This is a genomic window from Corynebacterium sp. CNJ-954 (genome assembly GCF_001942345.1).
Classification (GTDB): domain Bacteria; phylum Actinomycetota; class Actinomycetes; order Mycobacteriales; family Mycobacteriaceae; genus Corynebacterium.
Window position 1 is genome coordinate 1 of sequence record NZ_MKKI01000004.1, and the last position, 56,787, is coordinate 56,787.

General features: G+C 64.2%; 54 protein-coding genes, 2 tRNA genes and 2 pseudogenes (1 of these 58 only partly in view). 22 read left to right on the forward strand and 36 right to left on the reverse strand.

What is annotated here, in order from left to right:
* The first annotated feature begins 886 nt into the window (after nt 1-886).
* Complete coding sequence (locus BJF89_RS02420; protein WP_075811921.1) at nt 887-1,276, forward strand: VOC family protein; 390 nt, start codon at nt 887-889, stop codon at nt 1,274-1,276.
* A gap of 340 nt (nt 1,277-1,616) precedes the next feature.
* Nucleotides 1,617-1,745 (forward strand): hypothetical protein, encoded by a 129-nt coding sequence (locus BJF89_RS19255; RefSeq protein ID WP_255372456.1) that lies wholly within the window; start codon nt 1,617-1,619, stop codon nt 1,743-1,745.
* Between the two features lie 72 nt (nt 1,746-1,817).
* Here BJF89_RS19255 and BJF89_RS02425 read toward each other — a convergent pair whose 3' ends face one another.
* From BJF89_RS02425 to BJF89_RS02455, 7 genes are all read right to left on the reverse strand, one after another.
* Entirely contained in the window at nt 1,818-2,333 is a 516-nt protein-coding gene (locus BJF89_RS02425; RefSeq protein ID WP_083650456.1) for a hotdog fold domain-containing protein, read from the reverse strand.
* Between the two features lie 335 nt (nt 2,334-2,668).
* Entirely contained in the window at nt 2,669-3,487 is an 819-nt protein-coding gene (locus tag BJF89_RS02430) for a hypothetical protein (protein ID WP_075811923.1), read from the reverse strand.
* A 317-nt stretch (nt 3,488-3,804) separates the two neighbouring features.
* Nucleotides 3,805-5,379: a DUF3631 domain-containing protein gene (locus BJF89_RS02435; protein WP_075811924.1), complete on the reverse strand. Its 1,575-nt coding sequence runs from the start codon at nt 5,377-5,379 to the stop codon at nt 3,805-3,807.
* Nucleotides 5,380-5,635: 256 nt separating this feature from the next.
* Nucleotides 5,636-5,842 carry a hypothetical protein gene (locus BJF89_RS02440; protein WP_075811925.1) on the reverse strand — a complete coding sequence of 69 codons (207 nt, stop codon included), beginning with the start codon at nt 5,840-5,842 and terminating at the stop codon, nt 5,636-5,638.
* Nucleotides 5,839-6,120 (reverse strand): hypothetical protein, encoded by a 282-nt coding sequence (locus BJF89_RS02445; protein WP_075811926.1) that lies wholly within the window; start codon nt 6,118-6,120, stop codon nt 5,839-5,841. Before BJF89_RS02445 ends, BJF89_RS02440 begins: the two co-directional genes overlap by 4 nt.
* A complete protein-coding gene (locus BJF89_RS02450; RefSeq protein WP_075811927.1) occupies nt 6,117-6,395 on the reverse strand; it encodes a hypothetical protein in 279 nt (92 codons plus the stop codon). Before BJF89_RS02450 ends, BJF89_RS02445 begins: the two co-directional genes overlap by 4 nt.
* 19 nt (nt 6,396-6,414) lie before the next feature.
* Nucleotides 6,415-6,627 (reverse strand): AlpA family transcriptional regulator, encoded by a 213-nt coding sequence (locus BJF89_RS02455; protein WP_075811928.1) that lies wholly within the window; start codon nt 6,625-6,627, stop codon nt 6,415-6,417.
* A 407-nt stretch (nt 6,628-7,034) separates the two neighbouring features.
* Between BJF89_RS02455 and BJF89_RS02460 the strand changes: the two genes are divergently transcribed.
* The 3 genes and pseudogenes from BJF89_RS02460 to BJF89_RS02470 all read left to right on the forward strand — a co-directional run bounded on the left by BJF89_RS02460 (nt 7,035) and on the right by BJF89_RS02470 (nt 8,753).
* Complete coding sequence (locus BJF89_RS02460) at nt 7,035-7,565, forward strand: helix-turn-helix domain-containing protein (RefSeq protein ID WP_075811929.1); 531 nt, start codon at nt 7,035-7,037, stop codon at nt 7,563-7,565.
* Nucleotides 7,566-7,848: 283 nt separating this feature from the next.
* Nucleotides 7,849-8,484, forward strand: a pseudogene (gene xerC / locus BJF89_RS19930) (tyrosine recombinase XerC); the annotation flags it as partial.
* On the forward strand, nt 8,418-8,753 hold the full coding sequence (locus BJF89_RS02470; RefSeq protein ID WP_083650457.1) for a tyrosine-type recombinase/integrase: 336 nt from the start codon (nt 8,418-8,420) through the stop codon (nt 8,751-8,753). The pseudogene xerC and the gene BJF89_RS02470, both read left to right, overlap by 67 nt.
* Nucleotides 8,754-8,777: 24 nt before the next feature.
* Here BJF89_RS02470 and BJF89_RS02475 read toward each other — a convergent pair.
* The 4 genes from BJF89_RS02475 to gyrA form a co-directional block, all read right to left on the reverse strand.
* Nucleotides 8,778-8,850 (reverse strand) — tRNA-Ala (locus BJF89_RS02475).
* Between the two features lie 12 nt (nt 8,851-8,862).
* Nucleotides 8,863-8,939, reverse strand: a tRNA-Ile gene (locus BJF89_RS02480).
* A gap of 52 nt (nt 8,940-8,991) precedes the next feature.
* Nucleotides 8,992-9,357: a DUF3566 domain-containing protein gene (locus tag BJF89_RS02485; RefSeq protein WP_075811932.1), complete on the reverse strand. Its 366-nt coding sequence runs from the start codon at nt 9,355-9,357 to the stop codon at nt 8,992-8,994.
* Nucleotides 9,354-11,858: a DNA gyrase subunit A gene (gyrA, locus tag BJF89_RS02490; RefSeq protein ID WP_075811934.1), complete on the reverse strand. Its 2,505-nt coding sequence runs from the start codon at nt 11,856-11,858 to the stop codon at nt 9,354-9,356. Before gyrA ends, BJF89_RS02485 begins: the two co-directional genes overlap by 4 nt.
* Before the next feature lie 127 nt (nt 11,859-11,985).
* On the opposite strand from gyrA, the gene BJF89_RS02495 reads away from it, so the two are divergent.
* Entirely contained in the window at nt 11,986-12,816 is an 831-nt protein-coding gene (locus BJF89_RS02495; protein ID WP_187344665.1) for a siderophore-interacting protein, read from the forward strand.
* Here the strand turns inward: BJF89_RS02495 and BJF89_RS02500 are convergent.
* The 5 genes from BJF89_RS02500 to BJF89_RS02520 form a co-directional block, all read right to left on the reverse strand.
* On the reverse strand, nt 12,795-13,220 hold the full coding sequence (locus tag BJF89_RS02500; protein ID WP_075811938.1) for a flavin reductase family protein: 426 nt from the start codon (nt 13,218-13,220) through the stop codon (nt 12,795-12,797). The two genes, BJF89_RS02495 and BJF89_RS02500, sit on opposite strands and share 22 nt — an antisense overlap.
* Before the next feature lie 281 nt (nt 13,221-13,501).
* A complete protein-coding gene (locus BJF89_RS02505) occupies nt 13,502-14,299 on the reverse strand; it encodes an ABC transporter ATP-binding protein (RefSeq protein WP_075811940.1) in 798 nt (265 codons plus the stop codon).
* Complete coding sequence (locus BJF89_RS02510) at nt 14,296-15,351, reverse strand: glycine betaine ABC transporter substrate-binding protein (RefSeq protein ID WP_075811942.1); 1,056 nt, start codon at nt 15,349-15,351, stop codon at nt 14,296-14,298. Before BJF89_RS02510 ends, BJF89_RS02505 begins: the two co-directional genes overlap by 4 nt.
* Nucleotides 15,348-16,130 (reverse strand): ABC transporter permease, encoded by a 783-nt coding sequence (locus tag BJF89_RS02515; protein ID WP_075811944.1) that lies wholly within the window; start codon nt 16,128-16,130, stop codon nt 15,348-15,350. The genes BJF89_RS02510 and BJF89_RS02515 overlap by 4 nt, the downstream gene beginning before the upstream one ends.
* Nucleotides 16,127-17,266, reverse strand: a complete 1,140-nt coding sequence (locus BJF89_RS02520; protein ID WP_075812115.1) for an LLM class flavin-dependent oxidoreductase — start codon at nt 17,264-17,266, stop codon at nt 16,127-16,129. The genes BJF89_RS02515 and BJF89_RS02520 overlap by 4 nt, the downstream gene beginning before the upstream one ends.
* Before the next feature lie 425 nt (nt 17,267-17,691).
* Between BJF89_RS02520 and BJF89_RS02525 the strand changes: the two genes are divergently transcribed.
* Complete coding sequence (locus BJF89_RS02525) at nt 17,692-18,510, forward strand: hypothetical protein (RefSeq protein WP_255372466.1); 819 nt, start codon at nt 17,692-17,694, stop codon at nt 18,508-18,510.
* Here BJF89_RS02525 and BJF89_RS02530 read toward each other — a convergent pair.
* From BJF89_RS02530 to dnaA, 6 genes are all read right to left on the reverse strand, one after another.
* On the reverse strand, nt 18,507-19,355 hold the full coding sequence (locus BJF89_RS02530) for an alpha/beta fold hydrolase (RefSeq protein WP_075811946.1): 849 nt from the start codon (nt 19,353-19,355) through the stop codon (nt 18,507-18,509). The genes BJF89_RS02525 and BJF89_RS02530 overlap by 4 nt on opposite strands.
* Nucleotides 19,348-21,396, reverse strand: a complete 2,049-nt coding sequence (gene gyrB / locus BJF89_RS02535; RefSeq protein WP_075811948.1) for a DNA topoisomerase (ATP-hydrolyzing) subunit B — start codon at nt 21,394-21,396, stop codon at nt 19,348-19,350. The genes BJF89_RS02530 and gyrB overlap by 8 nt, the downstream gene beginning before the upstream one ends.
* A 61-nt stretch (nt 21,397-21,457) precedes the next feature.
* Nucleotides 21,458-21,928, reverse strand: a complete 471-nt coding sequence (locus tag BJF89_RS02540) for a DciA family protein (protein WP_075812119.1) — start codon at nt 21,926-21,928, stop codon at nt 21,458-21,460.
* A 64-nt stretch (nt 21,929-21,992) separates the two neighbouring features.
* On the reverse strand, nt 21,993-23,150 hold the full coding sequence (recF, locus tag BJF89_RS02545) for a DNA replication/repair protein RecF (RefSeq protein WP_075811950.1): 1,158 nt from the start codon (nt 23,148-23,150) through the stop codon (nt 21,993-21,995).
* Nucleotides 23,151-23,154: 4 nt separating this feature from the next.
* Nucleotides 23,155-24,324 (reverse strand): DNA polymerase III subunit beta, encoded by a 1,170-nt coding sequence (gene dnaN, locus BJF89_RS02550; RefSeq protein WP_075811952.1) that lies wholly within the window; start codon nt 24,322-24,324, stop codon nt 23,155-23,157.
* 637 nt (nt 24,325-24,961) lie between these two features.
* Entirely contained in the window at nt 24,962-26,455 is a 1,494-nt protein-coding gene (gene dnaA, locus BJF89_RS02555) for a chromosomal replication initiator protein DnaA (protein ID WP_075811954.1), read from the reverse strand.
* A gap of 677 nt (nt 26,456-27,132) precedes the next feature.
* Between dnaA and rpmH the strand changes: the two genes are divergently transcribed.
* From rpmH to BJF89_RS02600, 8 genes are all read left to right on the forward strand, one after another.
* Nucleotides 27,133-27,276, forward strand: a complete 144-nt coding sequence (gene rpmH / locus BJF89_RS02565) for a 50S ribosomal protein L34 (protein ID WP_075811958.1) — start codon at nt 27,133-27,135, stop codon at nt 27,274-27,276.
* A gap of 23 nt (nt 27,277-27,299) precedes the next feature.
* Nucleotides 27,300-27,650, forward strand: coding sequence for a ribonuclease P protein component (rnpA, locus tag BJF89_RS02570; RefSeq protein WP_075811960.1), 351 nt, complete (start codon nt 27,300-27,302; stop codon nt 27,648-27,650).
* The gene (gene yidD / locus BJF89_RS02575; protein WP_083650458.1) at nt 27,616-27,909 is read left to right on the forward strand and encodes a membrane protein insertion efficiency factor YidD; all 294 of its coding nucleotides are present in this window, start codon (nt 27,616-27,618) and stop codon (nt 27,907-27,909) included. Before rnpA ends, yidD begins: the two co-directional genes overlap by 35 nt.
* Before the next feature lie 33 nt (nt 27,910-27,942).
* Nucleotides 27,943-28,917: a membrane protein insertase YidC gene (gene yidC / locus BJF89_RS02580; RefSeq protein ID WP_075811964.1), complete on the forward strand. Its 975-nt coding sequence runs from the start codon at nt 27,943-27,945 to the stop codon at nt 28,915-28,917.
* Nucleotides 28,918-29,003: 86 nt separating this feature from the next.
* A complete protein-coding gene (gene rsmG / locus BJF89_RS02585; RefSeq protein WP_075811966.1) occupies nt 29,004-29,672 on the forward strand; it encodes a 16S rRNA (guanine(527)-N(7))-methyltransferase RsmG in 669 nt (222 codons plus the stop codon).
* A 161-nt stretch (nt 29,673-29,833) separates the two neighbouring features.
* Complete coding sequence (locus BJF89_RS02590; RefSeq protein WP_075811968.1) at nt 29,834-30,775, forward strand: ParA family protein; 942 nt, start codon at nt 29,834-29,836, stop codon at nt 30,773-30,775.
* Nucleotides 30,775-31,818 (forward strand): ParB/RepB/Spo0J family partition protein, encoded by a 1,044-nt coding sequence (locus BJF89_RS02595; protein ID WP_075811970.1) that lies wholly within the window; start codon nt 30,775-30,777, stop codon nt 31,816-31,818. Before BJF89_RS02590 ends, BJF89_RS02595 begins: the two co-directional genes overlap by 1 nt.
* Nucleotides 31,819-31,930: 112 nt before the next feature.
* On the forward strand, nt 31,931-32,638 hold the full coding sequence (locus BJF89_RS02600) for a hypothetical protein (RefSeq protein WP_075811972.1): 708 nt from the start codon (nt 31,931-31,933) through the stop codon (nt 32,636-32,638).
* 16 nt (nt 32,639-32,654) lie between these two features.
* On the opposite strand, the pseudogene BJF89_RS02605 reads toward BJF89_RS02600, so the two are convergent.
* The 4 genes and pseudogenes from BJF89_RS02605 to BJF89_RS02620 form a co-directional block, all read right to left on the reverse strand.
* Nucleotides 32,655-33,844: pseudogene (locus BJF89_RS02605) on the reverse strand (N-acetylmuramoyl-L-alanine amidase).
* A gap of 48 nt (nt 33,845-33,892) precedes the next feature.
* Nucleotides 33,893-34,222 carry a thioredoxin gene (gene trxA / locus BJF89_RS02610; protein WP_075811974.1) on the reverse strand — a complete coding sequence of 110 codons (330 nt, stop codon included), beginning with the start codon at nt 34,220-34,222 and terminating at the stop codon, nt 33,893-33,895.
* 144 nt (nt 34,223-34,366) lie between these two features.
* A complete protein-coding gene (trxB, locus tag BJF89_RS02615) occupies nt 34,367-35,302 on the reverse strand; it encodes a thioredoxin-disulfide reductase (RefSeq protein ID WP_075811976.1) in 936 nt (311 codons plus the stop codon).
* Nucleotides 35,299-35,907 (reverse strand): RNA polymerase sigma factor, encoded by a 609-nt coding sequence (locus tag BJF89_RS02620; protein ID WP_075811978.1) that lies wholly within the window; start codon nt 35,905-35,907, stop codon nt 35,299-35,301. Before BJF89_RS02620 ends, trxB begins: the two co-directional genes overlap by 4 nt.
* A gap of 144 nt (nt 35,908-36,051) precedes the next feature.
* Here BJF89_RS02620 and BJF89_RS02625 point away from each other — a divergent pair, with 144 nt between their 5' ends.
* On the forward strand, nt 36,052-36,654 hold the full coding sequence (locus tag BJF89_RS02625; RefSeq protein WP_075811980.1) for a hypothetical protein: 603 nt from the start codon (nt 36,052-36,054) through the stop codon (nt 36,652-36,654).
* Nucleotides 36,655-36,735: 81 nt separating this feature from the next.
* Here the strand turns inward: BJF89_RS02625 and BJF89_RS02630 are convergent, their stop codons facing one another.
* The 3 genes from BJF89_RS02630 to BJF89_RS02640 are packed head-to-tail and all read right to left on the reverse strand — an operon-like array spanning nt 36,736 to nt 43,179.
* Complete coding sequence (locus tag BJF89_RS02630; protein WP_075811982.1) at nt 36,736-40,164, reverse strand: murein biosynthesis integral membrane protein MurJ; 3,429 nt, start codon at nt 40,162-40,164, stop codon at nt 36,736-36,738.
* Nucleotides 40,165-40,168: 4 nt separating this feature from the next.
* Entirely contained in the window at nt 40,169-42,520 is a 2,352-nt protein-coding gene (locus BJF89_RS02635; RefSeq protein WP_255372457.1) for a hypothetical protein, read from the reverse strand.
* 50 nt (nt 42,521-42,570) lie between these two features.
* On the reverse strand, nt 42,571-43,179 hold the full coding sequence (locus tag BJF89_RS02640) for an NUDIX hydrolase (protein WP_369803629.1): 609 nt from the start codon (nt 43,177-43,179) through the stop codon (nt 42,571-42,573).
* A gap of 97 nt (nt 43,180-43,276) precedes the next feature.
* Here BJF89_RS02640 and BJF89_RS02645 point away from each other — a divergent pair, with 97 nt between their 5' ends.
* Genes BJF89_RS02645 through BJF89_RS02655 form a run of 3 tightly spaced genes read left to right on the forward strand, consistent with a single transcriptional unit; the run spans nt 43,277 to nt 45,805 of the window.
* Nucleotides 43,277-44,728 (forward strand): CCA tRNA nucleotidyltransferase, encoded by a 1,452-nt coding sequence (locus tag BJF89_RS02645; RefSeq protein WP_075812123.1) that lies wholly within the window; start codon nt 43,277-43,279, stop codon nt 44,726-44,728.
* Entirely contained in the window at nt 44,725-45,468 is a 744-nt protein-coding gene (locus BJF89_RS02650; RefSeq protein WP_075811984.1) for an AzlC family ABC transporter permease, read from the forward strand. Before BJF89_RS02645 ends, BJF89_RS02650 begins: the two co-directional genes overlap by 4 nt.
* Nucleotides 45,461-45,805 (forward strand): branched-chain amino acid transporter permease, encoded by a 345-nt coding sequence (locus BJF89_RS02655; RefSeq protein WP_075811986.1) that lies wholly within the window; start codon nt 45,461-45,463, stop codon nt 45,803-45,805. Before BJF89_RS02650 ends, BJF89_RS02655 begins: the two co-directional genes overlap by 8 nt.
* A 15-nt stretch (nt 45,806-45,820) precedes the next feature.
* On the opposite strand, the gene BJF89_RS02660 is transcribed toward BJF89_RS02655, so the two are convergent.
* Entirely contained in the window at nt 45,821-46,828 is a 1,008-nt protein-coding gene (locus tag BJF89_RS02660) for an iron-siderophore ABC transporter substrate-binding protein (protein ID WP_075811988.1), read from the reverse strand.
* Between the two features lie 71 nt (nt 46,829-46,899).
* Between BJF89_RS02660 and BJF89_RS02665 the strand changes: the two genes are divergently transcribed.
* Both BJF89_RS02665 and BJF89_RS02670 read left to right on the forward strand, forming a co-directional pair.
* Nucleotides 46,900-47,463 (forward strand): NUDIX domain-containing protein, encoded by a 564-nt coding sequence (locus BJF89_RS02665; RefSeq protein WP_075811990.1) that lies wholly within the window; start codon nt 46,900-46,902, stop codon nt 47,461-47,463.
* A gap of 11 nt (nt 47,464-47,474) precedes the next feature.
* Entirely contained in the window at nt 47,475-48,956 is a 1,482-nt protein-coding gene (locus BJF89_RS02670; protein ID WP_075811992.1) for an RNA-binding domain-containing protein, read from the forward strand.
* A gap of 31 nt (nt 48,957-48,987) precedes the next feature.
* Here BJF89_RS02670 and BJF89_RS02675 read toward each other — a convergent pair whose 3' ends face one another.
* The 6 genes from BJF89_RS02675 to BJF89_RS02700 all read right to left on the reverse strand — a co-directional run bounded on the left by BJF89_RS02675 (nt 48,988) and on the right by BJF89_RS02700 (nt 54,237).
* A complete protein-coding gene (locus tag BJF89_RS02675; RefSeq protein WP_075811994.1) occupies nt 48,988-49,977 on the reverse strand; it encodes a bile acid:sodium symporter family protein in 990 nt (329 codons plus the stop codon).
* A gap of 11 nt (nt 49,978-49,988) precedes the next feature.
* Nucleotides 49,989-50,930, reverse strand: a complete 942-nt coding sequence (locus tag BJF89_RS02680; RefSeq protein ID WP_075811996.1) for a ribokinase — start codon at nt 50,928-50,930, stop codon at nt 49,989-49,991.
* 11 nt (nt 50,931-50,941) lie between these two features.
* The gene (locus BJF89_RS02685) at nt 50,942-52,204 is read right to left on the reverse strand and encodes an ATP-binding protein (protein ID WP_075811998.1); all 1,263 of its coding nucleotides are present in this window, start codon (nt 52,202-52,204) and stop codon (nt 50,942-50,944) included.
* A gap of 110 nt (nt 52,205-52,314) precedes the next feature.
* Nucleotides 52,315-52,962 carry a DUF4143 domain-containing protein gene (locus BJF89_RS02690; protein ID WP_075812000.1) on the reverse strand — a complete coding sequence of 216 codons (648 nt, stop codon included), beginning with the start codon at nt 52,960-52,962 and terminating at the stop codon, nt 52,315-52,317.
* A gap of 189 nt (nt 52,963-53,151) precedes the next feature.
* The gene (locus BJF89_RS02695; protein ID WP_075812002.1) at nt 53,152-53,568 is read right to left on the reverse strand and encodes a hypothetical protein; all 417 of its coding nucleotides are present in this window, start codon (nt 53,566-53,568) and stop codon (nt 53,152-53,154) included.
* A gap of 156 nt (nt 53,569-53,724) precedes the next feature.
* Nucleotides 53,725-54,237, reverse strand: a complete 513-nt coding sequence (locus BJF89_RS02700) for an SdpI family protein (RefSeq protein WP_075812004.1) — start codon at nt 54,235-54,237, stop codon at nt 53,725-53,727.
* 28 nt (nt 54,238-54,265) lie between these two features.
* On the opposite strand from BJF89_RS02700, the gene leuS reads away from it, so the two are divergent.
* Nucleotides 54,266-56,787: the 5' portion of a leucine--tRNA ligase gene (gene leuS / locus BJF89_RS02705; RefSeq protein WP_075812006.1), read on the forward strand. Its footprint extends 331 nt past the window's final position; 2,522 of the gene's 2,853 nt are visible here — the first part of the coding sequence; it begins with the start codon at nt 54,266-54,268; the stop codon falls past the right edge of the window.

Below are 56,787 nucleotides of genomic sequence, written 5' to 3' on the forward strand. Positions count from 1 at the left end.
GAGAGAGGGGGTAATCATGAATGCCGGAACCAGGGGTTCCAAGCGAGAGCAGCTGTGCAAGCAGCCCAAGGACACGCTACCGTCCTCGGGCATTGCAAACAAGTCACTGTTATTCACTGCTGCTAACAATATTAATCGCTTCTCATAACGGAGCAGGACAAGGAATCGGATAACGCGAGAGCAAGAAGGAAAACCCAATCAGCTGCGGGAACGCGTCAAGAGCATCACCGGTCCGCTCTCCAACTCAGAAGACCGTCCGGCCTAATTCACTGCACCCGCCCCGTCGCCAGACGACTGTGTAGGAAGCCGCACATGTCTTCCGGTGCGGGTCAGAGATCCGGGAAAGTGCCCACGATGGTGATCGCTACGGCCCCCAGCGCTGCCAACAGGGCAAACGCGCCGCCGAACAGCTGCATGAAAGTGTCCATATGATCATCACTCCGTCTCTTTGTTTCCCGAACGTCACCTTAACCCTACCGACATCCGGCCTGTTGGCTGCCCCCGGCCCTAGCACGTCCGGGGCTTCCTACATCGACGCCCTACACGCAATGCTCCGGGCATGCCGAGACATTGTTCTTTGGTTATTACTTCCCGGAAATATACAGTGGAGTGTGTCACCGTATGGGCGCGGTAACGCTCCCCAGACGGCGACGTTGGAGAGATAGCGGACCTCTTGAGGGGTGTAAGCCGCTATGGTTGGCCTCCGATTGGAGAGTCGGAGGCCGACCCCATCACCTGCCTGGGGAGACGTTAGGCGCTAAGCGCCAGCGTCCCACTATAGGGCATTTCGCGGTGCTGTGTTCTCACCTAAAAGGGTGGTTCAGCTCACCACCTGATTCAACGGAACCCTGCCCCTCCAACGCGGGAGTACCGTAGAGTCCTCCCCGTGACAAATCTCAGTATCAGCATCGGGGCGATCAATGTTCTCGCCGACAACCCAACCAAGCTCGCAGGTTTCTGGTCAGAAGTCACTGGCGGCACGACTCATCCGTCCCACGACGACGTATATCTCGCTCCAGATAACCCTTCAGGGTTTGCCATGTTCTTCCGTAAATCGTCTACCCCACTGTGGACGATGGCACCGTCTCGTACACACGTTGATCTGACAGTTCCGTATGGACAGAGGGAGTCAACGGTCGAGAGGCTGATAGACCTCGGCGCACAGGGGCTATGGAGCATCACCGACGAGCACCCCCACGTGCAGTGGACGACGATGAAAGACCCTGAGGGGAATCTTTTCTGCATCGCGGAGCATCCGCCAGTCGACACTTACTAAAAAACGCCAGACCCGTACTGGTTGGCAGCTTATACGCCTACCGAGTGCTCGGGTGGATACCGCCAGGGGCACTTCCCCACTCCCGTTTCAGCTCGTGGTGAACGATTGCGCTGCGCTTCTGTAGTGAGTGTTCTATGTTGTGAGAAGTGGGGAGTGATGACCCTGCTGATGGTGCATCTCATGATGCTCTACCTTTCGGAGCAGGCACGCATTCCTTCTGGGGTGCGTGCCTGTTTTTACTTCTGCGCGACAATAGACTTAGACGGTGATGCAAATCACACTAGAGCCGGTAGACAGCAGAGAGTTAGGGTTGCTTTAGTCGCTAAGATTGGAGCACAGCATGAGCACCAGCGTCATCGTTAAATCAATCCTCGCCGCCGACCCCTACTATCAGTGCATCACTCAGATGATGCCCAGGGAAGAAGTCGCGAACGACAGTACGGAAGTCTCCAAGAGCACTTCTGCCTGATAGTCGAGCACATCACCCCGGAAGGTGATGTGCTCTGCTAACGACAGATCGCGTGAGACTTACACGGTCCCCCTACTGCTTCTTCGCTGAAACCCACACGTCGATCTCTGCATGCACAGGCTCGTTCCCTGCGTCATCGATGTGCTCGACAACGACCGTGACCAGCTGACCGCCGGTTTCCCTCGTGATCGTGGAAAAGTCCGGGAAGTCGGCTGTGGCGGTAACGGTCAAACCGCCGCTGGACTTGGTGGGGTAGTCAGCCCGCATGCCTCGTGGAATCCACCGGTGGGTGCTTGGCACCGATACCTCGCAGAGAAGACCCATGGCGGCTTCGGCACCGTTGAGTGCCGCGATGACATGGAACGTTCCGATGTGGTTGCGAATGCCCCACCATTCACCGATCCTGACGGTGGCACTTCCTGGAACAGCGCTACGCACGCGGGGCAGCACGGTGCGGAAGTACGGTGCTTTCAGGCAGAAGCCAACGGAGAACAGCCCACGTTTCAGGGCTGTGTCGCTGTACTTCTTCCAGAGCTTGGCGGTGCCGTTGAGTTTCGGGTTGGCGGACTGTGGTGTGACGGTGCTCATACTTGCCAACAGTACTGATGATAGAACCATCGCGTGCCAGAACCGTCGAACCAACAATCCAATGACTGCGAAGGTTGGCCACGAGCATCGGCTTCTATCGTTCGCGGCTCAGTTGCTTGAACGGCTCGGCACCGCAGACTACGCAGCGCTAGTCGAGTTCCCGGAGGGCTTGCTTCCGTACTTTCCGCCACGTCGTGCTGTTGTGGTGACTTCCTCGTTCCCAGAACATACGACCTCCTCCCATTCAGGGTCGTACAGGATCTCAGTCGGCGCACCGGCGGTGTTGAACGGGTCGTGCGGTTCAATCACCCCCGGGATAGACGCATCTCGGTAGGTCACTCCACTTGCTCGGAATGCCCCGCCGCTGAGATCTGTTCCTGGCGCTGGCGGTAGACATCGGGGTCAAGGGTGGTGTCGAGCTCGAAGTCGGGATACTCACCCAACGCGAGGGCAGTGATGAAGTGATCCTGCCTCGCATCCTCGCGCAGCTTGCGCGCCACTCGGTGCCGGTTGAGCATCGCCTCATCGTAGTGCTTGGTGATCTTCCCGAACCCGTCCTTAGAGTAGGTCAACGCCGGCAGGTTAGACACTGTACTGTGCATCGCGGCTGCATCCTGCCACTGCGGCCCGAGAGCGTCGAGATACAGCAACTGGGGAGCCCGTCGCATATAGGTGGCGAACGCATTCGGGTTCTTCTGCGCGGCCTTCATAGGGTCAAGCACGGCGGTGCCGAGGGTTTGCACAGCCTCGTTGAAGTCGGCAACAGCGGCATCAACGTCGAGCACGGTGGCGACATGGGCCCACGCTGCATCGTTCGTGAGTTCAGCGTCTCGCCGGTTACGCAATGTTGCTTCCGTGCGGGGGTGGGCATCGGTGATCAGTTGGGCCGCAACGGCTTCGGCAGATCGCTTCTTGATAGCGGTGTGCCAGGTGTCACGGTCGTTGTTCAGGACGATGTCGTAGACGTTTGGCGGAGCGGCGTTGAGCGTGAGGGTGCCCCACGCTTTGAGGTCGTCGCGGGCTTCGCGGTAGTCGTCGGTGTAGAGGTCGTCTACATCGATTCCCCACGCGTCCGCGAGTGCTTGGTATGCGCGAGCCCCGCTCACGACGGTGTTGGGTCGGGCGAACGTGTTGTTCCTGTGGTAGTTGCTCATTTAGTGCTCCTATCGGTTTCGGTTGAATGCTGAGATGAACGACTGTTCGAAGTCGTACATTTTCTGTGCTTCTTTTTGCCCGGGTGCCCCGTGGGAGCCGACCTCGGGGACGGGCTCTGGTTTGCGTGGACCTGTCCGCTCGTCTGGTTCAGTCGTCGGCTTTTCCTGAGGCGTCAGGGCTTCGCTGACGGCTTGAGCGAATAGCTCCGCGTTTGTTTTGCTCATGTGGTTTCCCCTTGTTGTTGATGTAAGAAGCCCCCACCGGCGGGTTGCCGTGGGGGCTGTGTGTGCTGATTTCCGACCAGCGTGCCTTCGCATCAGATGCGGGTGTAGAGCTTCCCTACTTTCTTCAGCTGTCCGGCTTGTACGCCTTGTTCGAGGTGTTCGCGGGCGGTCTCGGTGTCGATTCCTCGTTGGGTGGCGATGGTTCCGGCGGGGGTTGCGTCGCCGTGCACCATGGCGTTGATGGTGTCGGCGGCAGCGGGGTTGAGGACGCTGCTGCTGTTCTGGTCGGCCAGAACCGGAATAACCGGAATATCCGGAATGTGCCCCGTCTCACCTGCGGTTTTCGCGTTCCCCTTTTCCGGGAGGGCCGGAACGTTGATTCCGCCTCTGCCTTCCATCTGTATCGCCATGCTTCCAGGAGCAGGAGCGTCCTGACCTGCATCATTCCGCTTATTCCGGATATTCCCCTCCTCTGCCGGAAGAGCGGGACTCAGGTGGCGATCCCAGGCGTCTTGCAACCCGACTTGCGCCCGCCCGTCCTGCTCGGTGGGATTGATTGTGTACCCACGGAACGTCCGCCCATTCTGGAAGACCTTTGCCGGGGCGACACCGAAGGGGCGCAGCATGCGAGATAGGTCGTGCGGGCGAATCCCTACGTCACCCATCTGTGACCACTCCGCATCCTCCAGGCTCCGCAACTCCGAACACAGGTCCACCGACCGGATAGCCGTAGCGTCCCGCATCACCGTCCTGATGTCATCGAGTAGTCGCACGTTCTTCGGGCGATCCTCCATCGACGGACGACGCACAAAGTACTCACACGCCTCACTCGCCCACCCGTGCCAATGCTCCCCGGCAAGCTCAGCAATCACCATCAACGCCGTCCACACCTCAGCCGGACGATCCTCCACACCCGGAGGTAGGTTCGGACGCTTAAACTCCAGGCTCTCAACCAGCCCCGGGGTGTCGGCCCACTCGGCGAACCACTGCCGTATCGGTGCGGACTCTTCCGCCGCCCTGGCGATGTAATACGGCTCGATAGCTTCCCCGGGCTTACGCTTACGCATTTCAACCGTCACCGCCCGCGTGGTGATCGTGTCGGGCATGTTCCCCGCGATCCCGGCGAACGCGACGGGCGCGAACGTGTGGAACACCTTTAGTTCATTGTCCGGGCCGACACAGCGCCGGACCCGGCCACCTTTCTTGTACCCACTGTTGGCAATCCCGCGCAGCTCCTCCTGCTTTCCGTCGCCGGAGCCGTTGAACATCGCGTCGGTCTCATCGAACAGGATCGTCGGCGGGTGCCCTGCCTCGTGGCCTTTCTCGATGGAGCGGAACAGTACCGCCGGGGTGTCGTTCTCGGTTCGTTCCGGCGAACAGGTGATGTTCTCCAGCAACTCCAACTGTCGAGTCTTGCCTGACTGAGGTGTGGCACTGGAGAAGATGATGCGCGGGGTTACATAGAACGCCTCGGATACCCAGGTGTGTGCCGCCCACAGGGCCATGACCCGGGCCTCGTGCTCGGTGAGGTGCACGCTGTACTTGTTGATCCAGTCGGTTGCCTGGTCGAGTGTGGCGGCGAGACTCCCGCCGCCCCGATTGCCACGGGGTGTGGGCTTCTTCCGATTCTTCGGGGTGAGGGTGATGACGTTTCCTCGGTCAGTCATGCTGCCCACCTCCCCATAGTGCTTGGGGGCACCGGGAATCGTTGTCGTGGCGCGGTTCGGCGCATCCTCGGATGCCGACCGGTTTCGTCACAGTGACGGTGCTGGTGGTTGTGGTGTTCCGGGGTGCCCCGGTAGTGTTGATCCTCAGAAGAATTCCTCCTCTTCGCTGATATGAACTCCGCAAGTTTTGTCAGTGCGATAGCGGCCAGGATGACGACTAGAGTGCCCGCTCCTCCGTCTTCCAAGGCCGCTTTTGCTATGTCGGCCATGCCTCCTCCTCCAGGTGCTTCATTGCCGCACAGTCAGGGCAGTCTGTGTACTCAACGCCCATCGCGGCGGCTTGTTCTTCGGTGCCCCAGCTCCCGGCGGCGATCGTGATTCCGCAGAGGGTGATCTTGCTTCCCCGCGCCCCGTCGGTGGCGGGGTGTGAGAGCTCGAGCTGTTGTTTAGTGTTCGGTGTCACTGTCGTACCTTGTCCTCTTCACGGCGGTTGATGAAGTCCCGGTGCTCCTGGTTACGGTTGATTCCCATGAAGTCGTCGAGGTCTCCGCTGATCATGTCGGTCAGCTCAGACGGCTTCAGCCCGAGGGCGAACATCGCGCGCTGGATGTAGTCCGGTGTCAGGCCAATCTTCCAGGGGAAGTCTTCGCGCTCCATCTCTTCCTCGGTGAGCTGTTGGTTGACGAGCAATTCGCCGAGGGATCGGTAGATGCTGTCTTCGATGCTCCAGGTGCTGTTCACTGTGCGTCCTCTCGGGAGATGATGAGCTTCACGACGACACGGTCAATCTGTTCGCCGTTCCACGTGTCTTCAGGGGCACCGTCGCCATGGAACTCCAGGGTGGTTCCGTCCTCGGTGACGATGCGGGTGGCGTCCTGAGAGAAGGCATAGGCCCTGGCCCTGATGATGTGGTCGGTGGCTGACTTGCCAGTGAGGGTGTAGTCGAACTGCTTGTAGATGAACTCGCCTTCGGTGACTTCCAGCAGGACGCCGAGGGGGTTGGTGGTGCTGAACATGTGTGTCTCCTTGTTCTGGTTAGGCGCTGTACTGCGCGGTGCCGGTGGTTTCGTACTGCTCGGTGAGCCATGCGTCTACGTCTTCACGCTTGTAGAAGCATTTGCGGCCGAGGTTGAACCAGCGCGGGCCTTGTCCTCGGTGCCGCCAGGCACGGAGGGTGACTTCGGGGATGCCGGTGTGGGCTGAGAGTGCTGGGGTGTCGAGGAGTGCGGGTGTGATGTTGTCGGTCATGGCTCTTGTCCCTTCTGGGTTGTTGTCTTGTTGGTTTTCCCGGGGCGGGGTGCTCCGGTGAGGTGTCTTGCTGCGCGTCGTCTCTATAACGCCCGTGACTGGGGGTTCATGCTCCCCGCTTACGTCCGTGGCGCTTCGGCTAACGACCTGTGTCGCGCTTCCCGTGTCCACTGTTCAGTTGTCAAATACCGTGTGCCCTGATGGCACACACGACCTTACATCGGTCAGATGACCGTTGAACGGTCATCTGACCGATGACATCCACCCATCTAGGTTGCGGCGAACTGCGACAAGAACGTTCATGCTGGTCGCAGAAGGTCACTAGACCTCTCAACGGTCAGTCAGTGTGACATATATCACTCTGACCGATCAGAGATCATCGGTCCTTCTAGGACACAATTGGCGGTATGAACCACGGTCTCGCTCAGGTAGGCAAGCTTTTCAAGGATTCCAGGGAGAAGCTGAACCTCTCACAAGCCGCAGTAGCCTCTCGGCTCAACGAGAGACTGGAGGGAAAATACCTCCACACAACTATCGGAAAAATCGAGAATGGCAGGCGTAATATAACGCTCGAAGAGGCGGTCCAACTAAGTGACATCCTTCACGTTAAATGGGAGGAAGTTTTCTCACTTCTAAGACAGATGACGCCGGCTGATCGTTTAAATGATGCCACATCAATACTTAACCGCGCTGCATTCGACTGCGCCACCGAGGTCTACCTTCCTTTTCAGCACGCTTCGGAGCTAATCCAAAAAGCTAACGAGGAGATTGATGAGGATTCAACTTTTAATGGGCATGAGGGAAAATATGTTAAATCAGCTCTGCACGAAATTAAGGAAGCAGTAGAAAAGTTAATGCCATTGGCGGACCTCATTTCCCACGAAACCGGGAAGATCGCGGACTGGACAAAGGAGTACGTCCCGGAAGATGAGCCGTGACTAGCCAGCGCCGCACGCCCGGCACTACCCGCATCGAAGACCGCTGGACCAGGCGCGACGGCACCCCCAGCGCACGCCACGCCCAAGGGAAACGCTGGCTCCTACGCTGGATCGACCACAACAGCCAAGAAAAAACCGCGTCATACACCCGCAAAATCGACGCACAGAACCACGAGAAAACCATCATCGCCCAGTTCCACAGCGGTGACTACATAGACCCGAACACGCCCGCACCACCCTCGGCCACATCCACGACCAATGGGCCACCACCACCAAGCCCACCATCAAACCCAGCACCCACGCCGACCGGGAATCCAACTGGAACAAACACGTCGCCCCCGACTGGAAAGATCGGGAAATCGGCAGCATCCGCAAAACCGATATTCAACAATGGATCGCTGAAAAATACGAAGACGGCACCGGAGTCTCCACCCTCGAAACATGCCTCCAGAACATCCGAGGCACCCTCAACCACGCCGTAGACGCAGGACTACTCAAAGCAAGCCCAGCCACCGGCATACGACTCCCCAAAACAACCGTCAGGGCACAACACATCCTCACCGTCGCCCAGGTCGAACAACTCGCCCGCACAGTCAACCACCTCCCCGAGATCGTCCGATTCCTCGCCTACACCGGCCTACGGTGGGGAGAAGCCTCAGCACTCACCATCCGGGACATCGACCCCAAACACCACAAGATCACCGTCAACAAGGCGTACAGCGACGTACAAGGCCGACTCATCCTCGGTGACACCAAGACCTACGAAACCCGCACAGTGCGCTACCCCACCGCCCTCGACGAACACCTACGCCCCCTCCTGCAAGGCCGCCCCCTCAGTGAGCTAGTGTTCCGATCCCTGGAGCTGAAACCCATCCGCCACAGCAACTACGGCAGACGCACCTTCCGCCCCGCCGTGAAGCAACTACACGCCGCCAACCCCGACTTCCCAACCTCACCCTCCACGACCTCAGGCACACAGCCGCCTCCCTCGCCATATCCTCCGGGGCCACCCCACCAGCCGTACAACGCATGCTCGGCCACTCCAACGCCGCCTTCACCCTCCGCGTGTACACAGGCCTGTTCGATGACGACCTCGACTCAGTAGCCGTGAAGATGGATGCGCTGATCAATAGCGGACTGAAAGCGGACCAGACAAAGAAAGACCCTCACCCCGAAGAATCGGAATGAGGGTCTGACCTGGTGCTTTTCTTGTGGAGCTGAGGGGAATCGAACCCCTGACCTTCTGCTTGCAAAGCAGATGCTCTACCAATTGAGCTACAGCCCCGAGGGGTCTTACTGGTGGGCCTAGGAGGACTTGAACCTCCGACCTCTTCGTTATCAGCGAAGCGCTCTAACCGCCTGAGCTATAGGCCCTCGAACGAGACAGAACTTTACCCACACGATCCTGAACTTACAAACCGACAGGTCAGGATGCGTTTTCGGGAGCCTCTGCCTCCTGAACGTTCTGCGGAGTGATCGTCACCTGGAGCCCACCGACGAGCCCTGTCGCAGCGTTGTAGAGCAACGCCATCACGGGGGCGAACAGCGTCACCACAATGAACTCCAGCAGGCCGACACCCGCGGCGACACCGAAGTACAGGCCGGCCGAGATACTGTCGGCACCGATGAGGTCCGCCAGGAGGTTGTTCATACGGTCCCAGACACCACCGATCCCCAGGAAGATGTAGATCAGGGCAGCAGCGACCATCCACGCGACGAAGACACAGGCGCTCAGAATCGCGCCGATCTTCAACGCGCTCAGGGGCGCGACCTCGCGCAGCGATGCTCTCATGAATTCTCCGCCGTCTGGTTGACCGCTTCCTCGCCCTCGTCCTCGACGTTGCGGTCGACGGCGAGCAGTTCAACACCCTTCGCCAGATCCACCAGCCGCACCCCCATGGTGGCACGGGAGGAACTGCGGATCTGCTTGACCGGGGTGCGGATGACACCGCCAGCGGAGGTGATGGCGAAGACCTCGTCGTCCAACCCCACGGTCACCGCCCCGATGAGCTTGCCGCGCTTCGGATCGTACTTGAAGGTCATGACGCCGAGGGTTCCACGGCCCTTCACGGGGTACTCCTCCACTGCCGTGCGCTTCCCGTAGCCGCCTGAGGTGGCGACGAGGAGGTAGGAGTTGTCGTCCGCGACGGTGAGCGCCAGCAACTGGTCGTCACCCTTGAAACGCATGCCCTTCACACCGGCGGTGGCGCGCCCCATGGGTCGCAGCGTGTCGTCGTCGGCTGTGAAACGCAGCGCCTGGCCCTCCTCTGAGACGAGCAGAAGGTCGTCCTCACCCGTGCACAGGCGCGCCCCGATGAGCTTGTCACCCTCGTTGAGGTTGATGGCGATCAGTCCACCGGAACGGGCGGTGTCGTAGTCGGTGAGGTGGGACTTCTTCACCCGACCCTGCTGGGTGGCCAGCACCAGGTAGGGGGCGTCCTCAAAGGACTGGATCTGGATGACCTGGGCGATCTGCTCACCGGGCTGGAACTCGAGCAAATTGGCCACGTGCTGGCCACGGGCGGTCCTGGTCGCCTCCGGCAGCTCATAGGCCTTGAGCCGGTAGACGCGGCCGTAGTTCGTGAAGAACATGATGATGTCGTGGGTGGAGCACACGAAGAAGTGACGGACGATGTCGTCCTGCTTCAGCTCCGCACCACGCACGCCCTTGCCACCACGGCGCTGCGAACGGTAGGAGTCGACCTTCGTACGCTTGGCGTAGCCGGTCGAGGTGATCGTGACGACCACGTTCTCCCGCGCGATCAGGTCCTCCTCGGAGACATCGCCGGTTGCCCCGACGATCTCGGTGCGACGCTCGTCGCCGAACTTCTCCACGATCTCGGCGAGCTCGTCGTGGACGATGCTGCGCTGACGTTCAGGGGACGCCAGGATGTCCTTGAGATCCGCGATGGTCTCCTCGATCTCGGCGAGTTCGTCGATGATCTTCTGGCGCTCCAGCGCGGCCAGACGGCGCAGCTGCATGGCCAGGATGGCATCCGCCTGGACATCGTCGATGTCGAGCAGGTCGCGCAGTCCCTCCCGGGCGATGTCCACGGTCTGGGAGCGACGGATCAGGGCGATGACCTCGTCCAACGCGTCCAACGCCTTGACCAGTCCGCGCAGGATGTGGGCGCGCTTCTCGGCCTCGTCGAGCCGGTACTGCGTCCGGCGGATGATGACCTCGATCTGGTGCTTCACGTAGAAACGGAGCATCTGGTCGAGACGCAGGGTGCGGGGCACCCCCTCGACGATGGAGAGCATGTTCGCACCGAAACTGGTCTGCAACTGCGAGTGCTTGTACAGGTTGTTCAGCACCACGCGCGGCACGGCGTCCCGCTTCAGGGTGACGACGATGCGCATACCGACGCGGTCGGACGACTCGTCGTCGATCTTGGCGATGCCGGCGATCTTCCCGTCGCGGACCTGCTCGGCGATCGACGCCACCAGGTTGTCCGGGTTGACCTGGTAGGGCAGCTCCGTGATCACGATGATCTGCCGGTTGCCGTCCTCCTCGATGTCGGCGCGGCCACGCATGCGGATAGAGCCACGACCGGTCGTGTAGGCGTCCTTGATGCCGGAGTCGCCCACGATCATGCCCGCCGTCGGGAAATCCGGCCCCTTGACGCGTTCCATGCAGGCGTCCAACGCCGTCTGCTCGTCTGCCTGCGGGTTCTCGAGCAGCCAGAAGACGGCCTCGGCGAGCTCATTGAGGTTGTGCGGCGGGATGTTGGTCGCCATACCGACGGCGATACCGCCGGATCCGTTCATGAGCAGGTTGGGGACGCGGGACGGCAGGACGTCCGGCTCGGTCGTCTTCCCGTCGTAGTTCGGGGAGAAGTCGACGGTGTTCTCACGGATGTCGCGCACCATCTCCAGCGCCAAGGGTGTCAGCCGGCACTCGGTGTAACGCATGGCCGCCGGGCCGTCGTTACCGCGGGAACCGAAGTTCCCCTGCCCGTCGACCAGCGGGTACCGCATCGACCATGGTTGTGCCATGCGCACGAGGGTGTCGTAGATGGCGGTGTCGCCGTGGGGGTGGTAGTTACCCATCGTCTCGGCGACTGGTTTGGCGGACTTGACGTAGCTGCGGTCCGGACGGAAGCCACTGTCGTACATCGCGTACAGGACACGTCGGTGCACGGGCTTCAGACCGTCCCGGACCTCGGGCAGCGCACGGCCCACGATGACGCTCATGGCGTAGTCGATGTAGCTGTTCCGCATCTCCTCATTGAGGTCAATGGGGGTGATGCGGTCGAACAGCGTCTCGCCGCCGCCGTAGTTGTCGTCGCTCACTTCGGTGCGATCCCTTCCAGAAGACTAGGTGTAGACCCGGCAATCTTACCACCTCATGGCCCATATCCGGGTCAGGTGCGTACCATGGGCGACGACGACCACCACCGTAACGAAGGAAAGCCTGCCCATGCCCCGTCCATCACGTCCCGCCCACTCCGCCACCGTGACCGGCACGTCCCGGATCTCCCGCGACATGGTGCGGGTCACCCTCTCCTGCGAGTCCCTCCCCTACTCCGAACTGAACCACACCGACCACTACGTCAAGCTGTTTTTCCCACCGGCGGGTGCGTCCTACTCGTGGCCGTTCGACCCGGCAAAGGTCCGCGAAGAGCTCCCGCGTGAGGAGTGGCCCGTGACCCGCACCTACACACTGCGCTCCTGGGACGCTGATGCACAGACCGTGGACATCGACTTCGTCTCCCACGGCGACACAGGTCTGGCCGGCCCCTGGGCGGACGCCGCACGGCCGGGAGACCAGATCGGCTTCATGGGGCCCGGCGGAGCGTGGCACCCCGACGGTCCACACATCGTGTTCGCCGGCGATGAAGCAGCAGCGCCCGCGATCTTCGCCGGTATCGAGGCACTGCCCCAGGACGCGACTGCCGAAGCATGGATTGAAGTCGCGGATGCCGAAGCGCATCTGCCGACCCCGTCACATCCCGGAGTCGCCATTCACTGGGTGAACCGCGACGGCGCAACCCACGGAACAGAACTGGTCCGTGCGGTGACAGAGGCGGGGGTGCCGTCCGGCGACACCCGCTGGTTCATTCATGGAGTCGCCGAGATGATCCGTGACCTGCGTCGGTTCCTGTTCGTGGAGAACGGTGTCCCGAAGTCCGAGGTCTCGATCTCAGGATACTGGCGTCTCGGCATGGTCGAGGACGAGTGGCAGGCCAGCAAGCGCGAGTTCAACGAGGAGATCGAGGCAAGCGAGGCTCAGGCCGCGGCGAACAGGTAGTCGCGCTGTTCGGGAGCGATATCGCCGGTACGGCGACCCGAGACACTCATGAGCGCCACGGTGTGCTGGCCGGCGTCGAACTCCTGATAGAGGCGTGCGGTGAGGTGTACCGCCGCTCCCTCAACCACGCCGACGCCCTCCTTGGGGACGAGGGACTGCGCGATATGCGCAACCCCGATGGTCTGCAGGGGGTTCAGTACGGAGATTCCGAGCCTCGGTGCGGTCCGCAGCTTGTGCCAGGAGGGATCATCGGCAGGGATCCGGACGGAGACGAGTCCGGGAGCGAGACTTTCATCGAAGTAGGAGTCGATGACCACGCACATCATGTGTCCGTTGACCTCTGCTGCCAGGACGGCCAGGGGAAGACGGGGGGCGGACGTGGTGTCCGTGTGTGCTGTGATCATGGGGACTAGTAGACCACTCTGTCTGCGAGTATGCAAGTGGTAGCCCGCCATAAATCAGAGTAATTGCAGGTGAGACCGTGAATATAACGCAGACCGAGCGGTCTATTAACGCGCCTTCTGTGGCACCTGTTTCCGGCCGGTGGGCAACTCGGGCCACCCGTCGTCCATACCTACAGAGAAAGGGCAGTGGCCGTACAGTCCCGGATACAACGGGCCGGCGCCAATAACATCACTGTGACGGCAAGACGCCACCGTCACAGCGAAGGTCCCGGACACGGAAATCAGACCGAGCTGACCGACGATATTAGTTCCGACACCTGCCGTCGCAGAGTGACAACACCAGGATCCGTCGACAACTCCCGCAAACGTGTCTGGATGGTTTCACGTGGAACATCGGGCGACACCGTCAGGCGGAGCGACTCCGGTACGTCAACAACTTCGAGAACCCGTCCCGGCCCGGCGGCCATGACCACCACACGGTGACCCAGCAAGAGCGCTTCCTCCACGCTGTGGGTCACGAAGACAATGGAGGGGAAGGACGTCGCCCATACACGGAGAAGCTCGGCCTGCAACTGCTCACGGGTAAACGGATCCAACGCGCCGAACGGCTCATCCATCAGTACATGTTCCGGTCCTGCCGCAAGCACACGTGCGATCTGTACCCGTTGCTGCATGCCGCCTGACAGCTCATGCGGATAGCGGTCCACCGCATCAGACAAGCCGACGAGGCCCAGTAGTTCATCGGCTCGGTCAGCCTTCTCTGTCATCCCCGAATACCGGTAGGCCAAACGGACGTTCTCCTTGACGGTGTACCAGGGAAATAACGTGGGCTGCTGGAACACCACTCCCCTGTCCGTTCCCGGCCCTCGCACGCTGGTTCCGTCCACGTCGAGAGAGCCCGACGTCGGTGCGAGATAGCCTGCCAGTAGTCGCAACAGTGTTGACTTACCACATCCCGACGGGCCGACGAGACAGACGATCTCGCCGTCGGCGACATCCAACGTTATGTCACGGAGCGCCTCCACCTGTCCGCCATTCTGCGTCCGATAGATTTCGCCGACGTTCTTCACGGTGATCATTGTTCGTCCTCCCACAGGTCAGTGCGCACCACATCCGCATAGTCGTCTTTCGCTGCCGGGATATCGCCCTGACCCACGAGAAAGTCCGCCGTCGACCGGAGCGCAGCCGCGACATCGTCGAGGTAGGACACCTGGTCACCACCAGAGATGAACTGCTGTCCATTGACCTGGAGTTCGGCGGCAGCCTCGTCCATTCCGGAGGCTGTAGCGTTGACCGACACGAAATCCCCGGAGCCGTCCGGGTCAGACGAGTCCTCAACCACCCAGGCTTCCAGATCCAGCCAGGTCTTCAGAAGCTCGTCATTCGCCTCAATCCACGGGTTCGAGGCCAACGTGATGTTGTATGTGGCGTGACCACGGGCCGCCTGCTCCTCCGAGTCCGTCAGTACGGTGCCGGCCGTTGAGCCGCCCGTTCCGTCCTTCAATTCCTGAAGCGTGGGGTCCCACACATACGCGGCATCAATGCGGTCAGACTTCCATGCAGCGGGGAGTTTGTCCGGGGAGATGTTCGTGATCTCCACATCACGGGACGGGTCGATACCCGCATCAATGAGGGCATTGAGGAGTGAGTAATGTGCCGTTGACGAGAAGGGCACTGCAATCCGGGCGCCCTTGAGATCCTTGATGTCACGCGCATTCTTGGCGACCAGCGCCTCGGTCGTGCCGATGACGGAGTTCGCCTGAACAACGGAGACGTCCAGATCCAACGGCGCACTCAACGCCTTCGTCGTCGGCGTGGAGCCGAGAGCCGCGAGATCCACCGAACCAGCGGCGAAGCCCTGGACGATGTCCTGTCCGGTGGGATACCGGGTCCACTCGACGTCCGCGTTCGGCAGGCACGCCTCTGCCAATCCTGTCGCCTGTGTGTAGAGGTCAGTTGCGGGCCCACCGAGATAGCCGATCCGCACCCTCCCCTCCGCATCGGCGGGTTTCACGGGGCACACCACATCCTCTCCCCTGTCCTGCCACTCGCTGGCGGGCGGACCGACGCAGCCTGCCACGGTTGTCACCGCGAGGGCGGCACACAGCGCACCGGTTCTTCGTAATGTCATTGTTTCGTCCTCCAGGGTGAGAAGCGGCCTTCAACAGCAAGGAGCATTTTGTCGACGACCAGGGCGGCGACACCGATGACGATGATGCAGGCGATGGTCAAGGATGTGTCCAGCTGCGTACCGGAGATGTAGGCCAGTCCTCCGATCCCCGGGATACCGTCATTCATCTCCGCTGCGACGATCGCGGACCAGCACAGTCCAGCTGCGACCCGGGAACCGCTGATGATCTCGGGGAGGGCCGCGGGGAGTTCAACCGTCCGGAACACCTGTCCACGACCAGCTCCCAGAGACGTTGCAGCACGGATCCAGTCCTGTCGGACACCCGTCACACCGAGAAGGGTCGCGACGGCAACGGTGGGAAATGCCGCGAGGAACAGCAGAATCACCTTGGACTGGTCACCGATACCGAACCAGACGATCAACAGTCCGATATACCCCAGCGGTGGCAACGCCCTCAGAAATGAGAGGTAGGGCTCCACCAGGCTCCGTGCCGTGGGATTGGTACCCAACCACCAACCGACCAACACACCGACGATGATGCCCGCCGACAGACCGACAGCGATCCGTTCGAGGGTGGCGAGCAGATGCTGCCACAGGAAGTAGTCCTGGACACCACACTGCGTCGTACAGAGGTTCGTGTCCACGAGTCTCCGCGCCACCTCCCCCGGACTGGGCAGAAGGACCGCGTCGATTCCCGTGAAACGCGCGATGAGCCACCAGAGCCCGATCGCACCGGCGAATACGGCAAGATGGAGTGGGACTTTCCTGGCACCCGTCATGCGTCGACATTCGTCACTGTGACGCCTCGAGCACGGAGGGCGGGGACGACGCCCTCACCCACCCGGAACGTCTCCTCGAGGTGAGGAACGCCGGACAGAATGACGTGAGCGATACCCGCCTGGCGATAGTCGTCGATACGTTCGGCGACCTCCTCGTAGGATCCGACGAGTGCCGTCCCTGCTCCCCCGCGCACCAGACCGATGCCGGCCCACAGGTTCGGTGCTATCTCGAAACGGCGTGCATCCTGTCCACTGCTGAAGTCGGCGCCCGCACCATGGAGCTCCGTCATACGGCGCTGTCCTTCAGACTGGGAGGTCGCCAGCCCCGCCTGCGCGGCCCGGACGCGTTCCGGATCCAGGGAGTCGAGAAGGCGCTGAGCCTCAGCCCATGCCTCGTCGGCAGTGGGCCTGGCGATGACGTGGAGTCGCACCCCGTACTCCAGTGTGCGGTCGAAGGACGAGGCCCGGTCCCGCACGCGCGCGATCTTCTCCGCCACCTGCGTCGGTGGCTCTCCCCACGTGAGGTAGACGTCCGCCCGCTTCGCCGCGACCTCAATCCCCTCATCCGAGGAGCCTCCGAGGAAGACCGGTGGGCTGACGGCAGGTTGTCGTCGCAGGGCCGCACCCTCCACGTCGAGGTGTTTCCCGTGAAACGTCAACGGCTCCGTGGAGTGCCAGAGGTGATCGGCGATCTCCAGCGTCTCGTCGGCAATTTCGTACCGCTCTGCCTTTGTCGTGTAGTCACCGAACGCCTTCTGCTCAGCGTCCTCTCCCCCGACAACCACGTTAAGAAGCAGACGGTTGTCCGAGAGCTCCTGGTAGGTCAACGCCTGGTGCGCCGTGAGGGTGGGGCCGATGAGGCCGGGGCGGAGAGCAACGAGGAACTTCAACCGCGAGGTGGACGCCAGGAGTGCAGCGGTGGTCACCCACGCGTCCTGGCACCAGCGTCCTGTCGGAGTCAGGACCGACTCAAAGCCGTTGTACTCGGCCGCGCGCGCCACCTGAGTCAGATAGTCGAGGTCCGGAAGCCTCTCTCCCGTCTCAGGGCCGGCACCGTGACCACCACCGACGATCTCCCTGGAGTCGCCCGAGGTCGGAAGGAACCAGTGCAGCGTGATGTTCTGTGAGTCTGTCATGACGGATGAGTAGACCATTCTGTCTGCCAGTGCCGCCAACATTTCGTTCGCCGTGAATCTATAGACCGAGCGGTCTGTCTTTTCGCCGTGAACTGAATTATCCTGAAGTCCATGACCACAGCCCGCCTCTCCACGACTGCGCACTTCACCGCACCCGTCACCGGTCCTGCCAGGTGCTTCCACCAGATCCGCACGACTCCCGGAATCACCCGGGGTCGTCTCCACGACGATCTGGGAATGTCGCAGCCCACGGTGACCCGCCACGTCAGTGCGCTCATCGACTCGGGCCTCGTGGAGCAGGTCTCCCCCACGACTGCAGGTGGCGTGGGACGCCCCGGATCCACACTCCGGCCGGACGGCCGGGACATCACCGCCCTCGGAGCCCATGTGGGACTCCGCAGCACACAACTGGTCGCCGTCGACGCGTGGGGCGGCCGCTCCGTAAGAGAACCCTCCGGCTCCCGGTCAGCGACCTCACCCCGGAGGACGCCATGGAGGCTGTCCACCACGCCCTCAGCTCCCTGGGTCGTGGCCTCCCCTCCCCTGTCGGACTCGGCATCGCGTTCTCGGCGCATGTCGACTACGCCGGACGGATCACCTCGCCGTCCTACGGGTGGACGGATGTCGACCCCGTCTCCTACCTCGAGACCGAGATCCCCGTCGCCGTCTCCACCGGCGTCGGGGCCATGGCCGGATCCGAGCTGACCAGTTCACCACTGTCTCTCGAACGCGACCCTCTGGCATCCACCCTGTACGTCTACGCCCGCGAGTTGGTGGGGCACGCCTGGATCGTCGGGAATGCCGTCCACCAGCCCTACACAGGCTCCGCACCCACGGCGTTCAACGACATCGCCGGATCGGGCAGCTTCTCCGCACGTCACGGCCATCCGTTGGGTTCGACGGCTGTCCTGGAGACGGCGCGCCAGCGTGGATTGAATGTGTCCACGGTCCCCGATCTCGTCGGCCTGGCAGAACTCAACCCCGTCGCGCGGGGGATCCTGGACGAACGGGCGGAGCTGTTGTCACAGATCATCTCACTGGCTGTCGACGTGGTCGATCCGTCGACGGTCGTCTTCGCCGGGGAGACGTTCACCGCCGACCCCGGTACCGTGAGGATCATCGCGGAGGGACTTCGCGGAACCGGCCGCCAGCTCAGCATCCAGCGCGCCGGCGACGGGATCCTGTCCCGGGCCGCGGCCGTGACCGCACTCCACCGGCTGTGGCAGGACCCGCTGGGGGTCTAGAGCGCACTGGCGAAGGCGTCGAGCCGCTCGGTCACGTCCTGCGGCTCACGCGCCCACCTGTTGTGCCCCAGCGTCCCGGGAAGTTCCTCGACGCGGGCCGGCACCAGCCGCGCCAGTGCTTCGCAGGATTCGACGGTGCAGTAACTGTCATTGCTGAACCGGGTCAACAGAACCGGGACGTCGACGGCCCTCATGGACGCCATGTAGTCACGGTCTGCGTCCCGGAGATTGGTCAACCTGTTGCTCCGCCCGAACCTGGCCCACTCCGAGAGATGGACATCCGACTGCCGTCCGTAGTTGGTGATGTCCAGGGCACCGTCCGGCCAGAAGCCCAGAACCTTGCTGACTCCCTGCATGAGGTAACCGCCGTACCGCAGCCGGGAACGCTCCGGGTTCGAGAACGTCCGGAAGTAGGGGGAACCACTGCCTACGCCCATCATGCCGACAACGTTGAGCTCCCGGGCCTCGGGACGTGACAGGAACATCGCGCCGATCTGCCCACCCATTGAATGGGTCAGCAGAACCGTGGGATGGCCGGCATCGAGACCGAGGGACTCCTTGGCTGCACGGATTGAGAGCGGGTAGTCCTGGGAAGCCACGTGGTGGTAACCCCACTGGTGGTTCCGTCGGGCCACGGCCGTGCTCTCGCCTTGTCCACGAAGTTCACCGACAGCGACGGGAAAACCCCGTCCCGCCAACGCTTCAGCGACGGGACGGTAGTAGTGCGCCCCCATGCCGAGGCCCGGCCACAGCATGACGAGAGGACGGCCTGCCCCGGGGAACAGCAGGACCGGCGACGTGCTGCCGTCGGGCATGGCGACAGCAACGCTGGACGAGCTAGACATCGAGGAACCGGACGTCCTTCGCGTTACGGGTGATGAAGCTGCGGCGGGCGACGACGTCGTCGCCCATCAGGACGCTGAAGGTCTCGTCCGCGCTGGCGGCGTCCTCGAGGGTGACCTTCTTCAGGATCCGGTCCGTGGGATCCATCGTGGTCTCCCACAGCTCCTTGGCGTTCATCTCGCCGAGGCCCTTGTAGCGCTGGATACCGTCGTCCTTGTTGATCTTCCGGCCGTTCTCCAGACCTTCCTTCAGCTGCGCGTCACGCTCAGCGTCGGAGAAGGCGAAGCCCGGTTCACCCTTACCCCACTTCAGCTTGTACAGCGGCGGCTGTGCCAGGTAGACGTGGCCTTCCTCGACGAGCGGGCGCATGAAGCGGAACAGCAGCGTCAGCAGCAGGGTGGCGATGTGCTGGCCGTCGACGTCAGCATCGGCCATCAGGACGATCTTGTGGTAACGCAGCTTGGAGATGTCGAACTCGTCGTGGATGCCGGTGCCCAGGGCGGTGATGATCGCCTGGACCTCGTTGTTCTTCAGCACCTTGTCCAGACGGGCCTTCTCCACGTTGAGGATCTTGCCGCGCAACGGAAGGATCGCCTGGTACATCGAGTCACGACCGGACTTCGCGGAGCCACCGGCGGAGTCGCCCTCCACGATGTACAGCTCGGACTTCACCGGGTCCTTCGAACGGCAGTCAGCCAGCTTGCCGGGGAGTCCCCCGACGTCGGTGGCCGACTTACGCCGGACGAGATCGCGGGCCTTGCGCGCCGCGTCACGTGCCTGTGCGGAGGAGACCGCCTTGTTGATGATCGCCTTCGCCTCGGCCGGGTTCGCGTCGAACCACCCGGAGACATGCTCGTTGACCATCTTCTGGACGAAGCTCTTGATCTCCGTGTTCCCGAGCTTCGTCTTCGTCTGTCCCTCGAACTGGGGATCGCCGACCCGGACGGAGATCACGGCAGCGAGACCTTCGCGGCAGTCGTCTCCGGAGAGCTTGGTGTCCTTCTCCTTGAGCAGCTTGTGGTCGCGGGCGTACTTGTTCATCAGGTACGTCAGCGCTGCACGGAAACCCTCTTCGTGGGTACCGCCCTCGATGGTGTTGATGGTGTTGGCGAACGTGTGGACGGACTGGGAGTACCCGGAGTTCCACTGCATCGCGATCTCGACCTCGTGGTCGTCCCCCTCGGCCTCGAAGCCGATGATCGAGGGGTGGATCGCGGTCTTCGACCGGTTGAGGTGGTTGACGTAGTCCTTCAGGCCGTCCGGGTAGTGGAAGACCTTCTTCCGCTCCTTCGGTGCAGGACGTGTCTCCTCGCCCGGCTTCGGAGCGGCGGCATCCTCCACGGACTCCGCGGCCGCCTCCGCCTCGTTCTCCTGCTCGATGACGCCCAGACGCTCATCAGTGAGGGTGATGGTCAGGCCCTTGTTGAGGAACGCCATCTCCTGCAGGCGACGTGAGACCGTCTCGAAGTTGTAGTCCGTCGTCTCGAAGATCTCCGCGTCCGCCCAGAACCGCTGACGGGTGCCTGTGCCGCGGATCTTCTTGACCTGCTCCAGTTCAGCGGGAACAGCATGGTCGAAGACCTGACGCCACAGATACCCGTCGACCTTGATCTCGGTCTCGACGCGGGTGGACAGGGCGTTGACGACGGAGATACCCACACCGTGCAGACCACCGGAGACGGCGTAGGCCTGGGAATCGAACTTGCCGCCGGCGTGGAGCTCGGTCATCACCACCTGGACGGTGGGACGTCCCGTCGCGTGCATCGCCACGGGGATGCCACGGCCGTTGTCCGCGACCTCGACCGACCCGTCGTCATGCAGGGTGACGTCGACCTGGTTCGCGAATCCCGCCATGGCCTCATCGACGGAGTTGTCCACGACCTCCCAGATCAGGTGGTGCAGACCACGCTCACCGGTGGACCCGATGTACATGCCCGGCCGTTTGCGGACGGCCTCCAGTCCCTCGAGGATGGTGATGGAGTCCGCGCCGTACTCTCCGTTGGCGGGGGTGTTCTCGGCGGGGATGTTCTCGGCCTCGGCCACAGTCGCTTCAGCTCCTTTTCGGCAAATGGGTTAACCCCCACATTGTACCAGGTAAAAGGCCTCAGCCGTAGGTGTCACGGGGGCCGCGTCCCTTCACGTGCAGAGGCCCGTGCCGCCAACTCGGTGCCTTGGGTCCGTAGATCTTCAGTTCCGCGACGACGTCCGGGCCGATGCGTTTCGCGATCGTCGAGAGAATGGTGCTCTGCATCAGCCGGAGATTCGTGGCCCAGGCCGTGGAATCACTCTCCACATGCAGCTGTCGCTTCTTCTCGTTGTACATCACCACGCGGGTATGCCGTCCGATGTTCTCCCCGACGATCTCCGGCCAGGCACTGCGCAGCGACCCGGCGGCGAAGTTACGACCCCAGCCGTTCCGCTTGATCTCACGTTGCACGAGGTCACTGAACTGACCGGGATCACGGTAGCTGCGGTCCGGCCGTCCGTCGTACCGGGTCTTCATTTTCCGGGGTCGGCGCCCCTTCTTCCGGACGGGTCGGCCCGGCTTCCCCGCGGCGGCGCGGAGCATCTCCATGCGTTCGGCGACGGGATCCCGCTCCGGACCGTCCGCCTCGCCTCCCTGGGGGCCATTCACCGGGTCATTCACGGGAGTCACCGTCGAGCTCCGAGACCCGTCCGCCGTTGGTGTCGCGGACGGAGACGGTGTGCACCGCCGCCACCGAACGGAGGTCCTCGGGGATGTCGTCACCGACGGCGGCGGTGATCAGCACCTGCTCCGCCTCCCCCGCGAGTTCGACGAGTGCCCGTCGACGGGCGCGGTCGAGCTCGGCGAACACGTCGTCGAGGATGACGACGGGCTCCGTCCCGTCGGCCCGGTGCATGCGGTGTGCGGCCAACCGCAGTGTGAGGGCGAATGACCATGATTCCCCGTGGCTGGCGAAGCCTTTTGCTGGTTGAGTCCCGAGTACGAGCTGCAGGTCGTCGCGGTGCGGGCCGGTCAGGGTCGTGCCCCTGTCGATCTCCGCGTCCCGTCGGCGGGCGAATCCCTCGAGAAGCACGGCCTCTGCGACGTCGGGATCCAGGAGTTGCGGGTCGCCCGGTTCGCCGAGATCGATGGTGGTGGAGTAGCTGATCAGTGCAGGACGGGAGCCCGGAGCCAGACGGGCGTAGGTCTCACGGACATGAGGTTCGAGATCGTGGACGAGCTGAGCCCGTGCCGACATGATCTGGCCACCGAGTTGGGCAAGGCGGGCGTCCCAGACATCCAGGGTGGCCAGTGCGTCGTCGTCCACTCCCTGACGCAACAGAGCATTGCGCTGTTTCAGCGCTTTGTCGTAGTCGGACCGCACCCCGGCAAGCCGTGGGTACCGTGCGATCATGGTCTGGTCCAGAAAAGCACGTCGTTGTTCCGGTTCGCCGCGGACCAGTGCAAGATCCTCGGGTGCGAACAGAGTGGTACGGACGATGCCTGCGATGCCGCGTTGGTTCTTCACCTGTGTGCGGTTCACCGCCGCCTGATTGGCACCCCTGGCGTTGAGGACGAGATGGGCGGTCAGTTCACGTCCGTGATTCACCGCCGTCGCGGACAACCGCGCCGACTCACATCCTTCCCGAACAAGCGCCGAGTCGGAACTGACCCGGTGGGAACCCTGATGGGCGAGGTAGCCCACGGCCTCGACGATATTCGTCTTCCCGTTCCCGTTCGGCCCGGTGAACACGGTGACCCCGGGCCCGAGGTCGAGGTCGAGTTGACGCCAGGACCGGAAATCACCGAGATGGAGCGAGCGAATGTACATCCGGTCAGCCTGGCAGGCGCACAGGCATCAGCAGGTAGGTGAAGGAACTCTCCGGAGTGGGGAATGTACCGTCCGCGGACGCTTCCGGCAGCTCCTCGGGCTCCGGGACGAGGACTGCAGAACGCGACGCCTGGTTGAATCCGAAGACCACCCGGTCGGTGTGCACCGAGCCGAGCCCGTCCTTGAGGTAGCCGGGGTGGAAAGCGATGACCAGCGGCTCGCCGGCGAAGGCACAGGGCAGCTGTTCCTTCGCGACGCCGAGGTCACTGCCGCCGGCGGACAACGTGAGGGTCCCCTCCTCGAAGTCCATCTTCACCGGTGAGTTCCCGTCGGTCACGAGGGATACACGACGGATCGCATCGAGGAGCGGAGTGATCTCAACGCTGGCCAGCGAGGTGTGGGTCTTGGGGAACAGGGAACGGAACTTCGGGAAATCCGAGTCGATCAGGCGTGTGGTGGTACGGCGGTCGGACGTGGAGATTCCGAGAAGACGACCACCTTCCTGGTCGAGCGCGATCTCCACCGGCTCACCGGTGGAGTCCAACGAACGTGCGGTCTCAGCGAGTGTCCGTGCCGGGATGAGGAGTTCCGCAGAGATGTCAGCACGGGCAGGAACCCAGTCCAGGGTGCGTACCGCGAACCGGAAACGGTCGGTGGCCGCCAGAACGAGGTGCTCACCGTCGATCTCCATACGGATACCGGTCAGCATGGGGAGGGTGTCGTCCCGACTTGAGGCGATCGCGACCTGGCCGATCACCTCAGTGAAGAGATGGGGATCCAGTGAACCAGCGACCTGAGGGAAAGCCGGGAGAACGGGGTAGTCGTCAATGGTCATCGCAGGGAGTTCGAAGTGGGAGCTCCCGCAGTTGACGAGGACTTTGGTGCCGTCGTAGTCGATCCGGACCGGCTTGTCCGGGAGAGCACCGATGATGTTGGAGGCGAGACGCCCGGCGACGAGAACCTTGCCCGGCTCCGAGACGTCCGCGGACACGCGGACCTTGGTGGAGACCTCCCGGTCAAAGCCCGACAGTTGAAGTCCGTCGTCCGTTGCTTCAATGAGGACACCCCGGAGAATCGGTTGGGATGCCTTGCTCGGCAACGTACGGGCGACCCAGGCCAGTGCCGAGGAAAAATCGTCCTTGGACACGGTGAAACTGACGGACTGCTGGTCCACGCCTGAGGTCCTTTCGATGATGTTCGTGATTCTGCTCGTAACCCTAGCTGACACGGGTTCGTCACGGTACCGGCTCCGTCTTCGACGGAACCCGTCTGCCCGTGTGGGCCGCACGAGTTGTGCACACCGGTTATTTCTTCTTTGAATTCTCCATGGATAGATCCGGTAGAAGCAGTAGGGGGTGTGCAGACTGTGGATGAATGGCGGCGGAGGTCTCGCTCTGCTGGTGGCGCGCCTGGATCACGTTCTTGTAAGTTGTTCACACCCGGTGGATGAATCTGTGGATAACTGTGGGCGATTGTGGATAACTTCCGGACCCTGTGAGTTATCCCCAGTCGCTGCACCGTCGGTCCCCTCCCGGAGGCGGGTTATCCACAGGAGTGACCTGGGGTTTCCCTGTAGAGTGTTCCGAGCCTTGGTCCTGCGACCTGCGGAATGACAAACGTGTAATTCATCCACAGGTGCACTGCAGTTGACTGAACCCGCTGGTGGTGGTGCCCGAAATGCCGTGCAGCGGGTCAGAAATGTGGCGAAGATCACTGAATGACAAGTCTGTAATTACACGGTTGTGGACAAGGTTGTGGAAACTGTGCACAACTCCGTGATCCGCGAGGTCGGAGGGCCGAAGAGTTGTGCACTACTGGCGCGCGCGGGACTTGATGCGCTGTGTCAGTTCCTGGATCTGCTGGAAGGTCTTGCGGTCTTCCTGGATCGACTTCCGGATCTTGCGCTCCGCGTACATCGCTGTGGTGTGGTCGCGTCCTCCGAAGACCTTGCCGATCTGGGGCAGGGAAAGCTCGGTGAGTTCGCGGCAGAGGTACATAGCGAACTGACGTGCCGTCACCAGTCTGCGGACCTTCCCCTTCCCCACCATCTCCTCGACAGTGACATCGAAGTAGCCGGTGATCACGTCGATGATGATCTGGGGTGTGATCTCCACGTCCTTGGGGTCAGGCATGATGTCGCGGAGCGCGATCTCCGCTGCCTGCCGGGTGACCGGTTCCTTGCTCAGCGAGCAGTAGGCGGTGACCCGGATCATCGCCCCTTCGAGCTCCCGGATCGAGGTTTCGTAGCGCCCCGCAATGAGTTCGAGGACATCATCCGGCAGATACGTCCCCTCCATCTGCGCCTTCTTGGAGAGGATCGCCATGCGGGTCTCCAGGTCGGGCGTCTGTACGTCGGTGATCAGGCCACCCTCGAAGCGGGTACGTAGGCGGTCTTCCAGCGTCGTCAGCTGTTTCGGGGGGCGGTCGGATGACAGGACGATCTGCCGGTGGTTCTGCTGCAGCGCGTTGAAGGTGTGGAAGAACTCCTCCTGGGTACTTTCCTTGCCCTGCAGGAACTGGATGTCGTCGACGATCAGCATGTCGAGATTCCGGTAGTGGCGCTTGAACTGCTCACCCCGTCCGTCCCGGAGAGCATTGACGAACTCGTTGGTCATCTCCTCACTGGAGATGTACCGGACCTTCATCCCCTGTCTGAGCTCTCGGGCGTAGTGGCCGATCGCATGGAGCAGATGCGTCTTCCCGAGGCCGGACTCCCCCCAGATGAACAGGGGGTTGTAGGCGTAGGCGGGCTTCTCCGCGACGGCGCGGCACGCGGCGTTGGCGAACTGGTTGGACGAGCCGGTGACGAAGGTGTCGAAGGTGTACTGCGGATTGAGACGGTTCTCCGTGTCCTCGCCCTGGCTCCTCTTCGGCTCGGTGGCGGGCTCGTTCCTGGTCGGCGTCGTCGGACGGTGCTGGTAGGCGGCACCGGTGAGATCTTCCCAGTGCTGGCGTTGGCGGTCCGGAGTGATCTCGGGAACCGGTTCCGGCTGCGGCGCTGGCGGTGTCTCCACCTCGGAAGCCGACTCATCGACGCTGAGTGAGAGTGCCACCGAGTAGCCCAGCTCTTCCTCCAGTACGTCGCAGATCAACCCGGAGAGGTTGTTCTCGGTTTCAGTCCTCGCCCATTTCGAGGGGGCTTTCAGGACAGCAATGCGGTCGACGACGATCACCGGCGTGAGTTGCCGCAGCAGGCTCCTCGAACGGGAGCTCAGGCGGGGGAACTCCGCTGAGTCTTCATCGGCGTTGATCCACCTGTCGAGGAGTGAAGCCCAGACTTCCTTGAAGTCCACAGCATCGGGCATAACGGGTACCTTTCGGCGGGTGGGTCAGGGACAGCAGGACGCATGAAGTTCATTCGCAGGAATCTGACGTTCATGTGCACAACGTCTCATCATCGTTGGCCTGCGTATCCACAGCGCTGTCCACACCTGTGGATAACTTCATCGTGCTAGTTGTCAACAGGGTACTGCAGGTCTGTGGACAACCCCAACATCGTGGCGAATAATGTCCTGACCTGTACAGATGATGGGTAAATCTGAAGTTGAGGGTTCGGGGGTGGATAGAGTTGTCCACAGGGGGCTGCCGTGAACTGGGTCTTTTTCTGGTGACCAGGCAGTTCAGTTGTGGATAACCATGTGTGTCTTGCGCCGACGCGTCATCTGTGCGTAGTCGACTGTTTCCGAGGGTGACCTGCAGTGGACCGCGCGGTGAATGACACACCTGTCATAGGCCGGGATTTTGATTTGCGGGTGTGACCACGTAGGCTCGTCATCGTCTTCGAGTGTCACTGAACCGCTCTTCTGCGGTCTCTGACTCTCACCCCCGTCATAGAACGGATGGATGGCCCGGGATCTGTTGATCCTGTCCGGTCTTCCGACCCACCTGACCGCAGTCGCGGTGGATGGGCCGGTACCGGTCCGCTGTAGGGCGGCCCGGTACTGGTCGGCCGCGGCGTTGAACAACATAAGGAGTGAGTACCGTGGCCAAGGGCAAGCGTACTTTCCAGCCCAACAACCGTCGTCGTTCGCGTAAGCACGGCTTCCGCGCACGTATGAGCACCCGCGCCGGACGCGCCATCGTGTCGGCCCGTCGCCGTAAGGGCCGCGACAGCGTTACCGCGTAACGCGTCCCGCCCACACCACCACCGTGCTTGCCCCGGAACACCGGCTCCGGTCTTCCTCACTGTTCAGTGAGACAGTCCGCAGAGGTCGTAAGAAGGGGGCTCGCACGGTGGTGGTGTATGTGCATGAAAGGACGGACACCGTCGTCTCCGGGGGGCCTCGGATGGGGTTGGTGGTGTCCAAGGCGGTGGGGAACGCCGTCGTGCGGCATGCCGTGTCGCGGAGACTCCGCCACGTCACCGCTGCTCTTCTCCAGGAATTTCCCCTTCAACCGTGGCACAGTCTGGTGATCCGGGCGCTGCCCGCGTCAGCAGCAGCGACCTCAGCAGAGCTGGAATCTGATGTGCGACGAGCACTCCGTCGGCTCACCGCCTGACCCGTGGGACGTGTCCCGCGGGAGGGCGCGGGTCCTGCGGCGTGTGGTTCTTGGTTACCAGAACCATCTTTCACCCCTTAAACTAGGACCGTCCTGCCGTTTTGAGCCGTCGTGCAGCGCGTACTCCCTGATAGCCTTTTCTCGTCATGGCGTGGTGAGAGGTTTTCTCCTCAGCGTTGCTCGCCTCGCCAAATGCGGTCCCTGGCATCCCGGCGGCTGGGATCCGGTTCCTCCGGTCCGGCGTCGGACGCGCAGATGACCGTCCACCAACAACAAGGAGATTGCTCCAGCAGTGTTTGACTTCATCTACTACCCCATCTCGGCGGTGTTGTGGTTCTGGCACAAAGTCTTCGGCTTTGTGCTGGGACCTGATTCCGGTCTCTCCTGGGCTCTGGCGATCATCTTCCTCGTCGTTACCATCCGAGGCCTCCTCGTCCGCCCCACGATCAAGCAGCTGCGCTCCAGCAGGAAGATGCAGGAGATGCAGCCCCGGATGCAGGAGATCCGGAAGAAGTACGCCAAGGATCAGCAGACCCAGGCCATGGAGATGCGCAAGCTCCAGAAGGAGATGGGTGTCAATCCGCTGGCCAGCTGCCTCCCGATGTTGATCCAGATTCCGATCTTCCTGGGACTGTTCCACGTGCTGCGGTCGTTCAACCGCACGGGAACCGGCACCGGGCAGCTGGGGATGTCGATTGAGGAGACGCGGAACACTCCGAACTACTTCTTCGGTGTGGACGAGGTGCAGTCCTTCCTGGACGCGCGCTTGTTCGGTACCCCGTTGTCGGCGTTCATCACGATGGACAAGGACTCCTACCGGGCTTTCGCTGCTGACGGCTCCGTTGACTTCCAGCAGTGGAACATCGTCATCATCGTTCTGCCGCTGATGCTCATCGCGTCGGTGCTCATGCACTTCAACGCACGCATGTCGATGGACCGTCAGAAGAAGCGTCAGGCTGCGCAGCCGAAGAAGAAGAACGCCACGGCGCAGGAAGACATGATGCAGAACCAGATGATGATGATGCAGAAGCTCATGCTCTGGGTCATGCCGGTGATGATGTTCGCGGGTGGTTTCCTCTGGCAGGTCGGTCTGGCCGTGTACATGTGCGCGAACACCTCATGGATGTACGTCCAGCAGCACCTGGTCTTCCGGAAGATGGACCGCGAGGAAGAGGAGGAGAAGGCAGCCAAGATCGAGGCCAAGCGCTCCACCGCACCGAAGCCGGGCGCCAAGCCCAAAAAACCGAAGAAGGGTGACGGCAAGTAACCCTGCTCACCGCACAGACCCCGCCCCCTCCAGAGGGAGCGGGGTCTTCTGTATTTTCGCGTCCGGCTCCTCGCTACACTGGGAGCGTGAGCCAGTCAGAAGAGCATCTCCCGCCCCAGGACGTCCCCTCCCCTCCCCCAGAGGCTGAGGCGGTCTTCGGGGACCGTACGACCCTTGTGTCGCGCTATGCGGCGTGGTTACGCGACGCGGGTGTCGTCCGCGGCCTTATCGGCCCCCGCGAGGTTGACCGCCTGTGGGAGCGGCACATCCTGAACAGTGCCGTTCTCGGCGAGGTCATTGAGGAGAACGCCCGCGTCGTGGACATTGGTTCTGGTGCAGGTCTCCCCGGCATCCCCCTGGCGATCGCCCGGCCCGATCTGCGGGTCCAGCTTGTCGAGCCTCTGTTGCGCCGTGTGACGTTCTTGAATGAGGTTGTTGCCGACCTGTCTCTTGAGAATGTCGAGGTCTTTCGCGGACGGGCCGAGGAGAAAGACATCACCAAGGCGGTCGGTGGTGCAGATGTGGTCACGTCGCGTGCGGTTGCTCCGGTCGGTCGGCTCATGGGGTGGTCCCTTCCCCTCGCACGCGTGGGAGGGCACGTGAAGGCGTTGAAAGGTTCGTCGGCGGGAGAAGAGCTGGCCCGGGACGCACGGGAGCTCAGCCGGGCGGGTGGTTCGTCTGGAGCGGTGCTGGAGGTCGGTGCGGGCATCCTGGCACAGCCTACTTTCGTGGTGGACGTTGAGCGCCTACGCTGAATGACAACGATGTAATTCTGGATGACCGTTTCACGTGAAACTCTCGTTGTTCGGCACGCACACGGGGACTAGGCTATCGATGAAGGGCACTCGGTACACCCCGCGTTTCACGTGAAACACGGTCATGCTGCACCACACACTCAGTCACGCAAAGGACGTTCATGATTCCTCCCGAGTGGGATGACACCCCTATCGCCGACGCTGCGCGGCGTGCTGCCCGTATCCAGAATCCGGAGCGTCTTACCCTCGCCCGCCCACCGCGCACACGGAGGATCACGATCGCCAACCAGAAGGGCGGCGTCGGGAAGACGACATCGGCGGTGAACCTGGCGTGGGCATTGGCGCTCCACGGCTTGAAGGTGCTTGTGGTCGATCTCGATCCCCAGGGGAACTCATCCACCGCATGCGGGGCAGAGCACCGGATCGGGACCCCGTCGAGTTATGAGTTGCTTATCGGCGAAAAGTCCCCTGCCGAGGTCATCCAGGTTAATCCCGAGAATGAGAACCTGTTCTGCATTCCTGCGACGATTGACCTTGCCGGTGCCGAGATCGAACTCGTGTCCATGGTCCGGCGCGAGTACCGACTGTGCGATGCGCTCAGTCCGGCTTACCTGGAGCGCGAGGGTTATGACTATGTCTTCATTGACTGCCCACCATCGCTCGGGCTCCTGACCATCAACGCGATGAACACGGCGACTGAGGTCCTGATTCCGATCCAGTGCGAGTACTACGCGCTGGAGGGCGTCGGCCAGCTCCTCAACAATATTTCGATGATTCGCGAGCATCTGAATCCGGAACTGCACGTGTCCTCTGTTCTGCTCACCATGTACGATGCGAGGACGAAGCTTTCGGAGCAGGTGGCCAGCGAGGTGCGGAATCATTTCGGTAGTGCGGTCCTTGAGAACCAGATACCTCGCAGCGTCAAGGTCTCAGAGGCGCCAGGGTACGGCAAGACCGTGCTCCAGTACGATGCCGGTTCCCGGGGTGCCCTTGCCTATTTTGACGCCGCCGTCGAGTTCGCGGAACGCGGCGACTACCTCCCAATCCCCGAAACTGCCCCGATCGGTGTGGCACCTGAACTGAGGACAGGAAGCAGCAACTGATGTCAGAGAAAAACAAGCCGACCCTCCCCCAGCTTCCTCAGACGGAGACTCAGCGAGGCGGTCTCGGTCGGGGGCTCGCAGCCCTCATTCCGACCAGTCCGTCGAAGCCGAGGCTGGGTGCTGGTGCCGCAGACGTCATTCTTGGTCCTGCCGGTCAGCGTCACAGTGACGTTACTTCGGAAGGGCGCACTAGCCGGACAGGTGCCGCAGAAAATACCGGTGTGTCGGAAGAGAACATCGGAGCAACCTATCGGGAGCTTCCGCTCGGGTCAATTCGCCGCAACCGGAAGAATCCGCGGGAGACCTTTGAGGAAGAACCGCTCAATGAGCTGGTTCATTCAATCAGGGAGTTCGGTCTCCTCCAGCCCGTCGTCGTCCGTCCTTCCGGGGATTCGACCTATGAGTTGATCATGGGTGAGCGTCGCCTGCGTGCCTCAAAGCTCGCTGGGCTAGAGACAATCCCCGCTATCGTCCGGGAAACCGACGACCAGGACATGCTCCGGGACGCCCTGCTGGAGAACATTCACCGTGTGCAGCTCAATCCTCTGGAGGAAGCCAGCGCATACCAGCAACTTCTGGAAGAGTTCGACGTTACCCAGGCAGAGCTCGCACGACGTCTTGGCCGGTCACGGCCATTGATCACGAATATGATCAGGCTCCTCCAGCTTCCGGTAGGTGCGCAGCGAAAGGTCGCCGCAGGTGTCCTGAGCGCCGGTCATGCTCGGGCTCTGCTGGGGGTGAAGGCCGGTCCTGAAGCCCAGGATCAGCTGGCTGAACGCATCATCGCCGAAGGCCTCAGTGTGCGGGCAACTGAGGAAGCTGTTGTGTTGATCAACCGTGGTGACGAGCAGGCTCCGCGGAAGTCACGCGCGCCGCGTGAGCAACCGGAGTCTGTCACGCAGTGGGCGACATCTGCAGCTGATGCGCTCGATACCCGGGTCACCGTGCAGATGGGAGCGAAAAAGGGGAAAATTGTCGTCGAGTTCGGTGACGAGGACGACTTTGAGCGGATCACCGATCTACTCAAGCTTCCGAGGGAATAGTGATCAGCCACGGTTTCACGTGAAACTGTGAGCTGTGCGTCGGATTCACGGTACCTCCGGCGACGTCTCCGCGGGCCGGGTAAACTCGATCTCCGACGAAGGAGGACAATCGGTGGAGATCAGGTACAGCGCACTGCAACACGACAGTGGTGATGTGGTGGCGCCTACCGCGGGGAACGATGTTTTCTGGGAACTTGCGCCCGCGGTCAGCAGCGCTGATCCGGCGTTCGACAAACAGATGTGGATCCACTCCGTCCTCTACCGGTGGGGAACCTGCGGTTACACCGCTTTCGTCGGGACCGGAGATGAAGGCAGTGGAGAACGGCCGGCAGCCACCGCTTTCTTCGCTCCCCCGACCTACTTCCCCGGGTCAGAGGGCATGCCCTCCGGGCCCGTCTCCGGAGATGCCATCCAGATCTCGACCGTCTTCGTGGAGCAGCCCTATATGGGCCTCTACCTGGAGCACAGCCTGATAGACACCATTCTCACTGAGGCCGAACGTCGTGGGGTCGCAGCCGTGGAGGTCTACGGCCGTAATGACGCGGATGGAACGCCCCTCGGATACATCCCGGAGGGCTATCACGGCTGGGAAGAACGCCCTGACCATCCTGGCTCTGATCTCGAGTCGGCCCCGATTTTGTCCGCGGACATCCTCGAGCAGCAGGGGTTCACTGTCGTGGGGAAACACCCTCGGTTTCCGAGGTACCGTAAGAAGTTGGCGGAGGGTTCGTCGCTGTTCAGCAACTATGAGTCCGACGCCCACGAGATGCTGAACAACCGGGTCCCGCTCAGCACTGTGCTCGGCGGGCAGCGGGCCTAAACCACACGGGTGTGATTCAGGCCAGCTTCTCGGCTTCGAGTACGTCAGCGAACCGGTACGTGCCTGTCGGCGCCGTGTCAGCGTCAAGCAGATAGAGACGTTTCACTGCGACAACCAGCGCCTCGGCGATGGTGTCCCGGACATCCGGGTCTGTCAGGACCGCGACATCGTCGTCATTCGTCAGGTAGCCGGCGACGAACTGAACGGCCGGCATCTTCGTCATCCGGAGCAGGTCCCAGGTGCGACGGTGACTGCGGCAATTCGTCAATGACGTCCTCGTGGTCACCTCACGCTGGATGAAGCCGGAGAGCTTCTCCCCCGTCAGGACGAGGATCCGATCTCCGAACCGAAATAGAACGAGGCCGCACCGTTGGCCCGCTCATTCGGATAGACATCCGCCCGGAGCGAGATCATCAGATCCGCGCCAAAAGCATTGGCCAGGGCAGCGCGGTCCAGGCTGGAAGGATTGTCACTACGGGGCCGCGAAAGAATCGTCTCCATACCCGCTGCGATCATACGACCCTCGGTCCGCGTCGCGAGATCCCACAGGATCTCCTCCTCGGTGATGGTTCCGTAACGACCGGTCACGGTCCGCCCGACGACGTCCCCACCCAGGCCTGGATCGATGACGATCCGCTTACCCGTGAGCTGCGGCCCTGCCGCGCGGATCTGTTCCTTCTCCCGGATCGCCTGAGGTGATCCGCCGGTGATTCTCCGCCCCAGGTAGCTCAGTGCACGGAGTGTCACCGGGCCGCAGGTGCCGTCGTTGGTGAGGCCGTAGTTGAGCTGGTACTTCCGGACGGCGTCGTGGGTCTGCGGGCCGAACTGTCCGTCAACCCGGTCCGTGTAGAAACCGAGGTCGTGCAACTGTGCCTGGAGTTCGGCGACGTCGTCGCCGACGAAGAAGTGTCCCGGTGGCTGCAGGGACAGGACCCGGGCTCCGAGGGTGTAGGAGGCTTCACGGAGGGCCCGTAACGTGCCGTCGGTGATGTGCCCGTCGGCGATGATGCCACGCCCCTGCTGGAAAGCGCGCAGGGCGATGTCCAGGTCGGCGTCGAAGAGCTCATCCTCGGGGGTCCACCGCTGGCCGGCGTCACCCGAGGTGTCGCCGGTGAAGCCGTCAATGAATCCGAGCCGGGCGAGGGTGCTGCGAACTTCGGCGACGCGCGGGCTCCGGTCGCCCAGCTTGAGTGAGTTACGGTGCACGTTATCCTCTCGTTTCCGTCACAGGTCGTTGATGGTCAGGGGAAGAGATCACGCCGAGATGAGGGAATCGAGACTGGCGGACAGGTCGGCTTCGGACTGACGTCCGTGAAGTTCCACGACCTTCTTTCCGCCGTGGAAGATGAAGAGTGCCGGGATGGACATGACCTGGAACATCGAAGCGAGTCCTCGCTCCTCTTCCACGTTGACCTTGGCCACGGTCACTGAACCGTCGTATGCCGCGGCGATGTTCTCGAGGGCCGGTTCCATCTGGAGGCAGGGCTGACACCACCCGGCCCAGAAGTCCACCAGGACGGGGATGTCCGACTCGATGACGGTGCTGCGGAACGTGTCCTGGGTGACGGTCACGGGGTCGGACATAGGTGAAATCTCCTGAGGGTGATGGGAGCAAGAGTGTCCACACCACAATACCCGCGGGAGTAGGAGCACGGAAACATGCGCTGAACAGTCACGGAGCGGTCACGGTAGGGTCACGATCCGGATAAGCCCGGGAGACACCGGTCCTCAGAGAGCGGCCAGATAACCTTCAGCGTCCAGCGCGGCGCGGCATCCGGACCCGGCGGCGGTGATTGCCTGCTGATAGTGGGAATCGACCAGGTCACCGGCAGCGAACACTCCCGGGACAGAGGTCTTCGTCGACGGTTCGTCCACCTTGACGTAACCGTTGTCCTGAAGGTCGACCTGTCCCTCGAACACGGCGGTGCGGGGGTCATGGCCGATGGCGACGAACATCGCGTCCATCGGGACCTCGCGAGTCTCGCCGGTGACCGTGTCCTCGAGCCTGAGTGCCTGGACACTGCCGTCGCCGAGCACCTCGACCACCCGGGAGTTCATGATCATGTCGATCTTGGGGTTGTTGCGTGCCCGCTCCTCCATGATGGCGGAGGCACGGAACTCGTCACGACGGTGGATGATCGTCACCCGGTCCCCGAACTTCGTCAGGAAGTCGGCCTCCTCCATGGCGGAGTCACCACCACCGATCACGGCGATCTGCTTCTCCTTGAAGAAGAAGCCGTCGCAGGTCGCGCACGCGGAGACACCGTGGCCCAGCAGGGCTTCCTCACCCGGGACACCGAGATACCGTGGTTCCGCGCCTGTGGCGAGGATGACGGTGCGGGCGTGGAACTCCTCCTCGTCGGTGAAGACCTTCTTCAGCTCACCGTCCAACTCGACCCGTACGACGTCCTCCATGCGGAGGTCGGCGCCGAAGCGTTCGGCCTGGTTGCGCATATCGTCCATGAGCGCCGGCCCCATGATGGACTGCGGGAAGCCAGGGAAGTTCTCGACCTCGGTGGTCTGCATCAGCAGGCCACCGAAGTCCATGCCCTCGAAGACCAGGGGCTTGAGCTCCGCGCGGGCGGCGTAGATGGCGGCGGTGTAGCCGGCGGGGCCGGAACCGATGATGACGACGTCATGCACAGACGGGGTGGAATCACTCATGCCGACGATTCTAGCGACGCACCGGACACCGCAGGTGCGACCCCGGCCTCTGCAAGGCACGCACGTAGGTGACGATGAGCCCGTGCCCGACGGGACTTCACCGTCCCGGTGGGAATGCCCAGGTGGTTCGCAGTGTCACGCAGCGACCAGTCCTGCACGTCGGTGAGCACGATCACGTCGCGCAGGCCAGGGTGAAGTTGGTTGACTGCCTCGTGGAGCAGAATGCGGTGCACCATTCGTCCGGCATCCACGGTGCGGCTGTCCGGTAGGTAGCGCAGCCTCTCCCCCAGGTCCACCGTCCGGGCCAGTTCGTCGTTCCGGCGTCTGCTGTCGCGCAGGTGTGTCAACGCCGTGTTCCGCATGATGGTGTGCAGCCAGGACGCAGCCGAGTCCGCACCACGGAACGTGCCTGCCGTCCTGTGGATCTTGAGCAGTCCGTCCTGCAGGACGTCCTGGCGGTCCTCGACAGGTACTCCTGCCTGGTGCAGCGCCCATCCCAGAAGGCCGGAATGCCGGCCCATCAGGTCGGTGAAGGATGTGGTGCAGCCGGCGAGGTGCCGGCGCAGCAGTTCGGCGTCCGACGGTGTGACAGATGGTGCGGTCATGAATTCCCCCAATGGAAGTGTCCCCTGCTCCCCTCCGTCCCCGCGGAAGAAAGCCTTGTGCACAACCTTAGCGAATGGAACGCACCTGCGGAGGGGCTGTGGACAACTTCACCACCGCTGCACGGACGACCTAGGATCGGAGCTATGCGGGCTCTGTGGTGGATGGTGGCGGCAACGGCGGCAGCGACGTCCACGGCGGCGGCTGGCGTGCTCAGGTCGGCGACGTGGGGAAGTACGAGGGAGGAACGTCGCCGGTCTCTTCCGGGCGACGGTCTGGCCCGCGCGCACCTGTGTGCGAACCGCGCGGTCACGGTCCCTGCTCCGCCGCAGGACGTCTGGCCGTGGTTGATGCAGCTGGGCCAGGACCGTGGCGGCTTCTACTCCTATGAGTTTCTGGAGAACCTCGTCGGCAGCGACGTCCACGGCGTCCGGCACCTGCGTCCCGAGTGGTCGACGAGGGCCGTCGGGGACATTGTCCGTCTGGCCCCTGAGCTGCCGTTGACCGTCCATGAGGTGACGCAGAACGAGGCGCTCGTCCTGGTGGGAGGAGACCCGGACGCCATTCCGGAGCTGTTCACCTGGGCATTCGTCCTGGTCCCGACCGCGGACGGGACGCGCCTGCACGTCCGCGAACGCTACCGGTTCGCGCGCGCCCACCACGTGCTGGTCGCACCGTTGCTGGTGGTGGCGTCCGCTGTGATGTCGGCGCGGATGCTCCGGACGATACGGCGGCTGGCGGTACCGTAGACGAAATATCGCACAGTATAGTGCCGTATCCAGCAAACTGGATACGGCACTATACTTCGGTTGATGTCGGTGATCCGGGGGTCACTCCCGCACGCCGTGCACGGTGACCTCCCCCACCGAGGCGGCCTCCGGCATCGGCAGCTCAGTGATCCACAGCAGTACGCGGTCACCGGCCGGCGCGTCCTCGCCGGTCAGGGTCAACGTCCCACCGGACGCGGCCTCCGCGTCCAGGAGCTCCGTCTGGTCCACCGAGGTGACGTCACCGGAACCGGAACGCAGCTCGATACGCGTTCCCTCCGGCACACCCTCCAGGTCGACAGAGGTCACCGACGCGGTCTCGTCCAGCGACAGCAGCAGGCCGATCCCCGGTTTCAGCGAGGACGGCCCGTCCCCCAGCTGGTCGACGTACTGCGCCGAACTCCAGGTCGTCGCGGGGTCACCGTCGATGACCAACGGAGCCTCCTCCGGGTTGTCGAGGGTCCCGGTGCCGCTCTCGGCCGGGGCCCATTCACTGGCCTCCGACACACCCATGATCTCCGGTTCCGCGGCCGCCTGGGCCGAGGTGGACTGGCCGCCACGGATCGAGTCCGTGGTCACCGGCGAATCCCTGCGGTCACCGCCGAAGTAGGCCACCACGACGACGATCAGCGCGACGATGAGGAACAGTCCGGCGATCGTCAGGGTCACGGACAGCGCGGTACGTCCCGGCTTCTCCGGCGCCGCACCGAAGCCGGCACGTTGTTCCGGGTTCGGCGCGACGTCGGCACTGGTGACGAGGTCCGCGTCCGGCGACTCGGAGGTCGTGGCCGCACGCAACCGCGTAGCCAACTCCCGGGCGTCGACACCGTCGACCTGCCGGGCGTCGTCGAGGATCTGCTGGAGCTCGGCCGGGATCAGGTGCGACGGCACCGAGCTCAGCAGCATGTCCAGTGACACGGCGATCGCATGCACGTCCTGGCGGGACGAACCGCCCGGCAACACACCCGGGAATGCCAGCACGGCACGGCCCTCCGAGCTGATCCGCAACCGGTTGCGGTGGTCGATGCCCAGTGACCCGCCTAGCTCGGCGACGTCGCCGGCGGCATCCGCCAGATCGGCCATCGCGTAACCGGCGGCCAGTGGGTCGGGTCCGGACTCCGCCACCCGGGTCAGCGGCGCACCGTCGGTCCAGTCGGCGACGACCACGACCAGTGTGCGGGCATCGCAGATCTCCCGCACCCGGGCCACACCCGGGGACGAGACCTTCGCCAGCGTGGCGCTGCGGTCCAGCAGCTCACGGGAGCCGACACCGGCGACCTGCGGGTCGAGAATGGTCAGGGCGACCAGGTCCCCGGTCTCGTTGTCACGGGCCTGCCACAGCCGGGCCGCCGGTGAGCCACCGTGGTCCGACAGCAGCCGGAACCGGCCCTGCAGGATCGGGGCACCGGGGACCAGACGCGGGCCGCGGACCCGGCCTGCCGACAGCGGCGGCATCGCCGGGCCCACCACGTCCTGTCCGGTGAGACCGGCCATCCCGGCGATCGGCATCTCGGTGATACGTGCCGCAGGACGACCGTCCTCGTCCTCGGGGACGGCACCGGCGAAGAACCGCCCGACCACGGGCAGACGCGCCAGCGTCGCACCGACGGTCATGACCTCCGGCAGCTTCGACCGCGAGAGGATCAGCATGACGATCGCCAGGAACACCACCCCGGAGACCAGCAGGCGCACGAGGAACCCGAACATGAAGCCGTCCGGAATGAGGAAACGGTCCACGAGTGCGTCCAGGCGCCAGACGATCAGGGCCGAGACCACAGAGGCCCCGAGGGCCCACAGGGAGGTCTTGAGCACGCTGCGCATCCCCAGATGCCCCAGCGAGCGTTTCAGCAGTCGGTGGCCGATGATCGCACCGGCCACGAAACCCATGCCGTTCGCCGCACCCAGCAGGACGACCACCAGGCGCGGCTCACTGGCGATGTGCGGGGCCAGGTACGCCAGGGACACTTTGGTGACCGTGATGCCGCCGATGATGAACGTCGGCGTCCACACTTCCTCGCGGGCGTAGAACACGCGCAGGTGCAGCAGCACGATCGCGTAGGGGACCAGCGTGAAGGCGGAGAAGCTGATCGTCCAGCCCAGGACGTTCGCGTCGTCGAGCGAGAATTCCTGGTAGGCGAACAGCGCGGGGGCGATCAGCGTGCCGAAGGCAGTGAAGAAGGCGATGACGGGCACCAGGGCCAACATCGTCAGCTTCGTCGCCATGGTCAGGTCCTTGACGACGGCCTTGTCGTCGCCGTCGGCGGCATTGCGCGACAGCCGCGGCATCACCGCGGTCAGCAGGGTCACACCGATCACGCCGTAAGGCACCTGCAGCAGCTGCCAGGCCTGCATGTAGATCGTCGGGCCTGCACCGGAGCTGGAGGCGATACGGTTGTTGAGGACCCAGCCGATCTGGGAGATCAGCACGTAGACCACGATTGCCAGGGCCATGCCGCCGAACTGCTTCAGCCGGTCGTCCAGGCCCCACAACGGTCGGATATCCACCCCGGCCTTGCGAAGGTAGGGGACCATGATTGCCGCCTGCACGACGACACCCAGCGTGGTACCCAGACCCAGCAGCATGATGTGCGGGTCGGTGATCGTCACGACGTCATCCTTGCCGAGCTTCGACTCATTGGGCAGCAGGATGTAGAGACTCAGGACAGCCAGGGTGACCACGTTGTTGACCACCGGTGCCCAGGCACCGGGCTTGAAGATGCCCTTGGTGTTCAGTACCGCCATCATCACCGCGAACAGTGCGTAGAACACGATCTGCGGCAGCACCAGGTAGGCAAACGCCGTCGACATGCCGATGTTGACCTGGCCGTCGGAGTCCAGTGACACCCGGGTCAATAGCGGTGCGGCAAGCACCGCGATCACCGTGACGGTCATCATCAGTGTGAACGTCAAGGTCAACAGGCGTCTGATGAACGCTGCGCCGCGGTCCGAGTCCTCCTTCTCCGCCCGGACGAGCAACGGGACGACGAGACTGGTGAGCACGGCGCCCAGCACCAGTTCGGTGATGAGGTTCGGCAGTGTGTTCGCGGTGTTGAACGCACTGGCGACCCCGGCACCGAGGGCCCAACCGATCAAAGCGGTCCGCAGGAATCCGGTGATCCGGCTCAGCAGGGTGGCTACCGCCATCGATCCCGTCGCGCGGACCACGTCGGTGTCCGAGGCCGTCGTGGCGCCGGATCCTTCGTTACCGTCTGCAGCCTCGGTGATGCTCGTGCCGGACGAACCACCGGCCTTCGATGCTGTCGCGGTGGCCTTGGTCAGCCGCGGGTCTGTCGCCGCCCGCTCGGCGGGGGACATGTTCAGCTTCGAGTGGTCGGCACCGGGGTCGGTGCCGCCAGTGGCCTCACTGGTGTCGCGGTCGGTCGATCCGGAGGAGCGGGATGGCGCAGCTTTCGCCGGCGGGGTGGCGGCGCGGAACCGCCCCCGTTCGCCGGGATGTGCGGCGTCGCCGGGGTCTTCTCGAGAATCAGTCACCGCTCTATCTTCGTGCACGCCCCCGCTGGTTCGCTAACTGCCGGCGCCTTTTCGTCACCCGGATCACCGCGAACAGGCCGAAGACGACGGCCACACCGATGCCCACGACGAGCGCGCCGCTGCCGGGGCCAGAGGCCATACGGATCGTCACAGGATCGGATATCCGCATGTCATCGGGCGTTTCGAGGTACATGGTCAGGTCGGTCTCGCGGATGTTCGACGGGAAGGACGTCGTCATCTGCAGGGTGACGCTCCCCTGCGCGGGAATAAGTTGCATCCCGGGCGTGTTGAGCGTGACCCCGTCCTCGGATTCATAGTCGACGTTCACCCGCACCGGCAGGGGCAGGCCGTTGCGCGCCACCACGATCAGGGGCGAGGAGTCGCTTGTCCGGGTGAAGACGCTGCCCGGCGGGAGCAGGGACACCGACTCGCGCAGCTCATGAATCAGGGCCCGGACGCTCCCCCGGCGTTCCGTGGCCCGGTCCCGGGCGACGGCGTCCTCGTCGGCGACGCGACGACGGTTGTCCGTCAACGACCGGAGGAGATCGTCGACCATGGGGCGCGTGAAGATCTCGGGGGTGAGAGCGACGTTGTCGTTGTCGACCATGATCCGGGTGAAGTTGTGCAGGTCCTCGGCGAGCCCTCTCCCCTCGGTGATCTCATCGCCACCCACCGGTGCGGGGTCGGCCTCCGGTTCCTGCACCGTGCCGTCGGACGCCACACCGCGCAGGGCGGCTCCGAAGGAGACGGCGCGGGCGGATCCGTCCTCCAGCCGGCCCGTCACCGCCTCGAGCCAGGTGGCCGCATCATCCTCGTTCACCGTCCATTCCGCCGGCGGAGTGGCGATGACGTTGCCGGCCGGCGCGCTGTCGGAGGAGCCGGCGCCACGGAGTTCCAGGTCGAGGACGCCGACCGCGGCCGCCATCCGCTCGGCACCACTGTCGTCGCCGAGGTCGCGTCGCGACGCCGGCGCACTGTAGGCGGCCGTGGTGGGGGTTTCCCCGGTGGCCGCAAGCGCGGAACCCAGCGCGGCGGGGAACCGGAGGGCACGCGTCCCGCCGGGCAGGGTGACGATTCCGGCCTCGTCACCGTCGTTCGTGACCACCGAGTCCTGGGCGACGAGCACCGTGGTCGGTGTCTCTCTGCCGGCGGTGCTGAAACGCTGTACCGAGGCATCGGAGACGTATCCCGATCCCGGCACGACCACGCCTTCGGCGGAGTCGGTGTCGAGAATGTCCGAGATGGTCTCCGTCCCGCGTTCCGACAGTTCGGTGACCCGGGGATCGTCAATGCCGGTGACGGCGTCGACGTCGGCTCCGCCGAACGGGAGTGGCACGGTGCACTGACCGTCGACGATGGTGCGCAGTTCTTCCAGCCAGGACGCCGCGTCGGCGGCACCAGTGCCCTCGACGGAGTCGTCACCGGTGCGGTTGCTGGTCCACCGGTCGCGGAGCCGCACCGGCTCCTCGACCGGGCTGGGGGCCTCGCCGACCCGGTAACCCTCACTCATCCGGGAGACCGTTTCGAGCAGGTCAGGGTCGATGGCGATGCACGTCGCCTCCTGCAGGTCATCGGAGCCGGCGGCCGCTGAGCGGTACGTCGACAACAAGGTGCTGAGTCGACCTTCCGGCCGCAGCTCCTCGGCCAGTGACTCGTCCGGCAGGTAGAGGTCATTGGGCTCGGGGGCGTCGCCGACCTGACCAGCACCGGCTGTGGCACTCGACGACAACGGCCAGAGCATGGTGATCCCCGCGGGACGGTCTGTGTCGGCGGTGTCGGCGGTGTCGTCTGGGGCGTCGCTGTCGTCGGTCTCCGTGACGGTCACCGTCGTGCGCGTCGCAGCGACGAAGGACGTTCCTGATCCTCCCAGGTCGGCGTTGAGGTTGAGCAGCAGCGGGTAGACGCCGGGCCCGTCCAGTCCCAGACCACTGAGACTGCCCGCACGCCCGTCGACGGGCACGGTCAGCCGGAACTGCCGTTCCTCACCGGGGTCCAGGGTGCCGTCGAGCTGCTGGAAGGGACCCACCCACGGGTACTCCCCCTGATTCGACATCAGGGACGTCGCCACACCGTCCGGTGCGTCCACCGCATTCTGGTGCTGGGTACGCAGCTGCAGACCCGACAGTTCCTGATCCGATGAGTTCGTCACACGGATCCGCAGGTCCAGCGCACCGCTGTCGGTGACCGTGGCCGGTTGCTGCCCCAGGATCTCCAGCGACACACCACTCTCGGGGTCCGCGGACCGTGCCTCGGGATTCGACCAGAGCGTCCCCCCTGCGGGAGCGTCCTGCGCCGACGCGACCGGCACGACCGGGGTCAGCGCCACACCCACCGCAACCACGGCGAGGCAGGCCAACGGCCGGACCGTGTGTGACGACCCTGACGACCCCGACAACCGCCGCATCACTACCGCGGCGTGCGCCGCCCGGCCTTCGCCTCCGCGCGGGCGAGGTCGGGCAACCGGTCGTGGGCCTGACGGGCAAGCTTGCGTTCGTCGGCATAGGCGAGACGCTCGACGAGGTTGCTCACCGGCAGCCACGCCACCTCGGTGACCTCCGGGTCCTCGTCATTGAGGTCGCCGTCGACGTAGCGCAGCAGATGGTGGTGCACCGTCTTGTGGATCCGGCGCCCCTCCGAGACGAACCAGTAGTCGATCGTCCCGAGATCGCTGACGACCTCCCCACTGACGCCGGTCTCCTCCCACACCTCACGTTCCGCGGTGGTGTGGTGGGACTCGTCCGGCTCGATGTGGCCTTTCGGGATCGACCACAGCAGCCGTCCGCGACGGTCCAGGCGTCCGATGAGGGCGACGTACATCCGCGACAGGTCCACCGACCCGTCCCCCCGCACCGCTTCGGCGAGTCCCGACAGCACGAGGCCACCGGCACTGGTCTCCACCGAGGTCGGCAGTTCACTGTGGTCACGCTGCTGAACGGAGCGTGCCGGAGACCGGCGCTGGTCCGGCCGTGAGGAGCTCCCGCCGGAGCGGCCAGAGCGATTACGCCGTTGGTTCATGGAGAACAAGGGTAGTGCCTGCGGGGCGGTTTGTGGGAACTGTAAAATCCGGGGGGTGACGGGACGGCAGACGCAGGAGAAGCAGGACGCAGCGACGATGCTCGCCACCGCATGGTCTGCGGTGAAGGACAACGACAGGACCGACCGGACGCTCACCGCACTCGCGGAGGCGTTCGTCTCCCGTGGCCACCGGCTCTACCTCGTCGGCGGCTCTGTCCGCGACGCGCTGCTCGGGCGCCTCACCGAGCACGACTTCGACCTGGACTTCACCACCGACGCACGGCCGGACGTCGTCACCGAGATCCTCGACGAGGTCGCCGAGACCGTCTGGGACACCGGTATCGAGTTCGGCACCGTGTCGGCGATGTTCCACGGTCTGATCGTCGAGATCACCACGTTCCGCGCCGACGCCTACGACGGGGCGTCACGCAATCCCGAGGTCACCTTCGGTGACACACTGGACGGTGACCTGGTGCGCCGCGACTTCCGCTGCAACGCCATCGCCCTCGAACTCTCCGCCGACGGCGGACACGAACTCCGCGACCCGCTGAACGGGCTCGACGACCTCGTCGCCGGAGTGCTCGACACGCCGGCCGCGCCCGAGCAGTCCTTCCACGATGATCCGCTGCGCATGCTCCGTGCCTGCCGCTTCGCCTCGCAGCTGGGGTTCACCGTGGCCGACCGGGTGCGCACCGCCATGACCGACATGGCGGACCAGATCGGGCGGATCACCGCTGAACGGGTCGCCGCCGAGCTGAACAAGCTCATGCTCGGTGCGGAGCCCTGGACGGGCCTGGACATGATGGTTGACACCGGGCTCGCCGACCACGTCCTGCCGGAGCTGCCCGCACTGAAGCTCACCCAGGACGAACACCGGCAGCACAAGGACGTCTACGCCCACTCCCTCCAGGTCCTGCGTAACGCCACGGAGCTGGAGGGGCGCATGGGGGACGCCTCGGAGGTCTCTGACGCCGACCGGCTCGTGCTGCGGTGGGCCGCACTGATGCACGACATCGGTAAACCCGACACCCGCGAATTCACCGACTCCGGCGCGGTGACGTTCCACCACCACGAGGTGGTCGGTGCCCGGATGACGCGTCGGCGTCTCAAGGCCCTCAAGTACCCGAAACGACAGATCCAGGACATCGGTCAACTGGTGTTCCTGCACATGCGTTTCCACGGTTACGGTGACGGTGCATGGACCGATTCGGCGGTGCGGCGCTATGTCGCCGACGCCGGTGACCTCCTCCCCCAGCTGCAGGTCATCGTGCGTGCGGACTGCACCACCCGGAACAAACGCAAGGCCGCCCGGCTGCAGCGCGCGGTCGAGGACCTCGACACCCGGATCGTCGAACTCAGGGAACAGGAGGATCTTGACGCCGTCCGGCCTGATCTGGACGGCAACGAGATCATGACCATCCTCGACCTGCCGCCTGGACCGGCGGTCGGCAAGGCGTGGGCGTTTCTCAAGGAACTGCGCCTGGACCGTGGCCCCATGGAACGGGACGAGGCGATCGCCGAACTGAAACGCTGGTGGGAGGACCAGTGAGCCCTGCCGCATCCGCGGAGTTCAGGAAAGGGATCCAGGACAGCTGGACCGTGGCTCTCGGACTGATTCCCCTGGGGCTGGCTTTCGGACTCCTGGTCACCCAGACCGGATTCGCCTGGTGGTGGACGCCGGTGTTCAGCATCGTGCTCTACGCCGGGTCCATGGAGTTCCTGGCCATCACACTGGTCACCGGTGGAGTCGCTCCCCTGTCCGCGGCCCTGTACGGGTTCCTGGTGAATTTCCGTCACGTGTTCTACGGGTTGAGCTACCCGGTGGAGGCGGTGCGCTCGCCGGTGGCGAAGGCCTACGGCATCTACTCGCTGACGGACGAGACCTACGCGATCCTGTCCACGAAGAAGAAGTCCGTGTGGACCCAGCCGCGGGTCATGGCGGTGCAGATGTTCTGCCAGTCCGCCTGGGTGGTCTTCGGCGTGGTCGGCGCGCTGGTCGGCTCGGCACTGCCGCTGGATCTGGTGGGCCTGGACTTCGCGTTGACCGCACTGTTCGTGGTGCTGGCGATCGAGGCGTTGGACGTCAGCCGGGATGTGTGGCTCCCCGTCGTCGCGGTCGTCGCAGGGGCGGTCGGTTATGCGGTGAGCCAGGAGCAGATGCTGCTGATCGGACTGTCGCTGTACTTCGTGTACCTGGTGGGACGGTTCCTGTGGACGCAGCGGTCACAGCGGTCCCAGCGGTCACAGGGGACGCGGGGATCACGGGGAGAGGGTTCCGGCGATGAGTAGTGGACTTCCCGAGGGCGTGGACCTGACCAACACCCTGCTGATCCTGGGCGGGGTCGGCCTGGTGACTCTGCTGCTGCGTGCCCTGCCGTTTGCGGCGATGCGTTACTTCCGCGAATCAGCTCTGGTCGCGTGGTTGGGGATCGCCATGCCCGCCGGTGTGATGACGGTGCTGGTGCTGTACACCCTGGTCAACTCCACGGAGAACCCCGGCGGTGTCGGCGCGGCCGTGATCGCGGTGGGGGCGACCGCGGCACTGCACCTGTGGCGTCGCTCAGCGACGATGTCGATCCTGTTCGGCACGGTGATCTACATGCTGCTGGTGAACGTGGTGTTCTGAGACGCTCGGGGGATTCTAGCTCGTGGCGTCCTCGAGCTTCGGGGTCATCTGCTCCAGTGCCCACAGCACGGAGTCGGGGGAACCGAGAGAGAACGCCTGGGACAGGTCATCGTCGGCGACGATGGCGTGGCCCTCCTTCACCGCGCCGAGACTCTTCCACGGGCCCAGGTTCTCGAGCTCCTCCCGGGTGATGCCGATCGGGAAGCCGACGACGACATCCGCGTCGGCGGTGTCGAGGTTCTCGTCGGAGAGCTGCGTGAAGAAAGTGTCCGGCGTCTTCTCCACGTTGCCGGTTTCGGTGAATCCGAGCGAGGTCAGCAGGTCCATGCGACCGTCGCCCTCGAAGTACGCGGCCCAGCCTTCACCGTATTTCGAGACAACGGAGGCCGTCTTCTCGGCCCACTCCGGATGGTCGTCCCGGACGCGCGCGATGGCGTCGTCGACCTCCTGGTTGATCTCGTCGCCCTTGGCGGACTCACCGAGTGCCGTGGCGATCATGTCGACCTGGGTGTCCCTGGTCACGGTGTAGCCTTCGTCGCCCTTGGGGGCGGAGATCGTCGGCGCGATCGCGGACAGCTGGTCGTAGGTCTCCTGGTCGCTCGCGGACTTCACGTTGAGGATGAGATCCGGGTCGAGGGCGGCGATCTTCTCGACGTCGACGTCCTGGTTGCCGCCGCCGGAGAGGATCTCGGGTGACTCATCATAGGTCTCCTCATTCCACGGGCTCACACCGTCGCCGCCGAACTCGAGGAAGTCACTGGCACCGACTGGTTGGACGCCCAGGTTGAGGGCGATGTCGGCGTCGCCCCAGCCCAGGGCGACGATTCGTGTGGGCTGTTCGGGGATCTCGATGTCGCCGAACGTGGTGGGCACCGACACGGGGAAGGAATCGGTCGCGGTCGAGGTGGCGTCCCCGGAGCCGTTGCCGTCCGCACCCTCATCGTCGGAGGTGCAGGCGGCCAGTGCAATTCCGGTGGCCAGGGCGGTGGTGGCGGCGCCGATGCGCAGCAGTGAGCGTCTCATGGAGGTAAAGGTACCGTAACCTCGGTCCGGGGAACAGCGCGGAGACGTCACGGGTATTAGACTCGTCTGCCATGGGTACCCCGTCTTTTATTTCCGAGCTCCGCGACAAGGTCGGCCACGCACCACTGTGGCTGCCGGGAGTCACCGCTGTCGTGGTCCGGGACGTGGCGGAGGACGCGCCGGTGTACGCCACGCCGGACGTCCTGCTGGTCAAACGGGCGGACGACGGCCGCTGGACCCCGGTGTGCGGCATCATTGACCCGGGCGAGGAGGTCGCGGACGCGGCCGTGCGGGAGGTCGCCGAAGAAACCGGCCTGACGGTCGAGGTCGATGCGTTGATCGGCACGGGCGCGGTCGGCCCGGTGACCTATCCCAACGGGGACATCTGCAGTTTCATGGACACCACGGTCCGGTGCGTCCTCACCCCGGACAGTGCTGGCGAACCGCGGGTCAACGACGAGGAGTCCGTTGAGGTCGGGTGGTTCCCGGTGGCCCAGTTGCCGGCGATGGACCCGAGGTTCCGGCTGGTCATCGCCGACTGTGTCGCGCAGTTGAAGCATCCGGCGGGCTTCCGGCCACGGATGGGGTACGTGAAGCGGTCTCGGCCGGTCGCCGGCGACATCCGCGGGATATAGTCCTTCCGACCATGGAACCTGCAGGGGACGCGCCCGGCCGTCAACGTGCACTTCCCCGCGATGTCGCAGAGGCCCTCGACCGGATCCTGGACGGGGCGGTGGCGGACGACCTGGAGTCCAGCGTCCTGGATTTCAAGGAGGACCCCACCCACACCCCGACGCGTCGCCCGGACGAGAAGGCCGCGGACATGCTGGTCAAGACCGCGTGCTGCTTCGCCAACGGCTCGGCGGGACGGGGTTTCATCGTCTTCGGCATCGCCGACCGGACACCGGGGCCCGATGCCTTCAACGGTACTGACCGTGACCCGGCGGAGATCGCACACCTGATCTTCACCGGTACGCGCCCCCACCTGACAGTGGACGCCTGGGACGCCTACGCGCATGGCGCACGGATCATCGTGATCCGTGTCCCCGCAGGGCTCGCGGTGCACACGGGGCCCGACGAGATCGTCCGGCACCGTGTCGGGGACGCCTGCCTCCCTCTCGAGGGCGAGCCGAAGGAACTCCTCGCACGGGCCCGCGGAAACCCCGATTACACGGCGGAGCCGTCGTCGGTTCCTCTGCAGGACTATGACGTGGAGGCGTTGGCGGCGGGCCGTGAACTGCTGGCCACGGCGCAACGTGCCGGCACGCTGCCCAACGGCGACGGCACTGGTACAGGCCTGCTGGCGAAACTGGACCTGCTGACTGACGACGGTGCCCCGACCGTCGCGGCAGAACTCCTCTTCCACCGGGCGCCGGGGGCCCGACACCTGTACCGGGCCGGTGACACGGAGTCGGCGCACCCGCCGACCGAGACGCTCCTGGACCTGCCGTTGGTGTTGTCGGCGACATCGTTGCGTGACCTGGTCAGGGCGCATGACGACTCGTCGATTCCGGCGGCCGCCGCCGATGAGGCGATCACCAACGCCCTGGTGCACCGGGACTGGTCACGTCCTGAGCCGGTGGTGGTCTTCCAGTCCCCGCAGATGATCCGGGTCCACTCCCCCGGTGGTCTGCCTGGCGGAAACACCGCCGACCGACTGTTGTCCGGTCCCTCGCAGCCACGTAATCCGGCTCTGCTCAACGCGATGCAGCTGTTGGGGCTGGAACGGTGGTCGTCCCGTGGTTTCGACCGGATGTGGTTGGCGATGTTGTCGGCGGGGTTCGAGCCACCGACCGTCGACGCGAAAGAGGACGCGGTGGATGTGACCCTGTTCAACGGTGAGCCGGACATGGAGTTCGTCTCATTGCTGAGCGCCGTGCGTGCCGAGTACGGCCGCGGCGTGGCCCGCGACGCGGCGACACTGGTGGTGCTGCGCCATCTGATGGCGGCCGGGACCGTGGACCTCGAGCTGGCGGCCCTGCTGCAACAGGCCGGTGAGGCGGATGCGCGGTCGCTGATGACGTGGCTCGCGCAGCGTGGGGTATTGCAGCGGACCGCCCGACGCCGCGACGAGTGGCGGTTCTCCGACCGGGTGGCGGCGCTGGTGCCGGGCAGCGCAGCGGGGTGAGCCCGTCGGTCATCCAGGGCCCGCCTGGTGACTACCAGGTGTTCTCCGGCTGCTCGGCAGCGTATTTGGCCGCACGTCCCGAGCAGATCATCAGCTGGATCTGGTGGAAGATCATCAAGGGCACGATGATCAGGCCCGCCCCGCCGCTGAAGAGCACGGCCGCGATCGGGAGGCCGGACGCCAGGGACTTCTTCGTCCCGCAGAACTGGATCGCGACCTGGTCCTTGTAGTCGAAGCCGAGGCGTCGTCCCGTCCACGATGTCAGCCACAGCATGGCGTAGACCCCGACCACGGAGCCGATGCAGATACCGACGATGGCGATCCAGGACACCGAACTCCACACGCCCATCACGATGCCCTCGGAGAACGCCACGTAGACGACCAGCCCGATCGAGATCTTGTCCACATAGCCGGTGGGTTTCGCCCCGGCGATCTTCGCCACCCCGGGGACTTTGCGCATCACCTGGCCCAGGATGAACGGCGCGAGCAGCTGCAGGGCGATGTCGACGAAGACCGAGGTGTCGATGTGCAGTCCACCGTCGGTGCCGCTCATCAGCAGGAGGACGAGCAGCGGCGTCACGAAGACGCCGATGAGGTTCGACGCCGACGCGCTGACGATCGCGCCGGGGATGTTTCCCCGCGCGATCGAGGTGAAGGCGACGGAGGACTGCACCGTGGACGGGACCAGGGTGAGGAAGAGGATGCCCTGGTAGAGATCATCGCCGATCACACCCTTGAGTGGCATGAGCGCCAGTCCGACGAGGGGGAAGACCACGAACGTGAATGCCAGGATCAGGAGGTGCAGGCGCCAGTGCTTCAGCCCGTTGAGTGCCTCGCGGGTGGACAGGCGGGCACCGTAGAGAAAGAACAGCAGGCCGATCGCGATCTTCACGACCCAGTCCATGATCTCCGCGCCGGTTCCGCGGGCGGGGAAGAGCAATGCGAGGACGACGCCCAGGACGATCAGGATGATCAGCAGATCCGGACGGTATCCCAGGATGCGGTTGATGAAGTTCCTCATGGTGAGACAGTCTAGAGCAGGCCGCGCACCTCGTCCCGCCCGGCGTAGGACGGTGCGGCACCTCGGCCGCGTACCGCCAGGCTCCCTGCCGCGGACGCCAGGTGCGCCGCCGTGACGAGATCCTCGCCTTCCGCCAGGGCGGCGGCGAGTGTTCCGCAGAACGCGTCGCCCGCGCCGGTGGTGTCGACGACGTTGTCCGCGGGGAGTGGGCTGATGTCGGTACGGCCTTCCGGGGCGACCAGGACCGCCCCCTGGGCGCCGAGGGTGATGAGCACGGACGTCGCGACGCCGGCATCTACTGCGGCGACAGCGGCGTCGGCGACAGCTGTGGCGTCCGACGCCGTACCGAAGACCTCCGCCGCCTCAGACTCGTTGAGGACCAGCGGATCCGCCGCGGCCAGCAGGTCAGGGGCCCGGGTGGTCACCGGTGCGAGGTTCAGGACGAACCGGGCTCCGAGGCGCTGTGCCAACCCCGGCAGGGCCGCGGAGTGCTCCGGGGTGAGCTCGCCCTGGGCCAGCAGCACGGCGGCGGCTGTATCGCCGGTGTCGTCCTGTGTCGCCGGGACGGTGTACTCGTTGGCTCCGGAGGTGACCACGATGATGTTCTCCCCGTCCGGGTCGTTCATGATGAACGCCTGGCCGGTGGGGACGTCCTGCGGCGCGCGGTCGACGGCGGACACGTCGACGCCGTAGTCGGTCAGGGTGGTCAGGGCGGCGTCGCCGTCTGCGTCCATACCGACCGTGGCCTGGAAGATGACCGTGCCGTCGAGGTACCGGGCCGCAGCCACTGCCTGGTTGGCCCCCTTGCCACCCAGGGCTTTACCGTTCGGCGAGGCGATCGTGGTCTCCCCCGCCGTCGGAAACCGGTCGACCCGGACGAAAGTGTCGACGTTCAACGATCCGCAGACCATGACGACCGGGGTGGACGGTGCAGGAAGAGACGCGGCGCTCATGGTGCTTCAGCCTAGCCGCCGGCGGTGCCGAGCTCCCACAGTGCTGAGACCGGCATGCCCCACAGGCGGTCACCGAACGGAACAGGGTCCTGCGCCGTCGACAGGACAATCCCGGCGATGAACCGGTCCCCCAGTTTGTCCCGCAGAAAAGCCAGATGACCGAAGTGCGAGGACCGCAGAGTCGATGACGCCTTGACCTCGATGGCAATGATCCTGCCATCGCCGAGCTCCACCAGACAATCCACCTCACGGTCATTGCTGTTTCGGTAGGAGTACAACCGGAAATCGGCGTTCGACCAGGACTGCTGGCGTCGTAGCTCTGCGGCGACGAACCCCTCGAGCAGTTGCCCGAAGTACTCGGAATTCGTCGCCAACTGACCCTGAGTCACCCCCGACAGGTGCATCGCCAGCGCACTGTCCGGCAGGAAGGCCTTTGGACGCCCAATTTCACGTCGGGCGAGGTTCGCCGTCCACGGTGGAAGCTCGTCGATGAGGTAGAGGCTGCGCAACAGGGGGATGTAGCTGGTGAGCGTGCTTTCGGGGATGCTTGTCTGCTTCGAGAGACGGGCCCGGACGAGTTCGCCGGCCTGATTCGCTGCGAGGAGCCGGAGCACCGACGTCACCCGGGCCGGGTCCGTCAGCCGCATCAGTTCGGCGATGTCGCGGTTGACCAGGCTGGACACATAGGCATCGAGCCAGACCGACCGCATCCTCTCGGGCAGGACCCGGAGCTCCGGGAAGCTGCCGGCCGCGAGGACGGAGCCGTAGCCGTTCCTGTCCGTCGTACTGGGCCGGGGTACGGCACCGTCCACGACCGCCGAGACGAAGTCCTCCGAGACACCGGCGAGCTCACCCTGACTGAAGCCGCCGAGGTTCACCGAGACGCTTCTGCCTGCGAGACTGTCCGGGGTGCGCTCGATGCGGTGGAGGTCCGCTGAACCGGTGAGCAGGTACCGGCCCGGTCGCCGGTCCGCGTCGACGGATTCCTTGATCGCGAGGATCAAACCGGGTGCCCGTTGGATCTCGTCGATCACCAGAGGTCCCGGCGCCGACGACGGTACGTTGAGCGCCAGGAAACCGGCTGGATCAGCGGTTGCGGCGGCCCGGGCGTTGTCATTGTCCAGGGTCACGACGCGTCCGCCGCGCTTCTCGGCCAGTAATCCGGCCAGCGTACTCTTGCCGACCTGGCGGCCGCCCTGGAGGACCACCACAGGGAAGTGCGACAGGAGGTCGTCGACCCACGGGGCGATATTTCGTCGGATCAGTGTCGGCATGATTGTAAGTCTACGCCGTGCCGACGCTCACCGTGGATTTGCAGGCACTGTCACCGTGGATTTGCAGGCAGGAAAATGCCAGTTCATCACGGTAAACGTAAGAATATATCTCACGCCATCGATGATTTGCAGGCACTCCCACCGTGGATCTGCAGGAAGCTACTGGACGTCGCACACGAGGCCCGCGAGGAAGCGGTCGCCGAGGTCCTCCCGGAGAAAACCAGGATGCGACGGGCCGAGGTCACCTGCACGCCGATCACCCTGCCGTCGGCGAGTTCGACCACGCAGTCCCCACACCGGCCGTTGCTGTTTCGGTAGTGATACACCCGGTAGTGATCCCTCGACCACGCCGACTGGCGGTGCAGCGTTGCAAGCACGTGGGCTAGCGGGTCGTCAGCCCCGTCGAGGTACGCGGCGAGACCTGCATCCGGCAGGAAGGCCAGCGGACGCTGTATTTCCTCCGCGCCGAGCCCCGGCGTCCACCCCGGAACCATGACGAAGGTGAATAACCTCTCCAGCAGGTCGAGGTAGCCAGACAGCGTCGAGCACGGGATGTCGGTCTCCCGTCGCAGGTCGGTGTGGGAAGTGATGAGGAACGCGCCGGGGCGGTGGGTCCCTTCCGCCGCAGCGTGCAACCTGGCCAGCAGATCCTCACGATTGTCCGCATTGTCGAACCCGGCGAACGGGTCGATGACGGTGAAAAACGGTTCCTTCTCCGACGTCGGGATGTCCCGCCACCGGGGGAACCACCCGCCCACCGTGAGTCACGGCGAGTTGTTGCGCCACCGTGGACAACCCCGAACCCCTTGCCCCCTGGAGGAGCACCACCGGGAACTCGCCGAGAAGCTGCCCTATTTGGGCCGGAATGTCGATCTCGGTCCCTGTACGCATAGACAACGAACCTATCCGACAGGCTCCCGACGGGAGACAGGCGAGGCCATGTCAGCCTATTCCTTGGTCATGTTGAGGATGATCGTGGAGTCCGAGGGCACTGCCGTGCCGGGGGCAGGTTCCACAGAGGTGACCGTCCAGTTGTTGTACAGGACCGGCATCGCACGCGACGGGTCCACGGAAGTGGGGTTGACCCCGGTGAATCCTTCACTGGTGAGCCGCTCATAAGCGAGCTGACCGTTCATTCCCTCGAGCCCGCCGGGGATCGTCAGATCCACGACCGGCGGGGCCTCCGAGGTGGACGGCACAGCGGCGTCGGCCTGTTCGATGGCAGGGGCGGCGTCCGGGGTCTGCGTGACGACCTGCGTAACCGTTTCCGGTGCTGAGGCGTCGTCGGAGCTGCTGCCGCACGCTGTGAGGGCGAATGTTGCGGCTGTTGCAGCAATCACGAGGATCTTTGAACGACGGGTCATGGACTTATTCTCCTGTCTCGAGGGATTTCTGAATAGTAGACCCGAGATCAGTGGAGGAATCTATTTCGTTCTCAAATAAATTCCCCCGGGAATATCACCGCAGTTCCGTGGTGCCCCCGGGGGTACAGCCGTCGGCCGTGGTCCGCAGCCGAGGATCTACGCCTCGTCCCGTGATGCGACAGCCCGGCGGGCGGCGTCGAGGTCCAGTTCGACAGGCGTGACGCTGTCGTGGCCACCGCAGCCGCCGTCACAGTCTCCGCCGCAGGAGCTGTCGGACGATGATGACCCCGACGAGCAGCAGCCTGCCGCGGCCCGCTGTTGTTCAGCCTGCTGAGCCTTCGCATGGTCGATCTTCGCCAATGTCTGTGCCGCCAGCGCGGCACCCATGCCGATCAGGAACAGTGCGCCGACCAACAGCAGTCCGGAGACAATCCACAGCCATCCGCCCTGGAGTCCGACGACGCCGGCGGCGATGAGGGCGACGCCCGCTCCCGTCCACGTCGGGCCGGCGATACGGTGGCCGGTGTCCCACATCTCCCGGTTCTTGCGCACCTCCGGGATACGCAGCCCCACCCACCTGTTCCCCGGCAGTTTTGCGGTGACGGCAAGCACACCGGTGACCAGCACGGCAGCGCCCAGGATGAACAGCAGGACAGAGAGAACGATCATGCCGACCAGTCTATTACAATGACTGGACATGACTAACCCTCGGAGCGAATCTGGCGAGTCCACGTCCCACCGCTACACCCCGGAACTCGCCGGCGACATCGAAAGTCGCTGGCAGGGGTACTGGCGTGACAACGGCACCTTCAATGCGCCGAACCCTGTAGGCGACCTCGCCGAGGCTGGCGCACCGGAGACGGCCGCCACCGCCGTCCCCGAGAAGCTCTTCGTCCAGGACATGTTCCCCTACCCCTCCGGCGTGGGTCTGCATGTCGGACACCCGCTGGGGTACATCGCCACCGACGTCTACGCCCGCTTCAACCGAATGCTGGGGCGCAACGTGCTGCACACCCTCGGCTACGACGCCTTCGGCCTGCCTGCCGAACAGTACGCAGTGCAGACCGGCACACATCCGCGCACCACCACCAGCGCCAACATCGAGAACATGGAACGTCAACTGGGACGGTTGGGTCTGGGGCACGACCGCCGCCGCGTGGTCGCCACCACCGACACCGACTTCTACCGGTGGACACAGTGGATCTTCCTGCAGATCTACAACTCCTGGTTCGACACCGAGGCGGAGAAGGCGCGCCCGATCACCGAACTGGAGGCGAAGTTCGCCGCCGAGCATCCCGACTGGGCTGACCTGACGCCCGCCGAACAGCAGGCCGAGCTCGACGCGCACCGCCTGGTGTACCGCTCGAACAGCACGGTCAACTGGTGCCCCGGTCTCGGCACCGTCCTGGCCAACGAGGAAGTCACCGCCGACGGACGCTCCGAGCGCGGCAACTTCCCCGTCTTCCGTAAGCGGCTGTCCCAGTGGATGATGCGGATCACCGCCTACTCCGACCGGCTGCTGGACGACCTCGAGGACCTCGACTGGCCCGAGAAGGTCAAGTCCATGCAGCGCAACTGGATCGGACGGTCCCGCGGTGCCGAGGTCGACTTCGCCAGCGACGCCGGTCCGATCCGGGTATTCACCACCCGTCCCGACACACTGTTCGGAGCGTCGTACATGGTGCTCGCTCCGGAGCACGAACTTGTCGACGCACTGGTCACGGATCTGCCTTACGACGCCGACACCGACGGACGCTGGACCTACGGCGAGGCGACCCCGGCGGCCGCCGTGGCGTCCTACCGCGGGGCGATCGCGGCGAAGACCGACCTGGAGCGGCAGGAGAACAAGGAGAAGACCGGCGTCTTCACCGGGGCGTACGCCACCAACCCCGTCAATGGCGCGCAGGTCCCCGTCTTCATCGCCGACTACGTGCTCACCGGGTACGGCACCGGCGCGATCATGGCGGTGCCGGGCCACGATGAACGCGACCACGAGTTCGCCACCGTCTTCGGCCTGCCGGTCACCGAGGTCGTCTCCGGTGGGGACGTCCCGATCGCCGACGCCGCCTACACCGGTGACGGCGTGCTGGTGAACTCCGCCAATGAACGGGGACTCGACCTCAACGGCATGAACAAGGCCGATGCGATCGAGACCACCATCGCCTGGCTCGCTGAACAGGGCGTCGGTGAAGAGAAGATCCAGTACAAGCTGCGTGACTGGCTCTTCGCCCGCCAGCGCTACTGGGGCGAACCCTTCCCGGTCGTCTACGACGCCGACGGAGTCGCCCACGCGCTGCCGGAATCCATGCTGCCCGTCGAACTCCCCGAGGTCGAGGACTACAAGCCCGTCAGCTTCGACCCGGACGACGCCTCCTCCGAGCCGCAGCCTCCGCTGGCCAAGGCCAGGGAGTGGGTTGAGGTCACCCTCGATCTCGGCGACGGCGAACGGACCTACTGGCGCGACACCAACGTGATGCCGCAGTGGGCCGGCTCCTCCTGGTACCAGCTGCGCTACATCGACCCGACGAACAACGACGCGCTCGTCGACATCGAGAATGAACGGTACTGGACCGGACCGCGCGAGGGCGCTCCCTCGGGTGGTGTGGACCTCTATGTCGGTGGTGTGGAGCACGCCGTGCTACACCTGCTCTACAGCCGCTTCTGGCACAAGGTGCTCTTCGATCTCGGCCATGTGAGCTCCTACGAGCCCTACCACCGGCTCTACAACCAGGGTTACATCCAGGCCTACGCCTACACCGACTCGCGCGGGGTCTACGTGCCTGCCGCCGATGTCGAGGAGAAGGACGGCACCTTCTACTACAACGGCGAGGAGGTCACCCAGGAGTACGGCAAGATGGGCAAGTCCCTGAAGAACGCCGTCTCGCCGGACGAGATCTGCGACAACTACGGCGCAGACACTCTGCGGGTGTACGAGATGTCGATGGGCCCGCTGGACACCTCCCGCCCCTGGGCCACGAAGGACGTCGTCGGTGCCCAGCGCTTCCTGCAGCGCGCATGGCGACTGGTCGTGGACGAGGCCACCGGTCAGCCGGCGGTCTCGGACACCACACTCAGTGACGACGACCAGCGGGCACTGCACCGCACCGTCGCGGGCGTGCATGACGACTACGCCCACCTGCGGGACAACACCGCCGTCGCCAAGCTCATCGAGTACGTCAACCACCTGACGAAGGCTCACGCGGGGGCATCGGTGCCCCG

Bases quoted from the DNA above. Each gene is read 5' to 3' on its own strand.
- BJF89_RS02455 (WP_075811928.1), bottom strand. From the start codon at position 6,627: ATGACCGACAACATCACACCCGCACTCCTCGACACCCCAGCACTCTCA.
- BJF89_RS02645 (WP_075812123.1), top strand. From the start codon at position 43,277: ATGCTCGCCACCGCATGGTCTGCGGTGAAGGACAACGACAGGACCGAC.
- BJF89_RS19255 (WP_255372456.1), top strand. From the start codon at position 1,617: ATGAGCACCAGCGTCATCGTTAAATCAATCCTCGCCGCCGACCCCTAC.
- BJF89_RS02620 (WP_075811978.1), bottom strand. From the start codon at position 35,907: ATGACCGCACCATCTGTCACACCGTCGGACGCCGAACTGCTGCGCCGG.
- BJF89_RS02510 (WP_075811942.1), bottom strand. From the start codon at position 15,351: ATGACATTACGAAGAACCGGTGCGCTGTGTGCCGCCCTCGCGGTGACA.
- BJF89_RS02700 (WP_075812004.1), bottom strand. From the start codon at position 54,237: ATGATCGTTCTCTCTGTCCTGCTGTTCATCCTGGGCGCTGCCGTGCTG.
- yidD (WP_083650458.1), top strand. From the start codon at position 27,616: ATGTGCGACGAGCACTCCGTCGGCTCACCGCCTGACCCGTGGGACGTG.
- BJF89_RS02460 (WP_075811929.1), top strand. From the start codon at position 7,035: ATGAACCACGGTCTCGCTCAGGTAGGCAAGCTTTTCAAGGATTCCAGG.
- BJF89_RS02590 (WP_075811968.1), top strand. From the start codon at position 29,834: ATGATTCCTCCCGAGTGGGATGACACCCCTATCGCCGACGCTGCGCGG.
- BJF89_RS02505 (WP_075811940.1), bottom strand. From the start codon at position 14,299: ATGATCACCGTGAAGAACGTCGGCGAAATCTATCGGACGCAGAATGGC.
- BJF89_RS02515 (WP_075811944.1), bottom strand. From the start codon at position 16,130: ATGACGGGTGCCAGGAAAGTCCCACTCCATCTTGCCGTATTCGCCGGT.
- BJF89_RS02660 (WP_075811988.1), bottom strand. From the start codon at position 46,828: ATGAGACGCTCACTGCTGCGCATCGGCGCCGCCACCACCGCCCTGGCC.
- BJF89_RS02655 (WP_075811986.1), top strand. From the start codon at position 45,461: ATGAGTAGTGGACTTCCCGAGGGCGTGGACCTGACCAACACCCTGCTG.
- trxA (WP_075811974.1), bottom strand. From the start codon at position 34,222: ATGTCCGACCCCGTGACCGTCACCCAGGACACGTTCCGCAGCACCGTC.
- BJF89_RS02685 (WP_075811998.1), bottom strand. From the start codon at position 52,204: ATGCCGACACTGATCCGACGAAATATCGCCCCGTGGGTCGACGACCTC.
- BJF89_RS02450 (WP_075811927.1), bottom strand. From the start codon at position 6,395: ATGTTCAGCACCACCAACCCCCTCGGCGTCCTGCTGGAAGTCACCGAA.
- dnaA (WP_075811954.1), bottom strand. From the start codon at position 26,455: ATGCCCGATGCTGTGGACTTCAAGGAAGTCTGGGCTTCACTCCTCGAC.
- trxB (WP_075811976.1), bottom strand. From the start codon at position 35,302: ATGAGTGATTCCACCCCGTCTGTGCATGACGTCGTCATCATCGGTTCC.
- BJF89_RS02530 (WP_075811946.1), bottom strand. From the start codon at position 19,355: ATGTCTAGCTCGTCCAGCGTTGCTGTCGCCATGCCCGACGGCAGCACG.
- BJF89_RS02425 (WP_083650456.1), bottom strand. From the start codon at position 2,333: ATGAGCACCGTCACACCACAGTCCGCCAACCCGAAACTCAACGGCACC.
- BJF89_RS02540 (WP_075812119.1), bottom strand. From the start codon at position 21,928: ATGGAGATGCTCCGCGCCGCCGCGGGGAAGCCGGGCCGACCCGTCCGG.
- BJF89_RS02430 (WP_075811923.1), bottom strand. From the start codon at position 3,487: ATGAGCAACTACCACAGGAACAACACGTTCGCCCGACCCAACACCGTC.
- BJF89_RS02665 (WP_075811990.1), top strand. From the start codon at position 46,900: ATGGGTACCCCGTCTTTTATTTCCGAGCTCCGCGACAAGGTCGGCCAC.
- BJF89_RS02495 (WP_187344665.1), top strand. From the start codon at position 11,986: ATGCCCCGTCCATCACGTCCCGCCCACTCCGCCACCGTGACCGGCACG.
- BJF89_RS02625 (WP_075811980.1), top strand. From the start codon at position 36,052: ATGCGGGCTCTGTGGTGGATGGTGGCGGCAACGGCGGCAGCGACGTCC.
- BJF89_RS02640 (WP_369803629.1), bottom strand. From the start codon at position 43,179: ATGAACCAACGGCGTAATCGCTCTGGCCGCTCCGGCGGGAGCTCCTCA.
- BJF89_RS02520 (WP_075812115.1), bottom strand. From the start codon at position 17,266: ATGACAGACTCACAGAACATCACGCTGCACTGGTTCCTTCCGACCTCG.
- BJF89_RS02695 (WP_075812002.1), bottom strand. From the start codon at position 53,568: ATGACCCGTCGTTCAAAGATCCTCGTGATTGCTGCAACAGCCGCAACA.
- BJF89_RS02595 (WP_075811970.1), top strand. From the start codon at position 30,775: ATGTCAGAGAAAAACAAGCCGACCCTCCCCCAGCTTCCTCAGACGGAG.
- BJF89_RS02680 (WP_075811996.1), bottom strand. From the start codon at position 50,930: ATGAGCGCCGCGTCTCTTCCTGCACCGTCCACCCCGGTCGTCATGGTC.
- BJF89_RS02500 (WP_075811938.1), bottom strand. From the start codon at position 13,220: ATGATCACAGCACACACGGACACCACGTCCGCCCCCCGTCTTCCCCTG.
- BJF89_RS02435 (WP_075811924.1), bottom strand. From the start codon at position 5,379: ATGACTGACCGAGGAAACGTCATCACCCTCACCCCGAAGAATCGGAAG.
- recF (WP_075811950.1), bottom strand. From the start codon at position 23,150: ATGTACATTCGCTCGCTCCATCTCGGTGATTTCCGGTCCTGGCGTCAA.
- BJF89_RS02670 (WP_075811992.1), top strand. From the start codon at position 47,475: ATGGAACCTGCAGGGGACGCGCCCGGCCGTCAACGTGCACTTCCCCGC.
- BJF89_RS02485 (WP_075811932.1), bottom strand. From the start codon at position 9,357: ATGAGAGCATCGCTGCGCGAGGTCGCGCCCCTGAGCGCGTTGAAGATC.
- BJF89_RS02675 (WP_075811994.1), bottom strand. From the start codon at position 49,977: ATGAGGAACTTCATCAACCGCATCCTGGGATACCGTCCGGATCTGCTG.